Origin of the sequence: Sediminibacillus sp. JSM 1682029 (genome assembly GCF_041366435.1) — a bacterium.
Classification (GTDB): Bacteria; Bacillota; Bacilli; order Bacillales; family Amphibacillaceae; genus Sediminibacillus; species Sediminibacillus terrae.
In genome coordinates this window covers 1-57,671 of sequence record NZ_JBEWYY010000004.1, presented here as the reverse complement: position 1 = coordinate 57,671, position 57,671 = coordinate 1, and the positions used below count along the sequence as shown (strand labels likewise).

Annotated in this window: 61 protein-coding genes, 2 rRNA genes, 2 pseudogenes and 1 riboswitch; of the genes and pseudogenes, 21 read left to right on the top strand and 44 right to left on the bottom strand. The window is 44.0% G+C overall.

Going from position 1 to position 57,671, the window contains the following annotated elements; genetic code table 11:
• Positions 1–333: 333 nt before the first annotated feature.
• A complete protein-coding gene (locus ABVF09_RS08465) occupies positions 334–1,233 on the bottom strand; it encodes a 3-hydroxyacyl-CoA dehydrogenase (protein WP_371068983.1) in 900 nt (299 codons plus the stop codon).
• Between the two features lie 200 nt (positions 1,234–1,433).
• On the opposite strand from ABVF09_RS08465, the gene ABVF09_RS08460 reads away from it, so the two are divergent.
• The gene (locus tag ABVF09_RS08460) at positions 1,434–2,033 is read left to right on the top strand and encodes a short chain dehydrogenase (RefSeq protein ID WP_371068982.1); all 600 of its coding nucleotides are present in this window, start codon (positions 1,434–1,436) and stop codon (positions 2,031–2,033) included.
• 294 nt (positions 2,034–2,327) lie between these two features.
• On the opposite strand, the gene ABVF09_RS08455 is transcribed toward ABVF09_RS08460, so the two are convergent.
• Positions 2,328–2,627, bottom strand: coding sequence for a hypothetical protein (locus tag ABVF09_RS08455; RefSeq protein WP_371068981.1), 300 nt, complete (start codon positions 2,625–2,627; stop codon positions 2,328–2,330).
• A gap of 158 nt (positions 2,628–2,785) precedes the next feature.
• Here ABVF09_RS08455 and ABVF09_RS08450 point away from each other — a divergent pair, with 158 nt between their 5' ends.
• A complete protein-coding gene (locus ABVF09_RS08450; RefSeq protein WP_371068980.1) occupies positions 2,786–3,277 on the top strand; it encodes a hypothetical protein in 492 nt (163 codons plus the stop codon).
• A gap of 444 nt (positions 3,278–3,721) precedes the next feature.
• Here the strand turns inward: ABVF09_RS08450 and ABVF09_RS08445 are convergent, their stop codons facing one another.
• The gene (locus tag ABVF09_RS08445; protein ID WP_371068979.1) at positions 3,722–6,037 is read right to left on the bottom strand and encodes a glycoside hydrolase family 65 protein; all 2,316 of its coding nucleotides are present in this window, start codon (positions 6,035–6,037) and stop codon (positions 3,722–3,724) included.
• Positions 6,038–6,559: 522 nt separating this feature from the next.
• Here ABVF09_RS08445 and ABVF09_RS08440 point away from each other — a divergent pair.
• Positions 6,560–7,861, top strand: coding sequence for an NCS2 family permease (locus tag ABVF09_RS08440; protein ID WP_153462881.1), 1,302 nt, complete (start codon positions 6,560–6,562; stop codon positions 7,859–7,861).
• 527 nt (positions 7,862–8,388) lie between these two features.
• Here the strand turns inward: ABVF09_RS08440 and ABVF09_RS08435 are convergent.
• On the bottom strand, positions 8,389–9,306 hold the full coding sequence (locus ABVF09_RS08435; RefSeq protein WP_371068978.1) for an aldo/keto reductase: 918 nt from the start codon (positions 9,304–9,306) through the stop codon (positions 8,389–8,391).
• Positions 9,307–9,459: 153 nt separating this feature from the next.
• Between ABVF09_RS08435 and ABVF09_RS08430 the strand changes: the two genes are divergently transcribed.
• From ABVF09_RS08430 to ABVF09_RS08370, 13 genes are all read left to right on the top strand, one after another.
• On the top strand, positions 9,460–9,873 hold the full coding sequence (locus tag ABVF09_RS08430) for a VOC family protein (protein WP_153462877.1): 414 nt from the start codon (positions 9,460–9,462) through the stop codon (positions 9,871–9,873).
• 17 nt (positions 9,874–9,890) lie between these two features.
• Complete coding sequence (locus tag ABVF09_RS08425; protein WP_371068977.1) at positions 9,891–10,310, top strand: general stress protein; 420 nt, start codon at positions 9,891–9,893, stop codon at positions 10,308–10,310.
• 224 nt (positions 10,311–10,534) lie between these two features.
• Entirely contained in the window at positions 10,535–11,044 is a 510-nt protein-coding gene (locus ABVF09_RS08420; RefSeq protein WP_026572015.1) for a DoxX family protein, read from the top strand.
• A 155-nt stretch (positions 11,045–11,199) separates the two neighbouring features.
• Entirely contained in the window at positions 11,200–11,412 is a 213-nt protein-coding gene (locus ABVF09_RS08415; protein ID WP_026572014.1) for a hypothetical protein, read from the top strand.
• 37 nt (positions 11,413–11,449) lie between these two features.
• Positions 11,450–12,067 carry a DedA family protein gene (locus tag ABVF09_RS08410; RefSeq protein WP_371068976.1) on the top strand — a complete coding sequence of 206 codons (618 nt, stop codon included), beginning with the start codon at positions 11,450–11,452 and terminating at the stop codon, positions 12,065–12,067.
• 20 nt (positions 12,068–12,087) lie between these two features.
• The gene (locus ABVF09_RS08405) at positions 12,088–12,390 is read left to right on the top strand and encodes a hypothetical protein (protein WP_026572012.1); all 303 of its coding nucleotides are present in this window, start codon (positions 12,088–12,090) and stop codon (positions 12,388–12,390) included.
• A complete protein-coding gene (locus tag ABVF09_RS08400) occupies positions 12,383–12,673 on the top strand; it encodes a hypothetical protein (RefSeq protein WP_026772123.1) in 291 nt (96 codons plus the stop codon). The genes ABVF09_RS08405 and ABVF09_RS08400 overlap by 8 nt, the downstream gene beginning before the upstream one ends.
• 504 nt (positions 12,674–13,177) lie before the next feature.
• On the top strand, positions 13,178–13,720 hold the full coding sequence (locus tag ABVF09_RS08395) for a DUF1572 family protein (protein WP_371068975.1): 543 nt from the start codon (positions 13,178–13,180) through the stop codon (positions 13,718–13,720).
• Between the two features lie 13 nt (positions 13,721–13,733).
• Positions 13,734–14,234: an NUDIX hydrolase gene (locus ABVF09_RS08390; protein WP_371068974.1), complete on the top strand. Its 501-nt coding sequence runs from the start codon at positions 13,734–13,736 to the stop codon at positions 14,232–14,234.
• A gap of 224 nt (positions 14,235–14,458) precedes the next feature.
• Positions 14,459–15,460 carry a S66 family peptidase gene (locus tag ABVF09_RS08385; protein ID WP_371068973.1) on the top strand — a complete coding sequence of 334 codons (1,002 nt, stop codon included), beginning with the start codon at positions 14,459–14,461 and terminating at the stop codon, positions 15,458–15,460.
• Between the two features lie 174 nt (positions 15,461–15,634).
• Positions 15,635–17,137: an MDR family MFS transporter gene (locus ABVF09_RS08380; RefSeq protein ID WP_026572008.1), complete on the top strand. Its 1,503-nt coding sequence runs from the start codon at positions 15,635–15,637 to the stop codon at positions 17,135–17,137.
• Positions 17,138–17,385: 248 nt separating this feature from the next.
• Complete coding sequence (locus ABVF09_RS08375; RefSeq protein WP_371068972.1) at positions 17,386–17,850, top strand: SgcJ/EcaC family oxidoreductase; 465 nt, start codon at positions 17,386–17,388, stop codon at positions 17,848–17,850.
• A gap of 27 nt (positions 17,851–17,877) precedes the next feature.
• Positions 17,878–18,435 (top strand): GNAT family N-acetyltransferase, encoded by a 558-nt coding sequence (locus ABVF09_RS08370; RefSeq protein ID WP_153462865.1) that lies wholly within the window; start codon positions 17,878–17,880, stop codon positions 18,433–18,435.
• A 176-nt stretch (positions 18,436–18,611) separates the two neighbouring features.
• Here ABVF09_RS08370 and ABVF09_RS08365 read toward each other — a convergent pair whose 3' ends face one another.
• Positions 18,612–18,911, bottom strand: coding sequence for a nucleotidyltransferase substrate binding protein (locus ABVF09_RS08365; protein WP_371068971.1), 300 nt, complete (start codon positions 18,909–18,911; stop codon positions 18,612–18,614).
• A 164-nt stretch (positions 18,912–19,075) separates the two neighbouring features.
• Here ABVF09_RS08365 and ABVF09_RS08360 point away from each other — a divergent pair.
• Positions 19,076–19,276: pseudogene (locus tag ABVF09_RS08360) on the top strand (nucleotidyltransferase family protein); the annotation flags it as partial.
• Between the two features lie 19 nt (positions 19,277–19,295).
• Here the strand turns inward: ABVF09_RS08360 and ABVF09_RS08355 are convergent.
• The 4 genes from ABVF09_RS08355 to ABVF09_RS08340 all read right to left on the bottom strand — a co-directional run bounded on the left by ABVF09_RS08355 (position 19,296) and on the right by ABVF09_RS08340 (position 22,485).
• Entirely contained in the window at positions 19,296–20,366 is a 1,071-nt protein-coding gene (locus ABVF09_RS08355) for a GGDEF domain-containing protein (protein ID WP_371069094.1), read from the bottom strand.
• A 140-nt stretch (positions 20,367–20,506) separates the two neighbouring features.
• A complete protein-coding gene (locus ABVF09_RS08350) occupies positions 20,507–20,992 on the bottom strand; it encodes an HIT family protein (RefSeq protein ID WP_153462861.1) in 486 nt (161 codons plus the stop codon).
• Positions 20,993–21,020: 28 nt separating this feature from the next.
• Positions 21,021–21,695, bottom strand: coding sequence for an HAD family hydrolase (locus tag ABVF09_RS08345; protein ID WP_026772116.1), 675 nt, complete (start codon positions 21,693–21,695; stop codon positions 21,021–21,023).
• 148 nt (positions 21,696–21,843) lie between these two features.
• Positions 21,844–22,485, bottom strand: a complete 642-nt coding sequence (locus tag ABVF09_RS08340; protein ID WP_371068970.1) for an NAD(P)-dependent oxidoreductase — start codon at positions 22,483–22,485, stop codon at positions 21,844–21,846.
• 194 nt (positions 22,486–22,679) lie between these two features.
• Between ABVF09_RS08340 and ABVF09_RS08335 the strand changes: the two genes are divergently transcribed.
• Positions 22,680–23,114: an Rrf2 family transcriptional regulator gene (locus tag ABVF09_RS08335; RefSeq protein WP_026772115.1), complete on the top strand. Its 435-nt coding sequence runs from the start codon at positions 22,680–22,682 to the stop codon at positions 23,112–23,114.
• A gap of 49 nt (positions 23,115–23,163) precedes the next feature.
• On the opposite strand, the pseudogene ABVF09_RS08330 reads toward ABVF09_RS08335, so the two are convergent.
• Both ABVF09_RS08330 and ABVF09_RS08325 read right to left on the bottom strand, forming a co-directional pair.
• Positions 23,164–23,489, bottom strand: a pseudogene (locus ABVF09_RS08330) (YnfA family protein).
• Between the two features lie 55 nt (positions 23,490–23,544).
• On the bottom strand, positions 23,545–23,892 hold the full coding sequence (locus ABVF09_RS08325; RefSeq protein WP_371068969.1) for a hypothetical protein: 348 nt from the start codon (positions 23,890–23,892) through the stop codon (positions 23,545–23,547).
• Between the two features lie 161 nt (positions 23,893–24,053).
• Between ABVF09_RS08325 and ABVF09_RS08320 the strand changes: the two genes are divergently transcribed.
• Positions 24,054–25,037 carry a glycoside hydrolase family 43 protein gene (locus ABVF09_RS08320; protein ID WP_026571999.1) on the top strand — a complete coding sequence of 328 codons (984 nt, stop codon included), beginning with the start codon at positions 24,054–24,056 and terminating at the stop codon, positions 25,035–25,037.
• A 78-nt stretch (positions 25,038–25,115) separates the two neighbouring features.
• Here ABVF09_RS08320 and ABVF09_RS08315 read toward each other — a convergent pair whose 3' ends face one another.
• The 9 genes from ABVF09_RS08315 to ABVF09_RS08275 form a co-directional block, all read right to left on the bottom strand.
• Entirely contained in the window at positions 25,116–25,598 is a 483-nt protein-coding gene (locus tag ABVF09_RS08315; protein ID WP_371068968.1) for a DinB family protein, read from the bottom strand.
• A 308-nt stretch (positions 25,599–25,906) separates the two neighbouring features.
• A complete protein-coding gene (locus ABVF09_RS08310) occupies positions 25,907–26,221 on the bottom strand; it encodes a DMT family transporter (RefSeq protein WP_026571995.1) in 315 nt (104 codons plus the stop codon).
• Positions 26,221–26,556 carry a DMT family transporter gene (locus tag ABVF09_RS08305; RefSeq protein ID WP_026772111.1) on the bottom strand — a complete coding sequence of 112 codons (336 nt, stop codon included), beginning with the start codon at positions 26,554–26,556 and terminating at the stop codon, positions 26,221–26,223. Before ABVF09_RS08305 ends, ABVF09_RS08310 begins: the two co-directional genes overlap by 1 nt.
• Before the next feature lie 66 nt (positions 26,557–26,622).
• A riboswitch (guanidine-I (ykkC/yxkD leader) is annotated at positions 26,623–26,721 on the bottom strand.
• Between the two features lie 98 nt (positions 26,722–26,819).
• Positions 26,820–27,053 carry a helix-turn-helix domain-containing protein gene (locus ABVF09_RS08300; RefSeq protein WP_026772110.1) on the bottom strand — a complete coding sequence of 78 codons (234 nt, stop codon included), beginning with the start codon at positions 27,051–27,053 and terminating at the stop codon, positions 26,820–26,822.
• A gap of 9 nt (positions 27,054–27,062) precedes the next feature.
• Positions 27,063–27,536, bottom strand: coding sequence for a DUF2975 domain-containing protein (locus ABVF09_RS08295; RefSeq protein WP_026571992.1), 474 nt, complete (start codon positions 27,534–27,536; stop codon positions 27,063–27,065).
• 129 nt (positions 27,537–27,665) lie between these two features.
• Positions 27,666–28,208, bottom strand: coding sequence for a GNAT family N-acetyltransferase (locus ABVF09_RS08290; protein WP_026772109.1), 543 nt, complete (start codon positions 28,206–28,208; stop codon positions 27,666–27,668).
• A gap of 166 nt (positions 28,209–28,374) precedes the next feature.
• Positions 28,375–28,743 carry a VOC family protein gene (locus ABVF09_RS08285; RefSeq protein ID WP_026772108.1) on the bottom strand — a complete coding sequence of 123 codons (369 nt, stop codon included), beginning with the start codon at positions 28,741–28,743 and terminating at the stop codon, positions 28,375–28,377.
• Between the two features lie 17 nt (positions 28,744–28,760).
• Positions 28,761–28,982 carry a GNAT family N-acetyltransferase gene (locus ABVF09_RS08280; RefSeq protein WP_371068967.1) on the bottom strand — a complete coding sequence of 74 codons (222 nt, stop codon included), beginning with the start codon at positions 28,980–28,982 and terminating at the stop codon, positions 28,761–28,763.
• Positions 28,970–29,293 (bottom strand): hypothetical protein, encoded by a 324-nt coding sequence (locus ABVF09_RS08275; protein ID WP_371068966.1) that lies wholly within the window; start codon positions 29,291–29,293, stop codon positions 28,970–28,972. The genes ABVF09_RS08280 and ABVF09_RS08275 overlap by 13 nt, the downstream gene beginning before the upstream one ends.
• A gap of 123 nt (positions 29,294–29,416) precedes the next feature.
• On the opposite strand from ABVF09_RS08275, the gene ABVF09_RS08270 reads away from it, so the two are divergent.
• Positions 29,417–29,617, top strand: coding sequence for a hypothetical protein (locus tag ABVF09_RS08270; protein ID WP_026571989.1), 201 nt, complete (start codon positions 29,417–29,419; stop codon positions 29,615–29,617).
• 80 nt (positions 29,618–29,697) lie between these two features.
• Here ABVF09_RS08270 and htpX read toward each other — a convergent pair whose 3' ends face one another.
• From htpX to ABVF09_RS08175, 19 genes are all read right to left on the bottom strand, one after another.
• The gene (gene htpX, locus ABVF09_RS08265; protein WP_026772107.1) at positions 29,698–30,615 is read right to left on the bottom strand and encodes a protease HtpX; all 918 of its coding nucleotides are present in this window, start codon (positions 30,613–30,615) and stop codon (positions 29,698–29,700) included.
• A gap of 340 nt (positions 30,616–30,955) precedes the next feature.
• A complete protein-coding gene (locus ABVF09_RS08260; RefSeq protein ID WP_371068965.1) occupies positions 30,956–32,260 on the bottom strand; it encodes a methyl-accepting chemotaxis protein in 1,305 nt (434 codons plus the stop codon).
• Between the two features lie 365 nt (positions 32,261–32,625).
• Positions 32,626–34,464: an exo-beta-N-acetylmuramidase NamZ family protein gene (locus ABVF09_RS08255; protein WP_371068964.1), complete on the bottom strand. Its 1,839-nt coding sequence runs from the start codon at positions 34,462–34,464 to the stop codon at positions 32,626–32,628.
• Between the two features lie 16 nt (positions 34,465–34,480).
• Positions 34,481–34,843, bottom strand: a complete 363-nt coding sequence (locus ABVF09_RS08250) for a PTS lactose/cellobiose transporter subunit IIA (RefSeq protein WP_026571987.1) — start codon at positions 34,841–34,843, stop codon at positions 34,481–34,483.
• Positions 34,844–35,587, bottom strand: coding sequence for a chitin disaccharide deacetylase (chbG, locus tag ABVF09_RS08245; RefSeq protein WP_026571986.1), 744 nt, complete (start codon positions 35,585–35,587; stop codon positions 34,844–34,846).
• A 13-nt stretch (positions 35,588–35,600) separates the two neighbouring features.
• Positions 35,601–36,899 (bottom strand): PTS cellobiose transporter subunit IIC, encoded by a 1,299-nt coding sequence (gene celB / locus ABVF09_RS08240; protein ID WP_371068963.1) that lies wholly within the window; start codon positions 36,897–36,899, stop codon positions 35,601–35,603.
• A 141-nt stretch (positions 36,900–37,040) separates the two neighbouring features.
• The gene (locus ABVF09_RS08235; protein WP_026571985.1) at positions 37,041–37,352 is read right to left on the bottom strand and encodes a PTS sugar transporter subunit IIB; all 312 of its coding nucleotides are present in this window, start codon (positions 37,350–37,352) and stop codon (positions 37,041–37,043) included.
• On the bottom strand, positions 37,349–38,671 hold the full coding sequence (locus ABVF09_RS08230) for a 6-phospho-beta-glucosidase (RefSeq protein ID WP_371069093.1): 1,323 nt from the start codon (positions 38,669–38,671) through the stop codon (positions 37,349–37,351). The genes ABVF09_RS08235 and ABVF09_RS08230 overlap by 4 nt, the downstream gene beginning before the upstream one ends.
• Positions 38,672–38,813: 142 nt before the next feature.
• Positions 38,814–40,736, bottom strand: coding sequence for a BglG family transcription antiterminator (locus tag ABVF09_RS08225; RefSeq protein WP_037329363.1), 1,923 nt, complete (start codon positions 40,734–40,736; stop codon positions 38,814–38,816).
• A 357-nt stretch (positions 40,737–41,093) separates the two neighbouring features.
• Positions 41,094–41,411 carry a hypothetical protein gene (locus ABVF09_RS08220; protein WP_026571982.1) on the bottom strand — a complete coding sequence of 106 codons (318 nt, stop codon included), beginning with the start codon at positions 41,409–41,411 and terminating at the stop codon, positions 41,094–41,096.
• A 33-nt stretch (positions 41,412–41,444) separates the two neighbouring features.
• Positions 41,445–42,353, bottom strand: a complete 909-nt coding sequence (locus tag ABVF09_RS08215; protein ID WP_371068962.1) for an MBL fold metallo-hydrolase — start codon at positions 42,351–42,353, stop codon at positions 41,445–41,447.
• A 163-nt stretch (positions 42,354–42,516) separates the two neighbouring features.
• Positions 42,517–42,900, bottom strand: a complete 384-nt coding sequence (locus ABVF09_RS08210; RefSeq protein ID WP_371068961.1) for a VOC family protein — start codon at positions 42,898–42,900, stop codon at positions 42,517–42,519.
• Between the two features lie 52 nt (positions 42,901–42,952).
• Positions 42,953–43,231 (bottom strand): ArsR/SmtB family transcription factor, encoded by a 279-nt coding sequence (locus tag ABVF09_RS08205; RefSeq protein ID WP_371069092.1) that lies wholly within the window; start codon positions 43,229–43,231, stop codon positions 42,953–42,955.
• Positions 43,232–43,800: 569 nt separating this feature from the next.
• Complete coding sequence (locus ABVF09_RS08200) at positions 43,801–44,367, bottom strand: LOG family protein (RefSeq protein WP_037329362.1); 567 nt, start codon at positions 44,365–44,367, stop codon at positions 43,801–43,803.
• A 199-nt stretch (positions 44,368–44,566) separates the two neighbouring features.
• The gene (argH, locus tag ABVF09_RS08195; protein WP_371068960.1) at positions 44,567–46,003 is read right to left on the bottom strand and encodes an argininosuccinate lyase; all 1,437 of its coding nucleotides are present in this window, start codon (positions 46,001–46,003) and stop codon (positions 44,567–44,569) included.
• A 56-nt stretch (positions 46,004–46,059) separates the two neighbouring features.
• Positions 46,060–47,745: an ABC transporter permease gene (locus ABVF09_RS08190; RefSeq protein WP_371068959.1), complete on the bottom strand. Its 1,686-nt coding sequence runs from the start codon at positions 47,743–47,745 to the stop codon at positions 46,060–46,062.
• Positions 47,746–47,755: 10 nt separating this feature from the next.
• Positions 47,756–48,853, bottom strand: a complete 1,098-nt coding sequence (locus ABVF09_RS08185) for an ABC transporter ATP-binding protein (protein ID WP_371068958.1) — start codon at positions 48,851–48,853, stop codon at positions 47,756–47,758.
• Between the two features lie 105 nt (positions 48,854–48,958).
• Positions 48,959–50,071 (bottom strand): extracellular solute-binding protein, encoded by a 1,113-nt coding sequence (locus ABVF09_RS08180; RefSeq protein ID WP_371068957.1) that lies wholly within the window; start codon positions 50,069–50,071, stop codon positions 48,959–48,961.
• A 15-nt stretch (positions 50,072–50,086) separates the two neighbouring features.
• The gene (locus tag ABVF09_RS08175) at positions 50,087–51,259 is read right to left on the bottom strand and encodes an ROK family transcriptional regulator (protein ID WP_035427627.1); all 1,173 of its coding nucleotides are present in this window, start codon (positions 51,257–51,259) and stop codon (positions 50,087–50,089) included.
• A gap of 739 nt (positions 51,260–51,998) precedes the next feature.
• Between ABVF09_RS08175 and ABVF09_RS08170 the strand changes: the two genes are divergently transcribed.
• Positions 51,999–54,515, top strand: a complete 2,517-nt coding sequence (locus tag ABVF09_RS08170; RefSeq protein ID WP_371068956.1) for a PIG-L family deacetylase — start codon at positions 51,999–52,001, stop codon at positions 54,513–54,515.
• A 531-nt stretch (positions 54,516–55,046) separates the two neighbouring features.
• Here the strand turns inward: ABVF09_RS08170 and chrA are convergent.
• The 5 genes from chrA to ABVF09_RS08145 form a co-directional block, all read right to left on the bottom strand.
• Positions 55,047–56,243, bottom strand: coding sequence for a chromate efflux transporter (chrA, locus tag ABVF09_RS08165; RefSeq protein WP_371068955.1), 1,197 nt, complete (start codon positions 56,241–56,243; stop codon positions 55,047–55,049).
• A gap of 16 nt (positions 56,244–56,259) precedes the next feature.
• Positions 56,260–56,565, bottom strand: coding sequence for a PadR family transcriptional regulator (locus ABVF09_RS08160; protein ID WP_026571971.1), 306 nt, complete (start codon positions 56,563–56,565; stop codon positions 56,260–56,262).
• Between the two features lie 192 nt (positions 56,566–56,757).
• A complete protein-coding gene (locus ABVF09_RS08155) occupies positions 56,758–57,051 on the bottom strand; it encodes a hypothetical protein (protein ID WP_153461817.1) in 294 nt (97 codons plus the stop codon).
• 219 nt (positions 57,052–57,270) lie between these two features.
• Positions 57,271–57,386, bottom strand: a 5S ribosomal RNA gene (gene rrf, locus ABVF09_RS08150).
• A gap of 176 nt (positions 57,387–57,562) precedes the next feature.
• Positions 57,563–57,671: ribosomal RNA gene (locus ABVF09_RS08145) — 23S ribosomal RNA — on the bottom strand; the annotation flags it as partial.

The following is a 57,671-nucleotide window of genomic DNA, read 5'->3' as shown; positions in this document are numbered from 1 at the left end:
TCTCCATGCGGCTTCGCTTTCTATCCGCAATGGCATGAGGCAAAACGGAAAACACACCAAAAGAAGGTATCTCCATCCAACGGAGGCAAGGTATGTAGACTCCGGCGGGATGAGCGCGAGCTGAAGATCCACTTGATAAAGCGGTTTTCTTTAGCAAGTTAGCTGAAGCCGTGCCCGCGGAAAGCGAAGTACCTTGCCGGAGCGGAGCGTCGCTCTTTTAAAAGGGGAGGTTAGAACGGTGTACTTTTTCCAACTCAAAAATCGAGCGAATTGGAATCGCTCGATTGTTGGGGTGACCACGATATATTTGTCCCAGCCGCTTCTGGGCCAGAATCAATTATCTAAAAATCCTGGTTGCTCATAGCTCGGATTAGGATAGGTATAGAACCCTTCCCCGGTGGCAGTTCCCAATTTTCCTTTATCGATATACTCCGTTTTCAGCAACTCCGCCAATTTTTTGAACTGCGGATCGCCTGTTTTGTCCGCTTTCGCTTTGACAATGTTATAGGAAGTCGTGATTCCGACAACATCCAAAATGGCAAACGGCCCTTTGGGAGCTCCAGTTGCGATCATCCACGTTTTATCGATGGTTTCGACATCGGCCACTTCATTGGACAGTAGCAATTCCGCCGCATCCAATAACGGTACCAATAACGAATTCAAAATATATCCCGGCTCCTCTTTCTGTAAAGGCAACGCAACCATTCCGATGGCTTTCGCAAACTCTATCACTTCTTCAAAATACTTATTATCTGTTCCGGCATGCTTCATGATTTCTGCCGTATTGTTTTTCCAGATTTCATTGGCAAAGTGCAGAGCCAGAAACTTCTCCGGACGGCCCGTCGCTTCCGCAAACTGGCTTGGCAGCAAGGTAGAAGAGTTGGTAGCAAAAACCGTGTACTCCGGCGCCACTTCTCCCAACTGATTATAAAATTTCGTTTTAATATCGACCACTTCCGGTATCGCTTCAATCACGAGATCCGCATTCGCTGCCGCTTCTGCTAAATCAGAACTGAACGAAATACGATCGTAGGCAGCATCCAAGTCTGCTTCAGCCGTTCCCAAATCCTCCTGATAACCGCTTTTCAGTTTGCTGATTCTCTCTTTCGCTTTATCCAGTGCTTCCTCATTGATGTCATATACAAATACATGAAATCCATGGTATGCAGTCTGGTAGGCAATTTGACTTCCCAATACGCCGCTTCCCGCTACTGTGATGTTTTGGTAATTCATGAGTATTCCTTCTTTCTGTGTCATTAGGCCTAGATACCTGTCCTTTTATTATAAACCTTTACAAAAAAAGGATGAATGGAAATGCTTATCAGGAGACTGCTTTCAACCAGAATAGTGCTATGACACCTGTCAATATCAACATACCGGTGCTATGTTATAATGCAGTGGAATGATTCTGTAATCGGAAAGAAGTGATAGAAGTGAAAATACTCGTCGTAGGGGCAAGTGGGACGATTGGAACAGCAGTCGTTAAAGTACTGGAAGAAAACCATGAAATAATCCGTGCTGGTCGAAATGGCGCTGATGCTCAGGTAGATCTTCAGGAACCAGATAGTATCAAGGACATGTATGAAAAAGTCGGAAAAGTCGATGCAGTCATCAACGCCTCAGGAGGGGCAAGCTTTGCTCCCGTTACGGAACTAACACCAGAGCTAAATGAGGTTGCAATCAGCAGTAAACTGAAAGGACAAGTGAATTTGGTGCTTTTGGGAATCGATTATGTGAACGACGGTGGCAGCTTTACCCTGACAACAGGTGTCATGATGGATGACCCTATTCCCAAAGGTGTATCTGCAGCCATGGCAAACGGAGGCGTAAAAGCATTCGTCAAAGCAGCAGCGATAGAAATGCCAAGAGGGATTCGTATCAATAATGTCAGTCCAAATGTTTTACAAGAATCCCTGGACAAATACAGCGACTTTTTCCCCGGATTCGAAGCGGTTCCTTCTTCGCGGGTGAGCCTTGCCTATAAAAAAAGCATCGAAGGAAAACAAACTGGACAAACGTATGAAGTGTATTGACAGAAACCATGGAAAACCAGGACGATACATCGCTCGTTATGCGAACAATTGACTGCACAGATAAAGAATAATAAAGAAGATCCTGAGTGGCTGCAGCCACCCAGGATGTAACTCCAAGCCGCAAAGCGGTTGACCAAATAGGTAGAAAAAAGTAACTAGCTCACCATTGGCCGGGGCGGTTACTTTTTTCTGTTTACTAAAGCATCATAAGTTGTTATTCAATCATCCCCCCCTTCTGCAGGAGATGCTGCTCGGGTGATGACAGCATGCCATTCAAATGGACCGGGGACGTGTTTAAAAATAAAAAACCCTATAAAGCAACGGCATTAATGTGACCAACAAAACAATGACCATGACAATGTAAAGCAAGTTGGAAACCAATAATACCACCCATTTTCTGTGTCTGAGTTGGTAACTGTAACTAACCACCCAAATAATTAAGTAGAAAATCAGAAGTCCTATATCAATCGGGTTAAAGGTTGTCGTTCCATCCGGTGCACTAATATCCACGAACATGGCGATCCCGAGAAAACCGATAGCGCCTAATATTAATAGGTTGATAACATGCACGGCAAAAAGATACACGTTTTTCATATAACCACCACCCTGGTAATTTTTCGTAACAAACAATCTTTGTGTACAACATGAAATGGTAGTAAACAAAGCTCACTTCCAAGGAATGGCCGAACGGAATAAAAATCTCATTATTGCAGAAAGTACCTCTGATTCACTTCCAAAGGAGGTATATTTTTATGAAAAGAAGCATCGTTGTTTTTTCTTTTTTAATGGGGGTGTCTATCCTCTTATCTTCCTTGTCTGTTGATATTATTTCTGCACAAGACGAGGAGGCCTTCAAGGAACAGATAGAAAACTTCGGCAAAAAAAAGACGAATAAATTGCCCGTTAATTATACATTAAGCGAGGCCAAAAGAAATGGAGACATCACACCTGGCAATATGACCGAGAAGCAGAAAAAAAGAATATTTGAATTTAAAGAAAATGTGAAGAGTAAAAATCCCGACTTTATCCGCTTTTCTTCTTTTGGTAAAGGAGGAATTGCACCGATCATTAAAGAATTTCAATTTAACGGAGAGATCATATATTACCGGTATGATAGCACCAGATCCGTCCATTCTGCCCAAAAAGTTGTGGAAGATTATTGTAAAAAAATAGAGCACTTAGACAAACCTTTCAAATCAACTTTCCTGACCAGTTGCTTTTATCATGAATCTATAGAGTTTTAACCATACCTTTCATTCGAAAACTCATTAATGGAACGCGTTTTTTAGTAAAAAAGGGCAATCGAGAATAACCCCGATAAACACAATACTCAATCCAACTGCAAAAGGAACCCTTTTCTCATTTATTTTTGTGTGTTCAAAGCCAGCAAAAATAAGCGCCATCATCCCGAAAAAAAGGATGCTACGAGTACCATAGGAGTATTCATGAAAAAGAATTCGGGGAGCATTTGAAAGAGACTAGACATTATTCCTAAACTGCCGATGAATAAAGGAATCCTTAATTCACCTAACATATACACCAATCAACTTTCTGAGTCACTTTTTACAACTCTCCCCATTGCTTTCCTAGTGTATTTACTCTTTTAGTATAACATAATTTTCCAGACTACATGTAAAAAACAGGAACACGAAGATCGCATTCCTGTTTATGCTCAACCTATATGATGATTATACGACTGCCAAGTTCCTATCCGGTTCTCCGCTGTCTGTACTGATTTTGACCGACTGTCCGCTTTGCAGTGTAACGTCCTGATCAAAATGGCGGAAAGTCAGCGCTTCTCCGGATTTCAGCCAATAAGAAATGCCGTCCTTTTCCATGGTGATCGCGAGCTGCCTGTTTTGGAATTGCAAATGGAAGGACACGGAGTCCCACTTTTCCGGAATGACCGGTGAAAAGGACAATCCGGTTTCTTTCAACCGCAATCCGGCAAAACCATATATGATCGCCATCCATGTACCGCCCATGTTGGCCATATGCAGTCCATCCTTCGTATTGCCATGCATATTATCCAGATCTAGACGCGCCGTTTTCATGAAATAATCATACGCCTTTTGCTGATATCCAAGCTTGGATGCCATGATGCTGAAAATGCAATAAGACAACGATGAGTCATGGGTGGTCACCTGTTCATAGTAATCGTATGACTTTCGAATGGTCTCCAGGCTTTGTTCATCCTCCAGGAGAAAATGACCGAGAACCGTATCCGCCTGCTTGCATACTTGATAACGATACAGGGTCAATGGATGATAGTTCAGCAATAAAGGAAACTTCTCCTTCGGCGTACTCGGCAGATCCCAGCGTCGTTTTTGCAAAAAGGTATCGTCCTGTGCATTGATGCCCAGCTTTTCATCGTAAGGCAAATACATGTTTTCTCCTGCCAATGACCACTCGTTTACTTCTTGTTCATCGAGGGACAAAGCATCCTTTAATTCACCGAGCAGGACACTGTCCACCTCTTCCAACAACTTATACACCTTGACTGCCCAAGTTAAATTGTGCTTGGCCATGACATTGGTATAGTAATTGTTATTGACGATGCACGTATATTCGTCCGGACCGGTAACATTGTCGATGCGGAACTGTCCTTCATACATATGGCCGGTCTCCATCCACAGCCGCGCTGTTTCAAACAAGACTTCCGCCATATAATCCTTCAAAAAATCGACATCCGTCGTCGCCAAAAAGTATTGAATGTAACTGTAAGCAATGTCTGCGCTGATATGATACTGGGCCGTGCCTGCCGGGAAAAACGCGGATGACTCGCTCCCGGTGATTGTCCTCCAAGGGAATAAAGCTCCCTTGTCGTGCCCCATTTCTTTAGCGCGCTTCCTGGCACTGTCCAAAGTAGAGTGGCGCTGGATGAGCAGGTTTTTGGCCAAATCGGGATTGGTCATCAAAAAGACTGGGAACATATAGATTTCCGTATCCCAGAAGTAGTGCCCTTCATATCCTTCACCGGAAAGTCCTTTTGCCGCAATGTTGCTGACCGGATCCTTCCCGACCGATTGCAGCAGCTGGAACAAATTGAAACGGATTCCTTCCTGCAGTTGTTCATCCCCTGCAATCGTTACGTCAGAATTGCTCCAAAAGTTATCCAGATAGGCCTTTTGCTCGACGACGAAATCTTCAAAAACGGCCCCTTTTATTTTCGCAAGGAGGTCGATTCCTGTCTCTACCAAATTCTCCTTGTGCCGTAGTGTATCGGTATATAGGTTGAACTTGGTGAACCGGATAGGGCTGCTGCCGTCACAACTATACGTTTCTTCAACGGCATTTTCGCCTATTTCTTTATCATACTGGTAACCTGTCGCTGCTTCTACCACCGTCCTCGATACACATGCGACCTCCAGCTTCGTCACCATTGTTTGACTACGGACAATGCTGTAGTCGCCTTTTTGGCCAGCTTCTTTGACAAGTGTGCGTTTTGCATGGCCAGAAGCAACCCGCGGATCATCTTTATCGGTATAATTGGAGACATCGCCATTTACCGAAGAAATAATCTTGACCTCTTTGATTTCGCTGACTGGTTCTACTTTGATATCCATCAAAAATAATTCTTTCAGGGCAAAAGAAATCAATCGCCGGAAATGGAGTTTCACTTCTTTTCCCTCTGGAGAAACCCAATGAATGATCCGCTCGGAAAAACCTTCATCAAAATGGAGATGCTGCGCGTATCCGAGTATCTTCCCGGTAAACAAAGAAAACCGCTCGCCGTCTATTTCGATTTTCACATCTTGGGCATCGATGATATTGACCAGCTTTTGCTGAGAATCTGGAAAAGCATGCAATTTTTCTCCATAGCTGATTTCCGTTTCATCATGGAATGCATTTATATAAGTGCCGCGAATGGAACGAATGTCTTCTGTATAGCCTTCCTCGAAGTTTCCTCTCACTCCGAGATAACCATTTCCAAGGGCAAACAGACTTTCATTCAACAACAAATTATTTTCCTCCAACGAATTTCTGGAAATTTTCCAAGTCATCGTATCAAACTCCCCTGCATACAGATTGCCATAGCCGGATTGACAGTTAGGTTTATGCAATAAATGCTCTCTATTATTAATTTATGGAGGGGAAACGAGATTGTCCCCTCGTATATAACAATTATCACGGCTTTTTCTAAAACGATTGAAAAATACGAAAAGCGTTAATTAAGAGTTACAATTTACACGGAAGGATTATTATACTCCACTGTTCCGGTGGCTGACAATACCATTTCCGAAATTTAATGGACATATTTTTCCGACCTGAAAGTTTTTGCCCAAACCCTTTGGTGCCAGCATATGATAACGCAATCAAAGATAACATGTGAGGAGAAGATGGGAAGGCATTCATCTACCTACCAGCGGTTGAAAATAAACGACCAATCCCAAGGTTTTCCTATTCCTGGCAGGCTGAGCCATTGGCAATACGGTGATATTCTGTTACAATGCTGTCTTGTGGCTCCCTGTTTTCAAACAGGACGAGCGGGTAGGGAGAGGGCTAATTTAATAGGATAGACCGCCATGAAACATAATTGGTTTAAGCGACTCTTTGAGCTTGAGCAGAATGAGACAACGGTAAAACGGGAAGTAATGGCAGGATTGATCGGCTTTTTTGCGATTGTCTATATCATTGCCGTCAATTCCCTCATCTTATCGGAAGCGGGAATACCGCTTGAAGCAGCCATTCTGGCAACGATCGCCGCTTCTGTCGCCGGCTGTTTCATCATGGGTTTTTATGCAAACGTGCCGATTTTGCTTGTGCCTGGTATGGGGATCAACGCTTTGTTTTCCTATACCATCGTTCAATCAATGGGCGTCACCTGGCAAGAAGCCTTGGCCGTCGTGTTTATTTCCGGTTTGTTGTTCATGTTCATTGCATTCACCAGGTTTGCGAAAACGTTGAGTGAAGCGATTCCCCAGTCGTTGAAGGAGGCAATCACAGTCGGACTCGGACTGTTTTTGATGCTGATCGGACTGGAAAAAGGCGGATTGGTCGAAAAAGGAACGAATTCAATTATCATGCTCGGCGAACTGGGTGACCCCCAGGTGCTTGCCACGATCCTGACCTTTTTGATCGCTATCATCCTGTTCATCCGAAACGTTCCGGGGAACTTCCTTATTACGGTAGTTGCCGGCACATTGATTGCATGGATGTTCGGCCTGATCCACGTGGAAGCAGCTGGAGAAACAGCTTTCTCATTCGGGGGATACATGGAAGTTTTCGGAGCAATGTCCTTTGAGAACATCTTATCGTTGACCTTTTGGATTGCCGTGTTTTTGATTACCATGGTGCTTGTGTTCGAAAATATCGGACTCACCCATGGGCATGTGAACTTCATCAACCGTCCGGAAAAGTTTGCCCGTGCTTTTCAGGCGAATTCCGTTTCCGCAGCATTGTCCGGATTGTTCGGCACCAGTCCCACGGTCGCAACCGTGGAAACAGCTGCAGGCATGGCAGCAGGCGGAAGAACCGGCTTGACCACCGTAACAACCGGGACGCTGTTTTTACTGTCGGCGTTTTTCATTCCGGTCATCAAGCTCATTCCCGACAGCGCAATCGCCCCGATTTTGATGATTATCGGAGGATTGATGCTGGAAAATATCCGTCACTTGAACGTGGAAGACTTAAGCGAAAGCTTCCCGGCCTTTTTCATCATCGCCATGATTCCATTCACCTACAGTATTGCGGATGGAATCGCTGTAGGCTTCATCCTTTATCCGATTTTGAAAATCGCCATCGGAAAAGCGAAGGAGGTCTCCCTGGCTCTATATGTCATCGCCGGCCTGTTTTTGTTTAACTTTGTCTTTCATGTGATGAGTTGATGCGAGGCTTTATAAAGATGAAATCCCTCTTCAGGTGGAATGGTGTTTGCCTCCGTCTACCAGAAGGGGGTTTTATTGGATTTTGCGGACATGCCTATTTCAATCGTCCCCTTGTACAAGAGCAAGCTAATTCTATAGAAGTTCCCGTTTTTGTTTACTCACTTCCTTCTTCGAAATATAATTATGAACAATAATAAAAAGAAAGGTATGAAACTTATTAGCCTCCAGCCGTTTTCCGCTCCAAAAAAGTACCAGGCAATTGGTATGGAGAAGAAGAAGCTAATCAACAATGAAACCAGCGATTTCTTTAAAATGCCAAAAAGGAACGTAACAATGGTAACCACTAAAGACGCTTGCCATAAAAGCACCACGAAGTTGAACAAGTCTCTGAAATACCTCCTCATAATGGGGATTTACGGAGAAAAAAGACCAAATCTAATGTGATTTGGCCCGACATTTTCCATGTAATTCATCAATTTCCCCAAAAAAAACCTGTTGATATTATATCCGGAATTTAACGCTCGTTTTTATGGCAGTTTATTCCCTGCCGCCCGGTAAAGCTCATACCATTCTTCCCTGGTCAGCTCGACATCCGAAGCTCTGGCAATTCCTGCAAGACGCTCTACATTCATCGTCCCGACGACCGGCTGTATTTTGGCCGGATGACGCAAAATCCAGGCAATTGCGATAGCAGAGTCCGTTACCCCTTTTTTCTCGGCCAGCTCCTGCATCTTCGCGTTCAGTTCCGGGAACTTGTCATTGCCGACAAACACTCCCTCGAACATGCCATACTGGAACGGCGACCATGCCTGGATGGTCATGTCATGTAACCGGCTGTAATCCAAAATACCGCTATCCCTGACAACCGCCGGGTCGTGCTGCATGTTGACGTTGAGTCCGGCATCAATCATTGGCGTAAACATCAGACTAAGTTGCAGCTGGTTGATGATCAAATCATCCTTCAGGTATTTTTTCAACAGCTCGATTTGCATCGGGTTTTGGTTGCTGACTCCAAAATGGCGTACTTTACCGCTTTCTTTCAGTTTGGCAAAGGCCTCTGCCACTTCTTCCGGCTCCATCAGTGTATCCGGCCGGTGGAGCAGCAGAATATCAATATAATCTGTATCCAATCGTTTTAGACTGCCCTCTACCGAGTCAAGGATATGTTGCTTGGAAAAATCAAAAAACCCGTCCCTGATCCCGCACTTCGTCTGAAGTACGATGTCCTCCCGATTGATGGATGTCTCCTTTAACGCACTGGCAAAAACCTCTTCCGATTTACCGCCGCCGTAGATATCGGCATGATCAAACAAATCGACTCCATGCTCCACCGCATTTTCCATGACCTTGGCAGCCTCATTACTAGACAGCTTGTCCATCCGCATGCAGCCAAGTGAAATTTCCCCTGTATGTAAATCACTTGTTCCCAGTTTTACTTTCTTCACATCGCCACCCCTTTTTCACTATTTCTTTTATTCTATCATTATGCAAGTTGGAAGTCCCAAAGAATACTTCCGACTTTTTTCCAAGCGAGTTGTTATTTTCTTCATAAAAAGGGAAAACGCTTACCGACAAACCTACGACAGGAGGCGGGCGCCATGATCAAAGGAATCGGGCATTTGGCTTTTACGGTAGAAAATATGAAACGATCACTCGAATTTTATTGCGATTTGCTCGGATTCAAACATGCATTCAGCATCCAGGATGATAACGGAAATCCATGGATTGAATATGTCAAAGTCGGGACAGGCCAATTTATCGAACTGTTTTATGGCGGCAAAAACAAAGCAGAAGCGGACAGTAGCCACATCGGCTTCCATCATTTATGTCTGGAAGTGACGGATATCGAAAAAATAGCCAACCAATTAAAAGGTAAAGGAATCAAATTGGACAGCGAGCCAAAACGAGGAAAGGACGACAACCTTCAATGCTGGGTTTCGGATCCGGACGGCAATCCGATAGAGTTTATGGAAATCAGCAAAACGTCCCCGCACTGGGTTTGGTACGATTAAAAAAGGGAGTGTATCACATGAAGGATTATAACAAACTGGAGGCATTCCCTTCAGAAGATTCTGCTTTTGAAAGGATAAAAGAGATCAAAGCTAAAGGAATACCAGAACGACATATTTGGATTGTTTCCCAACATAAAGAAGACGCCGGCATGTTGAACGAGCTTACAAATGTTCAATACAAAACCGTTGAAACAGCCACTAGCGAAAAATTCGCTTCCCTTTTTTCGGACAAAGCTGGCGAAGAAAAGGTACTGGACAAATTGAACATCAGCCCGGAAGAAAAAGAATTATATGTTGATCGATTGAATGATGGACAGCTGCTCGTGTATATCGAAGATCCCGATTTAAAAGATAGTACTTCTTATCCGTCCACCCAGCCTACTTTGTTTGATATTAATCATAAGAGTAATAGGAATGAAGGTTCAGAGAGGGAGTAAAGACGACTTCTCCCTCCTTCTCATGACCAATTGTGAATATATTCACAATTACGCCATAACTTTATGACTAAAATGTGAAATTATTCACAATTACCTTTTCTTCTTCCTAAATCATGATAAGATGTAAGTGTAATAAGAAATACACAAGATCTTGTACAAAGTAATGTGAAATGTTGAACAAAGTTTACAGCCCTTATCTTATTAAACAAAAGGAGTGTTCTACTATGTTAGAACTATTGAGGAAAAACAATATTGTCGCTGGTCTGTTAGCTGTCATCCGGATTTACCTTGGATACCAATTCATTCACGCAGGGATCGAAAAACTGACAGGCGGCGGGTTCGACGCCAGTGGATTCCTGCAAGGGGCCATCGCTTCTGCAACAGGTGAACATCCAGCTGTCCAAGGATGGTGGGCGACATTCCTTGAACATGTCGCACTGCCAAATGCTAATCTCTTCTCTTTCCTTGTCATGTGGGGTGAAGTATTAGTCGGTATCGCCTTGATTCTTGGATTGTTGACCAACTTTGCGACCTTGATGGGCATGGTCATGAACTTCGCATTCCTGTTCAGCGGAACCGTAAGCACCAACGGCCAAATGATTTTGCTAGCCATCTTCGTCATCGTAGCAGGCGCCAATGCTGGCAAGTATGGCTTGGACAGATGGGCAATGCCTTACCTGCGCAGCCATACACCAATCAAGAAAAACCAGAAAAAAGAAACCGCAACAGTCTAAATAAATGAACCGAACAATCCTATCAGACCAAATCACCAGGTGATTTGGTCTCTTTTTATGGGGTTTTTCTTTCCTCCATGAAAATTAATTGTAATTTTATGTTAAAATCGGATCAATAGCTCGAAATTCCAATTTACAAAAGGGGACGGTCCATCGTGCGGAAGGAAAATGTTTATAAAGCGATACAATGGTTCGGTTTTATCATTGTACTGTTGTCACTGCTAGCAGATCGTTCAATCAGTGGATTCGGACAAGGACCTGTATGGGGTTTTTCTTACTTTGCTTGCATAGGAATTATACTAGGGGCAACCATTACATTTGTCTCCTCCTATAAAGCAAAAAATATAAAGATGGGAAAACAGGAGTGATCATACTTGTCGTTTTCTGATAGATAAGGAGATACGTATGGAGAGCTGGCTTATAGATATTGTAGATAAATTTGGGTACATGGGAATTATGTTTTTAATTGCATGTGAAAACATTTTTCCCCCTATTCCTTCAGAAGTAATTCTTTCTTTTGGCGGATTTTTGACGACCACTTCCGACTTAACCAAAACAGGTGTCGTCCTCTCCGCCACAGCAGGCTCTGTCCTTGGAGCGATCGTTCTTTACATAATCGGCCTCCAGCTAGACGTTTCCAGTTTAGAAAAGATAGTAAATCGGTGGGGGCACCTTCTCCGTCTGAAAACATCCGATTTGCATAAAGCAGATTCATGGTTTGATAAATACGGACCTTGGACCGTTTTCTTTTGCCGCTTTGTTCCGCTGGTAAGGAGTCTGATTTCCATACCGGCTGGCATGTCCAATATGAATGTAACAGTATTTTTACTGCTTACAACCGCAGGCACGTTGATTTGGAATGTCGTACTGGTATATGTCGGGGCGTCCCTCGGAGCTTCTTGGCAAGAAATCGCACACTCGATGGAGGCCTACGCCCGTGTTGTTTATCTAGTACTGATTGTCCTGGTTATCCTGCTGGCTATTCTCTTCTTCCGTAAGAGACGACGGAGCCATGGAAAGTGAATAAAGGAGGTAACATTCGAATGGCAATTTTTACAGGTTATCTTATCGCCCTACTGGCAGCTGCCATCGCTTATCAATTTAGTGAAGGCAAACCGAAAAAGATGAAATACAAGATTTGGGGATTTACGATCATGCTGGTGATTTCCCCATCGTTAGCTTTCGGATTGGGATTGACGTATGCAGTACTCGTAAAAAGTGGCTGGGCCGCAATGATCATGTTCTATCTATTCCCATTGTTTTTTCTGATTGGCCTTTTTGTTTTAATAGCGGGGATTCTTAAGAAGAAAGAAGCAAATTCACGAAAGGATTCTATACATGAATAAACCCTATAGTAAATGGTCTGCGATTCTGGCCGCCATTGGTGCAACAGCTATTTTTGCGTCGTATGCCATAGCCCCTGAACAGCCCGAAGGTATGTTGGTCGTCCTGATCCAAGTATTATTTTCCACCGCAATTATCACCGGGATTCTCAGTCTGATTTTCAGTTTTGTCGGGTTTAGAAAAAAAGAACCCGGCTATTTGAAATTTATCGCCCCTATTATCGTTTGTTTGGTTATTTTGACGTTTCTTATATCGTTTGTGATCATGGTCGTCAGCTTTTTCTAAGGATTGCTATTTTTTAGAACGAAAGGAAGTATGACGGTTGATGGCTAACGAGGATCCATTAATAACTGAGACCAATCGGGTGAAACAAAAATTCAAATGGGGATGCTTGTTCTGGCTTGGCATTTTTGCAGCCGCCCCCTTTTTCTAGCCTTTGTTTTTATAGACCTTGACACTCTATTAAGTTACTCTTATATTCTCGCACTGCTTATTCGCATCGTTTTAATGATATATTTATCCTGGCTGACGCTTCCTGCAGCAGTAATCAGTCTTTTACTAAACAAACAAAAATACCAAAAGATCCCACATTGCGATCGGCGTCTGCATTTTAGTAAAAGTATTGGAGAATCACGTTCAAAGTGGTCGCGGTCCAGGTGCATGGGAATATCTCCTATGGCTTTTCCAGGAAGGTGCGATAGTGGATTATTTATGGGTGATTGGCTATCTTTATCTCGTCTATTGGTGGATAATGGTATTTAAAAGGGAAAAGAAAAAGGAGGAAATCCTGTGAATCTGGGAAATGAGTACTTGAACATTGTTATTCAACGATTTAAGAGCGTTAAAAGTCTCGGAGAAAAAACGATCAAGCAATTATCGGAGCGGGACATTTACTGGGTCTACAACGCAGAATCCAACAGTGCCGCCATTATCGTCAAACATCTGAGTGGCAACATGGTCTCACGGTGGACGGATTTTATGAATTCCGACGGAGAAAAACTCGATCGAAATCGTGACGGAGAATTTGAAGATACCATTTCATCGAAAGCTGAGCTGTTGGAGGTGTGGGAGCACGGATGGCAAAAATTATTTGCTGCTTTGAATGACTTAACGGAGTCCGATTTATTGAAAACGGTCTATATCCGTGGAGAAGGCCACTTGGTTATCGATGCCATTGAGCGACAACTGGTGCACTATGCTTCGCACGTCGGTCAACTCGTCTATATAGGCAAGCAAGTGAAAGATTCAGAATGGGAAACGCTCAGTATCCCAAAAGGAAAATCACAGGAATTCTTGGAGCAAATGCTTGATCAACAAAAAAAGAAAGACTGAAACGGGGGATAAAATGGATGCTACCTTTCCTGTCGATGGTGCAGTATTCAACTATAGAGCTGCCGCGGTATTGACGAAAAACGATCATGTATTACTGCACAAGCAAGTTCACGAAAGTCATTGGGCACTTCCAGGCGGCAGAGTGGCAATTCTAGAGGATTCGCAAACGACCGTCAAAAGAGAAATAATGGAAGAGCTGGGCTGGAGTATTGACGTACATCGTCTGCTCTGGATAACAGAGAATTTTTTCGAATATAATAATCGGAATTACCATGAAATCGGGATGTATTACCTTGCTTCCACTGCCAAAGCAATCGAGGCGACTACAGATGCATTTTACGGAGAAGAAGGCGGACGATTAATCTATCAATGGGTTTCCCTGGATGACCTGGAAAATAAGACGCTGGTTCCGAAGTTTCTTAAAAGCTCTCTGCTAGAATTACCGGCTGCCCCCGAGCATAAACTAATCTTTGACAATTTCCGGGGAAATAATCAGGAAAAAGAAAGAGAATAATGTAGCGCTTCTCATTCAATTTCACAGCTGTTATGACGATCTCTGCCACGCTCTTTATAGTGGTGTTGGATGGTCCGTCCATTTGACCCACCCTTCTCTCATATAGCCATTGACTTGTCAGTGCGATTCTCTTTCTTTGAACTTGACTAAAATCGTTCTAACATTCTCCGTGTTACCTATCATCATTTACAAAATGAAATTTTCAACCAAAAGGAGACATCATCGTGATCAAACCAAGGAAGATAAGCGGGGGAGACAAAATCGGCATCATTACCCCCTCTGCCCCTGCACCTGTTAAATTCAAACAACGTTACCAAAGAGGACTGGAACAGTTACGAAACCTTGGTTACCAGGTAGTAGAAGGAAAGTGTTCCACCCGACAGCAGGCTTATCGATCTGGAAGTATAAAAGATAGAGCCGAAGAAATCAATGCATTCTTTTATGATGAAGAGATTAAAGCAATCATTAGTACGATAGGCGGTACCAACTCGAACTCTTTATTGCCTTATATCGATTACGAAGTGGTGAAAAATAATCCGAAAATCGTGATGGGATATAGCGATGTAACTGCATTGCTGTTAAGTCTTTATGCCAAAACAGGACTTGCGACGTTTTACGGGCCTGCGATTATCCCTTCGTTCGGAGAATTCCCTGAAATGCTGCCAAAAGGATTGGAATTTTTTCAACATGTGGTCACCAAACAAAAAAATGCTCCTTATACGCTTGAGATCCCGGAAAAATGGACTGACGAAATGCTCGATTGGCATACACAAAATCGGGCTAAAAAAATGTACATAAATGAGGGATGGAATTGTTTGCGGGAAGGCAAGACCACCGGAAAATTGATCGGCGGCAATTTAAATACCATGTCAGGCTTCCTGAATACCGAATATTTCCCTGACTTAACCGACTCCATCCTTTTTATCGAAGATTCTTTTAAAGACATGGCAGTCGAAGAAAGACTGTTCAGCATGCTGAAAGTATCCGGGATATTTGATAAGATCAGTGGTTTGATTGTTGGAAAACACGAACAGTTCGATGACTTGAACGCACCTTTTACCTTAGATGAATTGTTGCTCGAAGTGATCGGTGACAGGGACATCCCTATCCTGACAAATGTGGACGTAGGGCATACCTTTCCGTCCCACGTCTTCCCCATCGGCATTCAGGCAGAGTTGGATGCTGATCATGGGAACATCACCTTTTTGGAAAATGGCGTGAGCTGACAAGCGGATAGTTTGCCACCTTTTAACAACTGAAACCCACTCGCTTTGATGGAGTGGGTTTCGTTTTGCAATCAACAGTTATACTACAAGCTGTTGCAGTGTACTTTTTTGCAATTATGCTGGTATCCGATTACATTAAAATAGTAGAAATAAATGCGAAGGAAGGCTTTGATTATGTCGGAATTCACACAGACCGCCACCGCAAATAAAACCAAACGGCCGCTTGTACTGGCTGCATTGGTGATTTCGATGTTTATGGCAGCCATTGAAGGCACCATTGTTGCTACGGCGATGCCCGACATCGTCGGAGATCTTGGCGGTTTTTCAGTTTACAGTTGGGTTTTCTCTTCTTTTCTGTTAATGCAGGCAGTCACTACGCTTATCTATGGAAAACTATCAGACTTGTTCGGCAGGAAACCCATATTCCTAATAGGCGTTATCATATTTTTGGCCGGTTCCCTATTATGCGGACTGGCTACGACAATGACGATGCTGGTTGTATTCCGGGTTGTACAAGGACTTGGAGCTGGAGCGGTGCAGCCAATCGTCACCACCATCGTCGGCGATATGTACACAGTCGAAGAACGCTCCAAAATCCAGGGCTACTTGGCCAGTGTTTGGGGAATTTCTTCTGTAGTCGGACCACTGCTCGGCGGGTTTATTGTCCGTTATTCAGACTGGGCTTGGATTTTTTGGATGAATATCCCGCTGGGAATTATCGGGATGATCGGTGTCATTTTGTTTTTCCATGAAGATGTTACCAAAGAAAAGAAATCGATCGACTATATTGGCTCGAGTTTGTTTTTCCTTGCCATTTCTGCTTTGATCGTCGTGCTCGTTCAAGGCGGGGCTGCCTGGGCTTGGACTTCGCCTCAGGTACTGGTATTGATAACTGTATTTATTATTGGGGCCGTTTTGTTTATATGGCAGGAGAAAAAAGCCACAGCCCCTATGATGCCGCTGGGAATCTGGAATGACAAATTGATCACTATCGCCAACCTGGCAACTTTGACATCCGGAATGATGATGATCGGGTTGTCCAGTTTTCTGCCGACCTATGTACAAGCAGTGATGGGATATTCCGCCATTGTCGCCGGCTTTACTTTGTGCACCATGTCGATTGGCTGGCCGATTTCGGCAACCATTGCCGGCCATTTGGTGTTGAAAATCGGCTTCAGGCCGACCGCGATTTTGGGAGGAACCGCTCTGGGAATCGGCGGGTTGCTGTTTGTATTCCTGGATCCTGGGAAAGGACCTGTCTATGCAGGGATAAGTTCGTTTGTGGTAGGCGTCGGAATGGGATTGTCCAGCACAACCTTTATTGTAGCGATTCAAAGCAGTGTCGACTGGAAAACCCGCGGCGTGGCCACGTCCTTGAATATGTTCATGCGTATCATCGGCAGCGCGCTCGGCGCCGCTGTCCTCGGCGGCGTGCTCAACTTGCGGATGAATCAATTGATGCAGGACAGTGGCGGAGGTGGCTCCGACGTCATCGATAGCAGTTCTACCAATGCGCTGCTGGACGAAACCATGCGCAGCCGCCTGCCCGAAAACGCCCTGGAACAGCTGCAGGACTTCCTGTCTACAGCATTGCATGCCGTCTATATCGGCCTATTTGCCATCGGACTCATCACCTTCGCCCTGACCCTCTTCTTCCCCAAGATAGAGCGGAAATAAAGTCGAATAAGGGGTCGAATAAGGGGTCAGTCCCCATTCACGTATGGGGACACACCTTGGCTGGCATCGGGGACTGTCCCTACAATCGGAAAAGCCCATCCTATCGGGATTTCCATTGGTTCCAACCAGCTTTGAACCCGATCTAGGGACTGGCCCCGGCCCTGTTTGGGGTCAGTCCCCCCCCTCTATACTCTCTCTATGCGACAATACATGACTTGAGGGATTATTTATGGGAGAATGAACCTGAATTGATTGGAGGTATTAGTATAGGTTACGAAAAACAAACGGTAATAGAAGCAATATATAATCAACTGATCACTGCCTGGAATGAGAGGAATGCTTCAGAGATGGCTGGGTTATTTAATGAGTTTGGTGAATTAATCGGATTTGATGGAAGCCTTGCCAAAGGCTCGCAAGAAATCTTTGATCACTTAAACCCTATTTTTAGAGACCATCCAACACCTCCTTTTGTTTGCAAAGTGAAATCTGTCCAATTTCTTGCTGATAACTCGGCGATACTAAGAGCAATCGCCGGTATGATTTCACCTGGTCAGCAAACCATCAATCCGGATCTCAACACACATCACACACTGGTCACAATTAAAAAGGGGGATACTTGGAAAATTGCACTCTTTCAAAATACCCCTGCCCAGTTTCATGGTCGGCCAGAGCTTGTTGAACGGATGACGAGTGAATTGAACGAATTACTCTAAGCTCTTATACAGAAGGGTGTGTTTCTTATGGTAAAAATAGTCGGGGACAAAATCATCCTTAAAGAACCCGATCAACAAGCAATCGATGAACTTTATTACTGGAAGTATGAAGAACCGGAACAGGCTGCGAAAAAATGGAATGGCCCGTACATTCCCGAAGAAAGAGTCAGTAAACAAGAATACGAAGTAAGCTGGCGACGGGAAGAACCTATTGCCCCTGGCGTTCCTGCCTCATTGATCCTTTACGTCGAAAATAAGTTGATTGGATACGTAGGTGCCTATTGGGTTGACAAAAACACGAATTGGTTGGAAACCGGGATTGTCATATACGATAAAAATTTCTGGAACGGCGGCTACGGAAGCGAAGCCTATAAGCGATGGATTGACTTCCTCTTCCAACAAACCGATTTGCACAGACTCGGCATGTCCACCTGGTCAGGAAATGTTCGTATGATCAAAGTGGCAGAAAAAATCGGAATGAAAGAAGAAGCACGTATTAGAGACGCAAGAATAGTAGACGGTAAGTATTATGATGCCATTAAAATGGGGATGTTGCGAAGTGAATGGCAAAAAAAGCAAACCTGACAGCCATATAAATGCGAATAGATTTGGAAACATGCAGAAAACACGCTTGATTAGGTCAAGCGTGTTTTGCAATAATCCGGCTATTCGGTTTTCTCCACCATTCTGGATAACCAGCTATCGAGTAGGAAATAGTGGTGGTTTAAATTTTTATAGATTTTTATGGCAACTTCTTCATTTTAAGTGTGAACTATAAGATTTCGATCATCTACCATGGAGAGAGCAGCGATTGCCTCATCTTCATTGAACAAACCTACTTCCCTGGAACTGCGAATCACACTCTTAGGAGAACCACAATCTAGTCCCTCTACAATAAACAAATAATCCTTTGCTGCTTTCCAACATGCTTCAAAAGTGAATTCAAAGCGTTGGATTGCCGCATCACGCTCAATATCATCCGGATTTTCTATCATCACCAGCTTTTTAAATGCCTTCAAAGCATTCGCTGCTGCTTGAAATCGCTGTTGGATTCTTTCCATAAGATAACCCCCTCTTGAAGGATCTTTTGCCTTAAAGAGTCATTGGCTTCCGCTAACTCAACAACATCTGTATGATAAGGAATCTTACTATTTTCAAGAGCAGCCAGCAATCTTTGCTTAAGAGCTGGGGATACTAAAGGAAAAAGGGTAAGGGTGTGATGTAAATGAACTCACACGAACGAACGTTGAATGAACTCAAGCGTATTTTGGAAAAGACGATGCCACATCATGGTGTGACAGTATATTTATTTGGATCATGGGCAAGAATGCAGCAAAAGCAAAGTTCTGATATTGATATCGCTATTGACGCCGAGCATCCTAATATCACACTATCCTCTGGACGGAATGGGGACAGTCCCCTGGAGCAATTGGGGACTGTCCCTCTTATTGAGATACGCAGACTCGATTGCGGCCGGTTCTTTTTGCTTGATAAAGCGCTTTGTCCGCATCATCGATCAAATCGGCGGCATTTCTTGTCGTGTCGTCAAAACTGGCAATCCCGATAGATACGGTGATATTCATTTGATGGCCGGAGTTTAAAATGAAAGTGAATTCCTCTACATTTTTCCGGATCAGTTCACTTAATTCAATTGCCTGATTGAGTCCGCAGTCCCGTAAAATCACGGTGAACTCTTCCCCTCCATTCCGGCTGACGATATCAAACGATCTTGTGGAGCTTTTCAGAATATTTCCCAGCTCTTTTAACACGACATCCCCTTCCCCATGACCATACCTGTCATTTATTTTTTTGAAATAGTCAATGTCGATATATAAGAGTGAAAGCTTCTCACTCATTCTTTCCTGGTTAAACAATAACTGATTGAAGGTCTCATCGAACTTCCGGAAGTTATTCAGCCCTGTCAATCCGTCGGTTGCCGATTCTGCCTTGTATCGACTGAACAATTCCTGGCTCCTTCTTGCATATTCAACGACGGAAAATGAAATGAAACCCGCTAAATAAGAAATCCCCCAATAGATTGGCACCAAAAAGAGCAGCAGTTTCTTATCATTTAACAGATATAAGACAAGGCCAGTAAATACAAGATTTGAAATAGTGACCATCCAAAATATCTTTTTCTTTTTTGAAAATTGCCTGCGGGAAATCAGCAAAGCGGCAGCAGAAATGAGCGTCACCAGAAGAATGGCCGCGAATGAGGATGTATTGAATCCGAAGAGAAAACGCCCAAAGATAATCAGCACACCTGCCGACAACGTGGGCAAATAGCCTCCATAGTAAGCCATTATAATAATGGGGATATGACGCAAATCGATAATCGTGTTGCCGATATTCATGCTGTACTGCATCAAAATGTTACTCAGTAATCCACCAAATAGACCAATAGTGATTTTCCTTCTCCAACTGGAGCCCCGGCTTAGCGGCGATGCACTAGTCATCTGTGTATAAAGAATCAACAAAGAAGACAAAATCGCCAAGTTTGAGAGTAGTTCCTTCATAATTATCACTTTCATCACCTATGTAAAAATAGCATACAATAATCCAAATAGAAACAAGAATGTTAATAATTTCACAGAGGGGACTGACCCCAATCGGGTTTGGGGTCAGTCCCCTTAAAGATACCAATTGATTTCCCGGTTTAGCCATTCAATTCATTTTTCAAAGCTTCAATCGCCTCCATGGCTTCTGCACGTTCCTTTTCGCTATTCCGCTTATTACGGGCATGAAGCAACACCGGTCTGACCGACTCCACAGATCGTCCGAAAGCTTCCATCCACGGATAACGCGGCACCATCCAAGTATGGAAATGATGGGTGGTGTCCTCGTTGTAAAAGTAATATACATAGTCGATTCCGAGTATGTCTCTCTGTGCTTTGCGTATCCTTGCCAGCAGATGGATATAATCCAATCGCTCTTCTTCCGTCAACTCATCCAGGCCCTTGATATGACGCTTGGAAGCCAGAATGACCAGTCCCTTGATTGGATAGGCAACATCCTGATGCGCATGAAAAAATGCTGTCTCTACTATTACGCCTCCATCAGGTCTTATGGCTCCACTGGTCAAGGCGCAGCTGAGACATTCGACCTCGACTGTCTTTCCGTTCGATAACGTAATGGTTCGCATTTCCCGTTCCCCTCTTTAAAGAACTGTATTAGATCGATTCCGGCTGCTTACCCAATGCAGGAATGAGTGTGGTCAGTTCTGACAGCACATCAATGACAACATCGGCTTGTGCCAGTTCCTCTTCACGAGCAAAATCGAAGTGACAACCGACCGACACCAATCCGTTTTGCTTGGCAGCTTTAATATCGGACAGCCTGTCACCAATCACTATCCCCTCTTCTATCCCATATTTATCGACGATCTGTTTGACTAGGTCCCCCTTATTCAACGAGTCGATTTGTTGAATACTGAACGTTTCCTTTACCCATCGGTCGAGCTGATAATATTCGACGATGGCGCTTAAATAATCTATCAAGCCGTTGCTCGCTATGTATATACTGAACCCGTTTCCTGCCAAATGTTGAAAAACTTCTACTACACCTGGATATAAAGCACCCTTGCCATCTCTGATATTGCTTATCAGCTGACTGAGAAAAAAGGCATCTGTTTGTTCCCTGATAGGTTCAGGGTGGTTCGGCAATAAAGTCCTCCATACTTCAGGGAGTGGTACCCCCATAATGCTGCGATACTCCTCAAGCGGCGTTTTCCCGCTCCATAATCCCTTGCTCCGTAAATCCTGAAATGTTTCCGCCAACGATAATTCTAGAATCCTGTCCGTTTGAAAAAGCGTCCCATCCATATCGAAAATAACATGTTTCACCAACAATTCCCCCTCCTCACTCCCACCATTATAACATGTTCATCTCCTCACAGAGGGACTGACCCCAATCGGGGTTGGGGTCAGTCCCCAACTGAAAAAGGGACAGTCCCCGAAACACAAGCGGGGACTGTCCCTTTTCTGGCGGGTATGGTTATTCTGGGTTGGAGACGACGGTGAAGCGTTCATTTGGATGTACTGGGTTTTCAATTTCGTCCAGTACCGCAATGGCAAAGTCCGGATAGCTGACATAGCTATCACCGTTTGCGTTTTGAATGACCTGGTCTTTCCCTGTTTGGTAAGTTCCAGTGCGCTTTCCGTCGGGATCGAAGAAAGCAGCCGGGCTAAGATAAGTCCATTGAATACTGGTGATACTTTCCAAATCTTCAAGATTCCGACCTGCGTTTTTGGCAGTTGGCAAATATGCATCCGGAAAATCAGGTGTATCAAATAAACGAGTCGTTTTCTCTTCGTCCACAAACAAACTTCCTGCTCCACCCACCACGAAGAGCTTTGTATCAGGAGCGCCTTTTGCTGCCTCGATCAGCACCCTTCCAGCCTCTACATGATGGTGTTCCTCGCCTGGAGCTGCATTGAATGCATTGACTACCACATCAAATGGCTTGAATTCGTCTGCTGTTAAATCAAAGATGTTTTTCTCGAGGACAGAAACCTCCGGATCGGTGATTTTTTCTGCATTTCTCACAATTGCCGTTACATCATGCCCTCTGTCCTGTGCCTCTTTTAAAATCAGACCTCCTGCTTTACCGCTTGCACCAATAATTCCAATTTTCATTTTCGAATCCCTCCTGTTTCTCTGAACACCCAAACATGTAATATAATCGATTACATGTAATAATTTTAGTTACAAGTGTTATTCAAGTCAACAAAAAGGGATTCTTCCCATGTTTGTCCGCTTTACGCTATAATATTGAGGTACTCATCCTCATTACATGATCGATTTATCCCGTTCAAGGAAGGTGAAGAGTTATGTCCATCAGCAGTCGTTTTGCTGTAGGCGTCCATATATTAGCATTGCTGGAAGTCAATAAAGGAGAACAAAACTCTTCGGAATTTATTGCGGCCAGCGTCAATACCAATCCAGCCCTCATCAGAAAAATAATCGGGATGTTAAAAAAAGCCGAGCTGGTGAAAGTCCGCCCGGGAATAGCGGGTGCACAACCAGCGAAAGATCTTTCGGAGATCACCCTGCACGATGTTTATAAGGCTGTCCAGGTAGTCCAGGAAAAAGAACTTTTCAGTATCCATGAAAACCCGAACCCTGATTGTACGGTGGGGAAGAATATCCAGGACACCATCGGTCCAATGTTCTCAGCAGCCGAACAGGCCATGGAGAAAGCCCTTGGGAATGTGACCATTGCTGATGTCGTGGACGATATTCTAAAGAAAGAAGCTGCACAATAAACGTGTCCAATGAAGCGTATCTACACATTCGGCAAGATACGCTTCGTTTTTACTGACGCGGTGCAAACAACATCACCGAAACTCCTGCCAGGCATATGGCAGCTCCCAGCCAATCATAGAAATCCGGTGTTTTTTATCGATTCCCCATCCCCATAAAACAGAAAGAACGATAAAAACGCCCCCATATGCAGCGTACACTCTGCCGAATGTCGGGAAGTTATGAAATGTAGCAATGACCCCGTACAGAGCCAAAGCAATTCCGCCCCCTATACCCCAGTAGTAAGACTTTCCTTCTCTTAACCATAACCAGATTAAATACCCTCCGCCAATTTCTGCTATGCCGGCTAACAGAAATAAAAAAATGGCATAAATTATTTTGATCACTCCCTGAAATACCCATAAAAGTTTGTAAACAGGTCAAATCGAAAAATCAACTGAATAACAATACCATGCAATAACCAATCAACAGAAAGAAAAAGGAGATACTGATCGTCCAAACCTGAAAATGTAATGTCCACTGACTTACGCTTCGCTTTCCTTTATTATCTTTCATAGCTTTTGCTGCCAATAGATTGATATAGATAAAACCTACAGAAAGTAACAAAGCAGAAGCTAAAGGAAATAGAATGGGAACAGCAAGTGGAAAAACGCCGCTTATGTAATAAAGTGGAAAACCCAACCAAAAAGGATAAAGAAAGACTATCAACGTGATCATCGCTATTACCAAAAATAAATTGTCCTTAGCTGCTTTCAACCAAATGAACAATGGTTTTTCCATCCAGCCACACACCTCCTGCTTACTGCCATCTAACTTAACACGACTTCCGTTTATCATCTATACTTTTATCAATCAACAAAGTTAGTTTATTCAATGTACAAAGTAAAAAGATTCCGTTATACTACTAGTGAAAGCATTTACATTAGATGGAGGGATATTACATGGCGGAAAACGTTAAGCCCAACCAGCCTTTGGTAACACATATCTTTACGGCAGACCCTTCTGCCCACGTTTTTGAGGGAAAGGTTTATATTTATCCTTCACACGACTTGGATCATGACGAACCTTCGAATGATAATGGCGACCAATATAAAATGAAGGATTATCATGTATTATCGTTGGAGGATATGAACGGACCGTGCGTAGACCACGGCCAAGTACTACATGTGGATGATATCCCTTGGGCAAGCCGACAGCTTTGGGCGCCTGACGCTGCTTATAAAAACAACACCTATTATTTATTTTTTCCCGCTCGTGATCATCAAGGCAACTTTCGCATCGGGGTTGCGACCAGCCCTAATCCAGCAGGTCCATTCAAAGCGGAGGAAAACTACATACCGGGAAGCTTCAGCATCGATCCCGCCGTTTTAGTCGATGATGACGACAAAGCATATGTCTATTTCGGCGGACTTTGGGGTGGGCAGCTGGAAAAATGGCAGACTGGTACATTCAAGCCGGATGCAGTGGGGCCGGATCCCTCTGAACCCGCATTGGGTCCCATCGTGGCAGAATTAAGCGACGATATGCTCACATTCAAGCGGGAGCCAAAAGAAATTTCCATTGTAGACGAAAACGGCAATCCGATTCTCGCTGGGGATGAAGACCGCAGGTATTTCGAAGGACCGTGGGTTCATAAATACAACGGCCTTTACTATCTCTCCTACTCCACAGGAACGACACACAAAATTGTCTATGCAGTGAGCGAAAATCCAGAAGGGCCATTCGAGTTCAAAGGTACGATTTTGAAACCGGTCATCGGCTGGACTACCCACCATTCGATAGTGCAGTTCAAGGATAAGTGGTACTTGTTCTATCATGATTGTTCGCTGTCCGATGGCGTTAATCACAAACGCTCCGTTAAGTTTACTGAATTGAAATACAACACAGATGGAACAATTCAAACGATTGATCCCTACGAAGACTAGAAACGACAACCGGCTTCTTCCTTGGAGCCGGTCGTTTTCTTGCATTCGATTAACCGAAATTTATTGAAGCTTGCAACTTCAGTCGGCAAACAGCCCTCTTCTGATAAGATTTGCGGTAACAGGTTGTCTCCCCAGTTCTCTCGCCCAAATGGATAGCTGACCGATATGATGTATTTCATGGGCAATCACATGCCGAATGATTTCTCCATGCTTAAAGCTTACTGGGTTCCCGTCCGCATCCTTTTCGATGAACAGCCGTGCCTCCATTTCGCTTGTCCATTGATCCACAAAAGGCTCGACTTCCCTGTGAAGTCTTTCTGACAGCTCTCTGACTTTCTTCAGGCTGTCATACTTTTCGAATGATAGTTTCTCCCGCTCCGGATCGCCTTTCAAATCTAGAATAAGCCAACTGTGTTCGACTTCTATTATATGAAACAAAGTGTACAGGATGCTGCCGACCCCTCCTGCCCGATTCTTCAACAGCTCTTCCTCCGGAACATGTTCACACCAAGTAAACCAGTCATCACGGACTTGCCAGTTGTATTGAAATAGTTTTTTCATTGCTGTTCCTCCGTCATTTCAGAATAAATAGGCTTGTCTGCTTTCATGTTTTTTATATCTGCAAAAAATACAACTCTCCAAAAGCAAAACAGTTTTGCACGAAATCCTTCATTCTTTATGCAATATTTACGATTCAGGCACCATCCATCACTCTTAAGCAATCCATGGGACTACTCCTGTTACCTTCTTCATCTAGTGACATCAATCCTGCTTTTCCAAGGTGACTTTTTCCCGGAAAATCCTACTTCTATCCGGTAAAAATGATCCTCCTTCAACTGTTTTATCTCCTGTTGAACCAACTCCATCCATCAAGACACCAGCTTCAACCCGACCGCAGCCCCCAAAATCACGATGATGAACAGGACCCGCTTCCAGTGTTTCGATTCTCCATATAAAACCATGCCGGTAATCGCACCACCTGCCGCGCCTATCCCTGTCCAGATGGCGTATGCTGTCCCCATCGGCAAAGTTTGCAAAGCATAAGCAAGGAACAGGAAGCTCCCGGCAAACCCGGCCACCAGCAGTATGAATGGCTGCCAGCTTTTATCTTTATGCAATTTGTTGATCATGGTGACGCCAAACATTTCAAACATACCCGCTACTACCAATGCTGCCCATGCCATCAGGCTTCCTCTCCTTTCTTTTCATCTTCGACCAATTTCAAACCGATAACACCTGCCAGCAGAATCACAATCAACAATATTTTCACCGGTTTAAACGGTTCACCGAAAAAGGCGATATCGGATAATACGGTTCCTGCCGTGCCAAGACCGACAAAAACGGCATAGGCGGTGCCGACCGGAAGTTTTTCTCCTGACTTTACCAATAAATAAAAGCTGACCACGATCGCTAAAACTGTCCCTGCCCAAGTCAGACTATTATCAGCATGCTTCAAGCCTACCACCCAGCAAACTTCAAAAAAGGCTGCGATGATTACTTTGATCCATTCTCTATTCATGCAATCCCTCCTAGCTGCGTAATTCCTATACAATACAAAAAGCCCGGGAGTTAACTGATTGACAGTACCTCCCGGGCTTTTATCCCTCCGTGTCACAGCAGACGCTGTGTGTCTTCTCTCGGACCAGACCGGCAATCCAGCCGCGGAACCCTAGAAAACATAACCTTATGCATTGCACTTATTTTACCAGACTTGATTTATGAAAACAAAATAACGGCCATGATGAAGGAGACACAACTCCCGTTCGAAGTAAATGAACGAACCTACAGTTTCTTCCCGGAATCATCTTCTTCATCTTCTATATACTCTAAAATATCTCCAGGCTGGCAGTCCAGGGCTTTGCAGATCCCTTCCAACGTGGAAAAGCGGACTGCTTTTGCCTTTCCATTCTTCAGGATGGAAAGGTTCGCCATGGTAATGCCCACTTTTTCAGAAAGCTCCGTGACACTCATTTTCCTTTTGGCCAGCATAACATCTATGCGAATGACAATCGCCATCTTTTCACCTCAAATCGTCAATTCGTTTTCTTTTTTAATTTGGAGCGCACTTGCCAATAATTCCTGTAATACGGCAGAGAAAACAGCTATAACGAATGAAGCAAAAACAATCAATAATCCTATCAAGGCGATTCCCGGATGCAATGCATTTTGACTGATAAGAAAAAGCATGCCAGCTATGTAGATGCTGCCGATTGCGATGCCACAAACTTTGATTCGCTTCAGGGCCGCAACCGCCCATGGAGAAAAAGCCTGTTTCTGTTCGATATAGCGCAAAAGCATCCAAGCCTGATATAAAGCGGTAAAAAACGGGATGACCGGGATATAAACGCCGATCAAGACAGGATATCGGAGATAAGCATATTCTGGATTCATTTCTGCCGCTTCTTTGGCCAGGCTGGGGACCCAAATACATAACGCAATGATAACCAATCCAATGATGATGACTGCCAATTTTAAAAATATGGTCGTCCCTTTTTTCATACAGCACCTCAATTATGTTTGATAACCTTATATTAATATATGATTTATTGATTATCAATAAAAAAATATCTCTTTTCATTCACATGCATTATTTATCTTCCCTGTTCAAACCTAATAGCAGGAATCTGCTCAGGCATTAAATCTCGCCATCAAAATGGTGTCATAAAACCTACCATCCGATAAGAGCTTGTCCTTTTTCAAAACGCCTTCCACCTCGAAGCCGAACTTTTGGTAAAGCTGAATGGCCGTTGAATTGGTTTCCAGTACGCTTAACGTCATTTTGACAATTTCATTCGCTTCTGCCCAGGAAATCGATTCTTTCAAAAGACTTTTCCCGATCCCATGCCCCCAAAAGTCCCTACGTACTCCCACCCCAAATTCAACCTGATGTGACTTGCGCTTCAAACGACTGCCAGCGCATCTGGAGAAACCGACTATGTCCAAGCCAGCCTCGGCGACCAAAAAAAGATTGCAGTTTGTTTCCGCATCCTTTTTGATTAGCTCCTTGAATCCGAGCGAATCGATATATTCTTCCCCTTGCTCTCGATCCAGATTTTCTGTTTCTCCATCTATCTGCCGCCTCACTTTCGCCAGTTTTTCCGCATCCGCTTCCTCTGCTTGCCTTATCCAGTACTGCAAGTCACGTTTAAAAGAATATCTTTCATTTCGCATTCCATCCCCCCTGAAAATTATCACTCTCACGACAAAAAGAAGAAGCGATGTCGACTACCATCGCTTTGACCATTTTCCTTCTTTGCTCCAGCCATTATATCATCACGAGCGGAAAATCTTCACAAGTCATCGATACCGCCTACGCTATTAGAACAACAATACAAGATCAACGTCCTGCAACATTTCTCTTCTCGATAAGTCCCAGGCCGATACCAGTAGGATCGACTAAATAGGCCAGAAAAAAAGAACCAAATTCCATTTTATCCCGGACAATCATTGCCCCATATTGTTGTGCCAACGCTAACGTTTCGTCTATGGACTCCACCTCGATTTGAATCCTCGTCCCATGTGGAAAATCACTCGGCCCTTTACTTATTCCTCCAGTTAAGCTGGTTTTCATTGTTCCGCTCTCCGAAACTACCGGCCAATACTCCCAGTCAGGATCGGCAAATTCCCAGCCAAATACCTTTCTATAAAACGCCACCGCTTTTTCCGGTTCCTGACTGCTTATTTCAAATCCGATCACCTTTGCCATGTTGTTTCTCCTCCACTCTAAAGTTCCATTTCATATTTACTATGCTGCCCGTATATGTCAGCGATACCTACCCGTCGATACCATTTTTGGTAATAACGGTTCAATCCGACATTTCTGGCAAGGCAGTCAAAACGGATTCGCTTTTTCCCTTTTTCTTTCGCCCTTTCCACGGCCCACTTGATCAAATCACTGCCGACTTCTTTTCCGGCAAATTTTCTGTTCACCACTATACGGTGCAAATAAACAGCATCATCCTTTTTTGCATCATCTCCCCAGATAGAGCGGTCCCATCCTGTGGGGCCATCTCCAATGTAATAGAGGCGACGCATTCACCGTTATCCGACTCCACTATGTATGTATTTTCCCTGTCTATCGAATCGCTCACTTCTTCCGTGTTTTCTTGTAAATCTGTTACATAGTAATCCCACTGTGTTGTATTTTTTGTCTGCAGCCAGCGGCCAGCCTGTTGAAGTAAAAACAACACACTTGCCAGATCGCTTGGTTCTGCTTTTCTTACCAAAAAGTCCGGATCCTTCATCACCCATTTCAACATCCTCGCTCCTTTCATTGCTATTTTCGTATTATCATTTCGATAAATGTATCCCTATTCCTGCTTTTGACGGCTTTGTTACAATGGAAAGATAGAAAGATAGACACAGAAGGGGCTTGAAAAATGGACAGTACGGATGGTTATTGGAAATTCCAAGTTGGCTATAACATTCTTATCCTGCTTATAGCAGGCGGCGTCACCATCAACTATGCTTGGCAGGATTTCCACATTTCTTATTTGATTATAGGTTCAGCTATACTGCTTGGCAGCGGGTGGCGATTGTTCAGGCTAACTAAAACGGGGAGTCTGCCAACTGACAAATAGAAACGCTATATATCCAATAAAAAAGCAGCTGACCAACAGGAATAAACCTGGGAAAGCTGCTTTTTAGTAAATCTTTTGCATTAACGTTCTTCCAAACGTGCAATCCGCTCATCCAAATCCGGATGCGAGGAAAACAATTTTGCCATACCGCTTTTTCCGTTGATTTTCATTGTCTGGATTGCCGCATCATCAGTGCGGTCATTATCAAGATGTGCTCTGTTTACATACGATTTCAACGAACGCAGTGCATGGGCCATTTTGTCACGGCCTGCCAAATCTGCTCCTCCCCGGTCGGCCCGGTACTCCCGCCAGCGAGAAAACGCACTGACCACGATGCTTCCGAGAATGGAGAACAGGATTTGAAAGATGATAATCGCTGCAAACCGTACGACCGTTTGCATTTCCGAACGAACCAAACGGGATACAACGATGGCCACAATTCGCGACAAAAATACGACAAAGGTGTTGACTACCCCTTGCAGCAAGGTCATCGTAACCATGTCTCCGTTGGAAACGTGTGCGATTTCGTGGGCAATGACACCCTCGACGGCATCGTCATCCATTGTTTGCAGCAATCCGGATGATACAGCTACAAGCGAGCGTTTTTTAGTCGGGCCGGTTGCAAAAGCGTTCACCTCGGCCGACTGATAAATGCCCACTTCCGGCATATGTGCCAATCCAGCAGCCCGGGCCAGTCTGTGCACCTTTTCCACGACGGCACGTTCTTGCGGTGCCAAGGAACCGTCTGGATCGAGGACCTTCACTTTCATCATCTTTTTCGCTACCCAGCGGGACATGGCCAGAGACATAAAGGAACCGATGAAACCGACGAGCAGACTGAATACCATCAAGGAAGCATAGTCGATTCCCAGCCCGGAACCACCGGTTTCAAACGAACCGCCTATATCGGTAAATGCAGTAATAATCGACCAGACGATGACTATGGTCGTCATGACCAAAATGTTGGTCAATAAAAAGAACAGGATTCTTTTTCCCATCTTTACACCTCATTTTCCATCTGTTTGTCCATTAGTTTAACATGTTTCCCTTTGTCATACGCTATAGAAACCTGCTGTCGCTGAAAAAGATATGCTTTATTTTTCACAAAATCGTCATTTTACAGACAGCAAACGGTGATTGTATGTGAACTCAGCCCGTTCTGTCGTCTTGAAAAAAGCCGTAGAAACCGTCTGACAAGTGGATTTGTTTTCTTTAAGAGATGGAAAGGCTGATGGTCCAATGCATCCGATTCCTTAAACACGAGACTGGTAAAATCGTGATAAAAAAGGAACAGAAAGAGACCAAATCGAACGTGACTTTTCTGTTCCTTTTAGGTATTTAGATGGTAGAGTGATAACGTTTTACAAACTGTTGCAATTCCATTGAGAGAGTCTCCAGTTGTTCAAACTTATTGGTTATGTCTTCCATGGAACTACTTGTCTGTTGTGTGCTCGCCGAGGTCTGTTCAATACCGGCAGCGGATTCTTCTGCAATGGATGCAATTTCATTGATCGACGAGCTCAATGCATCGCTATCTTTGGTAATCGTGCTCAAGCTTTCATTGACGCTCATTACACTTCCGACCATTTCAGATAAAGCACTGCTGATTTTTTTGAAGTTGTCGCCTGTTTTTCGGATTTGGGTCGTTCCTTGATCAACTTCTTCATATCCACTCATCAAAGAACCTGACACAGCGTTTGACTCCGTTTGGATACTGCCGACAATGCCGGTAATGTCTGTGATAGAGTTACTTACTTGTTCAGCAAGCTTTCTGACTTCATCAGCAACGACAGCAAAACCTTTACCCTGCTCTCCTGCCCTTGCTGCTTCAATCGCAGCGTTCAATGCCAGCAGGTTGGTTTGCTCGGCAATATCCTTGATAACGGACACAAGCTTGGTGATTTCTTGTGATTGTTGGTCCAATACCTGTACCTTTTCCACAGCGTTTTTTACAATGGATTCTATTTTTTCCATTTGATGAACAGACGTGTCCATCAATTGTGTGCCCTCGCTCACCATCATGATGATTTGTTCGGCCGCATTATAGATTACCTGTCCATTATCGTTCGCTTCACGCACTTTTTCATTATACTGTTTCATGCCCTGAGAAAGGTTTTTAGAGTGCTCAGCCTGCATGCCGGCTCCTGATGCAAGTTCCTGCATGGTTGTAGCAACTTGTTCAGATCCCTGCTTGACTTCCAAAGATGAGCGAGTCAATTCCTGGCTGTGCATCGATACGTGATCCGAAACAGATGCAACATTCTCAACAACCTCATTCATTCTGTTTTTCATGTTGTCTACTGATGCGGCGAGCTCTCCGATTTCATCGGTCCGGCCATTTTTCAGGTCGATCGATAAATCTCCTTCTTCCATCTGTTTTATTTTGGATTGAAGGTGCTTAACAGGTTGGGTCACTCTACTTGCCAACAAGATGCTCAGTAAGGACGCAATAATGAGCGTCAGGACCAGGCCTATCCCCATCGGAATGATGATTTGTTTTGCTTGATTGCCGATTTCTGCCGTTTCCATGATAATCATACCCTGTAAACCGATGGCCAAGCCGGATAGAATAAGTACAGTTAAAAACGGCATCAGAATCTGTCTTTGTAGCGTTTTACCAAAAATGCGATGCTTTATTTTCATTTTTAAAACCCCTTAATCCCCATAATGAATAAACCTTTCATACTATATATCGGTAATTTTCTGAAAAGCATAATACCTATTAAAATAATTTTCCAGAAAAAAATGGTTCCGAGGGATTACAAAAGCTGAAAACCTATCTAAGAGGAGGAAGAAAATCTTGGAGAACCACGAAGGATATTCGGCGAATATCGAGGAACCTCTACAGCGGTTCCGGACGGAAGAAGTTTTGGATTCGACGACGAAAATATTTCCGTCGGACCCTTTCACTTAATCAATTGCCAGCACCAAAAAACACCAAACGCGCTCGGACTGTTCATCCAAGCGCGTTTGTATTCTTCTTTAATGATCGACCTTTTCCCAGCCGATCAATGCAGCAAATCGACCACGATTCTCGACGAAAACGACGGGGTTTCATAACTGACGCTGTCAGCCTTCAAATCAAAGACGGCAACAAAGGAACGCCCATCACGCTCATACTCAATCTGTTCGATTACCGGACTGTTGCTGATCTGGATTGTTCCTCCACCTTCATCCAGATCACCGCCGATTTCTCCATAGGGGACCTCCAAGCGGACCTTTCCATCTTCTTCTTCCAACTGATAATTTGTTACGGTTTTATTGAGGTCAAATACAATCCTTGTATAATCTTCATGTACTCCATAACGAATATTTTCCAACCAGGTTGTCGAGACATCCACCTGCCGCTCAGCTGTATATTCGCCAAATTGAGCCTTCAATACTCCTTTTCCTTCTCCAGTCGCATGGAAAACGCCATCAACCACCTCGCCAATATCACCGGTGACAGCCCAGTTAAGTCCGGCAGCATCGATGTCTAGCATGTCGCCATCCTCATCATAGCCCTTTGCTCTTAAATCTACACTTTCCCCGACGGAGGCGGACACATCAAGCGGCAGGATGCCCAAAACGCCTTGATTCTTATACGGTTTGGCTCCTTTCGGGAATGGTTTGTACAGCAAATAGTTGTTTCGCACTTCTTTTATCCAGGTGCTCAATTCCTCCTGCCAGGATGCCATGATCTGCTCTACTGGCTGATCATCCAAAATCATACCGGGAACATCCGGGTCACCGATCAGGTTGGCATAACTGGACGTCATTTCGAATGTTTCCGGATTTTGATCGCGCATGGCGTCGACCAGGTTCAGGCCAAGCGCCACTAAATCGATTTCGGATGGTTCTTCGATGTGGACCTGGACACCGCCGATCAACTGTCCTTCATGTCTGCCGAACATGGGAGTATAATAAGCGGAACGGAAGCTTACACCTGCCAAGTCACGGTCGTTCATCTCGGCAGCCAACGCTTCCCCATCGATTCCCGGACCACCGACCAATTCAAACGGCTTTGTCGTTCCAAGCCCGGTAGACAGGTTGGTATCCTCGACCAGTTCGGTGCCGGCATATAAATAGGCCGATTCCTGAGTCGGAATGTTCGGAGATGTCATGACCCACGGAAGGCCGGTGTCTTCATAATGCATGGTCCGTTTCCAACCCTTCATCTTGGCCACCTTCAAGTCGACACCCATGCTGTATTCATGATTCCACATGGTCGCCAGTTCTCCGACGGTCATCCCATGCCGGACCGGCAGCAAAAACCTCCCCATGAAACTGACCGTATCCTCGGAACGGAGCGGTCCTTCCACACGGGTTCCGCCGATCGGATTGGGCCTGTCCAACACAGTGACCTCTTTATCATATTCAGCTGCTGCTTCCATGGCAAAGCCCAAGGTGTAAATATACGTGTACACATTGGAACCGATATCCTGGATATCGAACAAAAGGACGTCCACGTCTTCCACCATTTCTTCCGTAGGCTTCCATGTCGGTCCATAAAGACTGTAAACAGGGAGACCTGTTTTTTCGTCGATGTAGGACTCCACATACTCCCCGGCTTCCTGGTCACCGCGGATGCCATGCTCCGGACCGAAAAGCGCGGTCAAATCGACATCCGGGTGTTCATACAGCAGGTCGCTCGTGCTGACTAGATTGCGGTCCACACCGGTAGGGTTGGTGATCAATCCTACACGTTTCCCCTCGACCCAGTCCAGATGGTCCTTTAAAAACACTTCTACCCCAGGTGTGACCTTTCCCTTTTTCCCATCCTTGCCTTTAGCCTGGACAGCCGCAGCCGACAGAGTAAGCAGCAACAGGATAAGGACAGCAGCTGCGACAACTTTGCTTCGCCTCATCAAACCCCTCCTTGGATTAGTTTTGCTCCTGAGCATTAACGGTTTCCAACAATCGGTTCAGTTTTCTGTTTGTTTCATGCTGCTGTCGATGCAACAAAATCAATTCTTCCATCAAATCTTTCTCCGACATCACCGTCATCAAATGATCCTGGGCATGCACCAATAAAACTGGCAAATTATCCAGCTTTTCGACCGCATCCTCCCGTAAAAAAGAAGTTTGGATTTTGTGTGCCTTCAGCAATTCTTCGGCGGCCTGGTCCCGCTTCGTTTCAATTTCGTCGAATTGTCCATTTTTTGCAGCATGTAAGGCCTCATGCAAAAAAGCTTTGGCATTTCCAGCGTATAAAATGATTTGCATGGAAAGATCCTCTATCTTCATCTACAACCCTCCATAATGAAACAGACCTACCTTGTGTTGATCAAGCCAATCGATGACCCGGCTATCTGTCAGCACTGCCAGTTCTTTTGCCCTGGTGAATCGATAACTGCTTTTATTCTCCAGCCAGGTGTCGATGAAAGCTGGATGGCACATCACTTCCGTGACCCCCGGCTCCAGTTCCGAAAATAGCCGAAGCAGATAACCAGCAGTTATATGGTCTTCCCCATAAAAATCGTATCGGAGACAATCGGTGGTGCGCAGGACTCCATTGTCCCTCATTTCGCTGAATGTCCGGATCGGCAGCCGGTGTTCCTTCGCCACTTCCATCACTGCCTCCAGAGCGCAGGGAATATGCAAATGCATATGGTGATGACTGTCGATATGGGTTACCTCGATTCCTTGGTCGAACAAAAATTGCAATTGTGCCTGCAACTCTTCTTTCACATCCTGCTTTTCGGCAGAGGCAATCAACTCCTTGCCTCTCAAGAAAACACCATTTTCGTCTACAAGGCTTTCAGGAGACGGGGAGAGCGGACGGCCTGCGTCCAATACAAAATGCAGGCCGATTCCTAATGCAGGAAATTGCTTTGCTGCTTGCAAAGCCTCATTGGCAAACTCTGTATTGACCATTACCGTCGTACTGGTGACGACTCCATGCGCATGTGCGTATAGGATACCGGCCGAAACACCAGGAGTAAGTCCGAAGTCATCGGCATTGACGATCAGTTTTCGCTTAGCTTCCATGATAAAAAACTCCTTATCCTTGTTTCGCAGCCGGGGTTGTATTGTTCCCGGCATTGCTCGCTTCCTCGTTTTGCTCTTCAGCCAGCAGCTGTTTGTCATAGAGGCGGAAGAAAGGATAATAGATAACCATTGCCATCAGGATATTGAAAAGCATCAGGACGCCCCCGCGCCAGTCCCCGGTCGTGAGAATTCCTGAAATCGGCGGTGGCGTCGTCCAAGGGACAATCACATAAGGCTTTCCTACCAAACCTAGTGACATGGAAAAATACGTAACAATTCCGACTGCCAGCGGCGCCAGGATAAACGGAATGAACAAGAGCGGATTCATTACCACCGGTGCTCCAAAAATAACGGGTTCACTGATATTGAAAAGGCTGGCACCGATTGAACCTCTCCCCAATCCTTTTAAATGCTTGGAACGTGCCCGCCAGACAAACAAAAGCGTCAAGGCAAACGCCATACCAGATCCACCGACTGCCCACCAAATCGCCATAAATGGCTGGCCGATGATGTTCGGCAGTTCTTCCCCGGCTTGGTGTGCCGCCACATTTTCTTCTGTCAAACTGTACCAAATCGGAGCCATGACACTGGCAACAACCGAGATGCCGTGAATACCGAAAGACCACAATAAGTGAATCAGGATGATGGCGATGATGGCTCCCCATAGACTGCCTCCAGCCATTTGCAGTGGTTCGCGCAAGACGGCGCCGACAACTCCATGAAGGGATAAATCAAATGCGGCCTTCAATAGCAAATCGATACCCCAGACAATTGCAATGATTGCAGCTCCAGGAATGAGTGCGGTGAACGCACGCCAAACAGAAGGCGGAACACTGTCCGGCATACGGATGACGATGTTCCTTTTTTCAAAAAAACGATAAATTTCGACGGTTAAAATCGCCAGTACGATGGCGATGAACAGCCCTTCGCTTCCCATCAGATTGAGCGGAATGTTTCCTTCTTCAGATAACGGGGTCGCCACAAAAAATGCTGCGATGGCAAGCACACCTGCAGATAAACCATCCATCTCGTAGCTGACTGCCAGATTATACGCAATCGAAAATACCGCAATCAGCCCCAACAAGCCGAATGTAGCGTTGACCGGAATATTCAAAACCGGTGCATATGGCGACATGAAATCCGACCACGAAGGAACCGGTGGAGAACTGATGATGAGAAAAATACTGCCGATGATCAACAAAGGCATTACCGCGATGATTCCATCCCGAATCGCTTTCAAATGACGTTGTTCCGCCATTTTGCCGGCAACCGGCATAAAGTAACGTTCCATAAATGCATTAAAACGGTCCATCTCATTTCCTCCCTAAAATGGATTGATATCCTTTCAGTCTTGGGGGACGCCCCGCTTCCCACCCTGTAAAACAGATCGGACAGCGCGGCCAATCATGGTGAACACCTTAAAAATCCGCAAAAGTAAAGTGGAGAATCTTCGTCACCGCTCACTATTCGCAAGTTCGAGTGCCTGGTCGAGCACCTTCTTTCCATCCCTTATGCCGTAAGCCTTCATATCGATGATGGCAATAGGGGTGTCTGCTTGCTCTGCTTTCTGGAACAACTCGTTTTGTTTATAGCGGATTTGCGGACCAAGCAGAATGACGTCGGCTGTTTTTAGTTGTTCATCCATATCATCGACAGAATAAGCGTCGACCTCTACTTCGATCGACCGGTCGGCCGCCGCCTTTTTCATCCGGTCCACCAGCAGGCTCGTGCTCATCCCTAGTGCGCATAACAATGCTATTTTCATTGATTAACCCCCTGTCTGTCTTGGTAAAATGAAGGTAAGTAGTGTCGGTTTGCTTCCAGCATTTCTTCCAGAACAGCCTTCGCTTTCCCTGCCGACGGAATCAGTGGGTGCAGCGTGAGCGCCTGGAGTGCAACCCCTTTATCTCCTGTTACTGCAGCTTCCACCGTCAATTCCTCATAAGCCTTGACCACTTGCAGCAACCCTCTGATCTGCGGTGGCACATAGCCGACTTGGAGTGGTGTCACACGATGACTTTCCACCACACAATTCACTTCGATACAGGCATCCTCCGGCAGGCAGGAAATCGCCCCATCATTCCGGACATTCAGCGTATGGATATCTCTCGAATCCGCGTGAAGCGAAGTCATCAGCCTGACTGCCGCTTCCGAGTAATAGGCGCCTCCCCGCTGCTCCAACGCCTGCGGTTTTTCATCAAGCGAAGGGTTCTGGTACAGATCGAACAACTGCTTTTCCACTTTCCGTACTTGGTCTGCTCTTGTCTCGTTTTGGCGGTATTGTTCCAACTGCTGCTCCAGGAGCCGATCCGTTTGATAATAATACTTGTGGTAACCGCAGGGGATGGCTCGCAGGGACTGGAGAAAATCAAGATCCCAGCCAAAAGACGGGATATTCCGTGCCTCATAGCTGTCTGACACACCTGTCAGAATATCTTCTATCCGCGATTCCCCCTTCACATGTAATTCAGTGATCCAGATAAGATGATTGATGCCGACGAAAGTAAGACTGATATCCTCCATGTCCACGTTGTAGGTTTGAGAGAACTTTTTGTAATAATTGATAGGATTGTTGCATAAGCCGACCACTTTGACATTGCTGTGTTTTAAAATGGCTTCGGTGACTAGTCCGGCCGGATTGGTGAAGTTGAGCAGCCAAGCATCCGGTGCAAGCTCCTCGATATCCCGGCAAATATCCAAAAGGACTGGTATCGTGCGCAAAGCTTTCATGAAGCCGCCTGCCCCGGTGGTCTCCTGACCGATCACTCTGTGTTTGAGTGAAATGTATTCATCGCTCCGCCGCATTTCCAACTGACCGACACGTATTTGGGTGATCACATAAGAAGCATCCTTGATCGCTGCCCGCCTATCGAGTGTAGCGGTCAGTTTTATTGGCAAGCCGGCTTTTCTGATCATCCGCCCTGCCAGCTTTTCCATTATCGATAGCTTCTCTTGCCCTTGGGGGACATCGACCAGCCATATTTCTGAGACTCCAAGCAGGCCCTGCTCCCCGATTATTCCTTCCAAAAGCTCTGGGGTGTACGAGGATCCTCCTCCAATCACAGTGATTTTCATTGTGCTCATCCTTTCAGTAGCAACGTTGCTTACTGTCATTCTACAACCATGGCCCATCCACTTGGAGAGAGACTTTTGCCATTGGCAACGGCAAAAAGTTACTTGTGACTAGAAGAATAAAAAAAGCAAAGGAAATCAGTTCCTTTGCGTTTCACAACTTTTTTATTGTTTGCAGAAACTCTTTGTAGCTGGGACACTCTAAAAGCTGAAGCAGCAGCTTTTCATTATCGACGAGTTTGACCAAGGCCTGAAACATTGGCTTCACTTCCTGCTTTTTTTCTTTGTCGATATTTAGCAAGAAAACAATTTGCACCAGTTTGCCGGCCCATTCAATCGGCTTGTTCAACGTTACGATCGACCAGAAAGTCTGATCGGTCATCGGCTCAAGCGGATGGGGAATGGCTACCAAGTTCCCAAAGCTGGTCGGTGCATAGCTTTCCCGCTCCAATACCGATTCGACATACCCTTCGCCAATCTTGCCTTTAGCTGCAAGCCGCCCACACAAAAAGCGGATCACTTCTTCAGGGGAAGAGAAGTTGTAGTGCAGGAATGTGTATTCTTCGACCATATAACGTTCGGCAAGTCTTTTCTCATTCACCAACATATTGCGGATTTTGTTCACATCGTTATCGCCGAGGATGGTCCGGATGAGGACCACAGGAACAGACAATCGCTGTTCAATCGGAATGGTCGTTATCACAAAATCGATATCCCCCAGCATTTGATCATCCAAGCTGTAATATTCCGTCGTACCGACAATTTCCAAGTCGCTGCCGAAATGATCCTCCAATTTATACAACAGCAACTGGGCGCTGCCAAGTCCGGTTGCACAGACAATCAAACACCTGGGCGTCCGGGAAATCCTTCTTTTCGCCCGCTCTTGGGCAGCTTCCAAATGGAGCGCCAAATAACCGACCTCATGCTCGTCGACCCTGACACCAATATAGGTTTGCAGCTCATCGGCAGCAGCCAGTGCAGCCTCGAATGAGAGCGGATAATTCTTTTTAATTTCTTCAAGCATTGGATTCCTAATATTCATTTGGTGCCTGTGACGATTGATCGCGGGCCTTAAGTGGAGGCATAAATGCCGCAAAAGCTCTTCATCACCTGCAAGCGCGAATGAATAAAGCATGTCAATCTTTTTCACCATCTGCTTTACCAGCCGATATAATTCGGGGTCGGCGGCAGTGGCTTCTCCTGTTATCATCGAATCCGGTTTACTCCGCTTGGTTCCCTGTAAATGAAGGGTTAGATATATCGTTTCATCTTCCGGAAAGTCAACATGCAAGCCGTTTTCCACCGATTCGATAATTTCCCTTGCGACATCAAACTCTGTCAGGGAGCGCATTTCCTCCCGCTGCGTTTCAGTCACTTCCACCTGATTCTCTTTTTGAATGCGCTTACAAGATATAGCAAGGTGTGTTATTAAATTCTGCAGACCGATGTCGGAAATCATCATACTGTGCTTGCGCAAGCTGGACAAAATGGCCGTCCGGATGCAATCCAAGTCTTCCGGCGGCAAAATATCCCGCCAATTTCCAGCGGCTTCGATAAATGAGAGCTTTTGGTTGAATAAATACTCTGAAATGCAAAAACGTATGTTTGTTTCCTTGCCGATTACCTTGATACCATAGCCTGGACGTTGATCGATCTCCAACTGATAGGCTTCCAAAATCGACCGGAGTTGCTTCAAGTCATTTTGCAAAGTAGACCGGCTGATATACAGTTCATCCGCCAATTCTTCCATTTTCACATAATCAGAATGGAATAATAATTTCTCCATAACATATAACGTCCTGGCTTGCGGATCGTCAGGAGGCATTTTGTTATCCGTTTTGGTGTATTCCTGAAAAAATTGCTGAAAAGAAGCTTCGTCCTTTACCTCCAAGTGATAGCCTTTCCCCCGCTGGGACACGATAGACATGTTTTGCCGGGATAGAAGTCGGTTCAACGCTTTGATTTCATTGCGGACGGTTTTCGGGCTGATCTGCAGACTGGCCGACAGCTCGGCACTTGTTATCGGTTCATTTGCAGTCCTAAAAACCTCAATCAATTCCTGCCAGCGTCCTTTCATGGCAACCCCCTTTTTCAGAAAATTATCACTTCTACTATAGCATGTTTGGTTTCCAGTGGGCAAAATAGAAAAAAGGGGTCAGACCCTCTTTTGTCGTCCTGGTTAATTTTTATTCCATGTGAAAAGACTCCGTTTTTCCCTCCCACGTTATCTTTAAAAACCGTCCAAACGCACTTATATAACCAGTAACGATGCCGAATCCACCCATCCACAAACATAAGGACACACGCTGATTTTCCCGATCGATGAAAATCGTCCTGACGAACAGGCTAAAGAAAACAAAAAGCACACCCGGAAGGGAAAGAAAAACTCATTCCTGCATCCCAGCTGGCACATTCGGCGGCGGCCGTAAAAACGCTATGCCCCTCTTTCATATTTTCTCCATTTCCTATAGTTATAAATGATGTCTGCTGCGACGAGCACACCAAATAATATTCCGAGAATGGTGTATTCCTTCGAATCCAAACTTCCAAGCCAATATAGAACAAGATACACAAAAACGACGATCGGTACTCCCCAAACAGAGCGGATCCACTTTCTTCGATAAGTTAATTTGTGATAGTTCAGCACGAATCCTTTATCGATTTTTTCCCTATTCTTATATTTTGTCGACAAGATGGCACTCCAAACAATAGCTACAACTGCCGGGCCAATGAAAAACAGTAAAACGTTCATTACTATCTCCTTTATGCGCGTGTGACGTTATGATCAATCATTTAATAATGCATGCGCCATTTTTACATTTTGTCGATAAACCTCTGGTGACTGCCAATCTCTGTAGCTAGCCGGCATTTCCGTTTCTGCTATGCTATCAATTTCCCTCACTTTCTTACTGATCCCATTTATGTAGTCAACAAGCTTTGACAAGTCCCTTTTTGTTCCTACTTGACCATGCCCCGGTATGGCAATAGACACATTGTCCATTTTCTTTACCTGTTCCAGAATTTCTACCCAGTTATCCAGATCGGACTCTTCAAAAAAAGTCGGGTGACATTGAACGAATAATAAATCGCCCATGAAAATCACCTTTTCTTCCGGAATATGCAGTATGGCATCGCAAAAGGAGTGACCCCCACCTGGCGAAAACAGCTTTGCACTGCATTTCCCGCCCCAAAAGGTTAGTTGTCCATGAAACGTTTGATTGGGCAAGACCAATTCCAAACCGGGCAATGATTTTTCCAGCTCACGTAAAAAGTTTATCTGCTTATCTAGACCATTATCTTGTTTGTTGACCAACGATTCAATATAGGTTGATAACCCTTTTCTATCGTTTTTCTGCTCCACTATTCTGGAAGGATGTTTCTCTTTCATTATTGAATAGGTAATGTCACTCGAAATAATATTACTTCCCTTATATACCTGGTTCCCTCGTACATGATCACCGTGCCAGTGACTATTGATCACCCAGGTTACGGGTTGGTTGGTTATGTTTTCAGCCATCCTCTTTAAATCCTCCGCGGCTTGTTGTGTGTTAAACGTATCAAATACCAGTACGTTACCACCCAGATCCACAAACCCTGCATTGGCTACTGAACCGCCACCTTCCTTGGCTACGGCTGCAAATACATTCCGACTTACTTTCTCAAGCGTAAAATGTTTACTGAAGAATTCCCCCATTACCTTCATCTCCTTTTTGTGCATATACACACATGGTATGACCCTTTGTGTCATAATTTCCATAAAAAAAAGGCGATCTCCTTCTTGGAGAAACGCCCTATTTTCAAATTGATAATCTTACCTTCACCATAGATACCAATCTTTCTATTCAAAAAACATAACGTTACATTTGCATTATCTGAATAAGGTTGCCGCAAGTATCGTCGAAAACAGCTAACGTGACATCACCCATTTTTGTCGGCTCCATCGTGAACTTCACGCCTTTTTCAGTTAATCGTTTGTACTCTGCATCAATGTCTTGAACACCGAACATGGTCACTGGGATTCCGTCAGCAAATAGCTTCTGCTGGTACTCTTTGGCGGCAGGGTGTTCATTAGGCTCGAGCAACAACTCGGTGCCCCCCTGCTCTTCGGGAGAAACAAGCGTTATCCATCTATGTTCTCCGGCGGGGACATCATGTTTCTTAACGAATCCCAACATATCTGCATAAAACTTCAACGCCTTGTCCTGGTCCTCTACGAAAATACTAGTTACAATGATTTTCATCTTTTTTCCTCCTTTGAACGCAGTACCGACAATACCGCTTTAACAACACACACTATTCTATCCATCCATTCAGCAAGTTTTTAAGTGGTTCTTTGTCGAATAAAAGTACCCGATATTTCCCCTTTCTTTTGGAGTGGACGAGCCCTGCATCTTCCAGTAGAGAAAGGTGCTTTGCTATCGCTTGTCGCGAAATGGAAAGCTCATGCCTCATGATCAGCCGTGTGGTAAGTTCATACAACGTCAGACCGTTTTTTTCTGTAAGTTCGTCTAAAATCAGCCGGCGAGTCGAATCAGCCAGTGCTTTGAATATAGCATCTTTATCTCCATTCATATATTTAGTATAAGCAACCATTTAGTTGCATGTCAATGATAAGTGACATAAAGATACCGGGAATTGATGCACCGATAACCGGAAAATCACCCTTGTATTGCTATCTTAGCTATAAAAACCATCTTTTTTAATAGAATAAGCCCATTTTATTTCATAGATATAAAAAAATCGCCTGAAAGACGATTTAATGGCAGTTTTTTGTATGATTCTTCTTTAATATTAATGCCCCTCTCAAGGGCACCAAGCGTACAATTCCCTGTTCGTCTAAACTGCTTCTTTATTCATAAACTTGCTGTTTCCATATCCCTAGACCTATCTCAAATAAATCCTACTATTGCCACATCAAAATTTCACTCCTCGGGTGGAAGTATCTTCCTTCTGCATAAGGAAAAAGTCGCTTCGTTTTCAAAGCCAAGTCAAAGTGGGTATGGCAGGATTTTGTTTGCCTTAGAACCTGTTCATTTAAACCCGGCACAGCCTTCTTTACAGAACAATGCCCTCACTTGTCCCACGGGATAAGAAATGTTCTGCCGAAGCGACTTTTCGAACTCAATTACTGATTGGTCGTTTCATCGCCATTTGTCTATATAAACACCTGTATGATTCAATAGTTTTTTCACTAACTCTTTCGAATCCTTATCCATAACTATTAAATCCTTGTACTCTTCTTTTACAAACCCTTGTTCAATCATGTGATCAAACAATGATAATAGTGGTGAATAGTATTCAAAAATGTTAAGTAAGGCACATGGTTTGTTATGATAACCTAATTGCGCCCAAGTAAAAACTTCGAACCATTCTTCTAAAGTTCCAGTACCACCAGGCAATGCAATGAAACCATCTGCATACTCTGCCATTAAGGCTTTTCTTTCATGCATTGTTTTGACGACATGTAGTTCGGAAAGTTGTTGATGAGCAATTTCAACATTTTTCAACCGCTCAGGTATCACTCCTATCACTTTCCCTCCTGCCTCCATAACAGAATCCGCAACTGCTCCCATACAACCGACGGTTGCTCCTCCATAAACAAGATCCAAGCCATTATCCACCAGTACTTCCCCCAGTTTCTTGGCCTCTTCCATATAAATCGGGTCTATCCCCCTGCTCGAACCACAGTAAACTGCAATTGCTTTCATATCCATCTTCCTCACCGATAAATTTAGTGGGTTAGGTATAACACTACCCTATAAGAATTTCTCACCAACACCACCTATGGCAAGATAGCTTAGTTCAAGGTTAAGTTGACAAGGCCACGAGTTGTGACCTCCTATCCTAGACAGCAGATACTTCAGGCATCACTTGGCGCATTAGTATGTCTTTTGACTTGCTGACATCTTAGTTAACATTGCCATCGAACATCCTGCCAGTAATGTTTTGCTTCCTTTTTCGAATCATTTCCTTGACCAACTCCTGATTCGGGCCGCCCATCACCCTCCTTTTTTCTACAAAATAGGAGGGGTCCACTATTTCACGCCAATCTTCGTCTTTGAGCTGAACGCCTTCAAGCCACTTATTCACTGTATCTACCGGGATTTCATATAACTCTGACTCTGCAGCATCTGCTTTTTGGGCAATGATACTGGCATGATGATGTGCTTTTCGAAAAGAGAAGCCATAATCACGGGCCAGGACATCAGCAAGCTCGGTGATCGTAATCATATTTTCCCTTGCCTGTTGAAACGCCCTTTCCCTATTAAACTCCATTGTAAGAACGACAGCCCGCATCAGACGGAGCACCCGTATCCCTTTACGATACCCTTCATACAAGTGCGGTTGTAAATCGTCTTCGGTATCATTGATATCGCCATAAGGGGTGTTATGAATCATGTGGATGACAGTCATGCCTTCACCAGCTGCACTACTTGCCAAGGCTCTTGAATGTTCGATTGAAACGGGATTGCGTTTTTGCGGCATTATACTGCTGATTTGAACATAGGCATCGGACACTCTTATTAATCCTACTTCCTTAGATGCCATCCGGAGAAATTCTTGAATCCATCTCCCCATGTTTGTCATCAAACTAATCAAAGCTTGAGCAGCTTCAATTAAATAATCGGCTGTGCCTATCGCATCGTAAGAGTTTTCGACTACTCCATCAAATCCCAGTAATTCAGCTACCCGATCACGGTTAATCGGAAAGCCTGATGTCGTTATAGCTGCAGCACCCATAGGAGACTGGTTGACCGTTTGATAAGCATTCTTTAATCGTTTGATGTCTCTGTCTAAATTATCCGTAACCGCCACCAAATAATGGGCGAATGTAGTTGGCTGGGCAGGCTGTGTATGTGTGTGCGCAGGCATGATGGAGTCGATATGTCTTTCTGCCTGATACAGCAACGCTTCCTTCAAGTTTTCGGCTTCCCGGAGAGCGGATATGATATAATCCCTTATGACAATGCGATACATTGCTTCTCCCATATCATTTCGGCTTTTGGCAATATGCATTTTCCCGGAAAGCTCATCACCGATAATCTTACCGATTCTCGACTCTACCAGGAAGAACAAATCTTCAAATTCGGTTGTGTAATTCAGACCGGAAGTTTCCGTTTTCTCTACTTCTTTTACACCTTTCAGAATCAGATTTGCTTCCTGTTCTGAAATGATATGTTGTTCAGCAAGCATGGTGGTATGTGCTTTGTGAATCATGAACATGGCTTCGAATAAATGCTCTTTTTGGTCATAGAACACATGCTTCAATAAAGCTTCTGCGTATGTCTTTCCGGGGAATTGCTGACCATCTATCGCCTCAAATTTTTCTTTCAAAGAACTCATATCAAAACACCCCAATGATTTCATTATTAAACAACGCCGTTTTTAGTGCGGTTTTCTTAAAGTGTATTTTCAGACTTCACGCCGAAAAACTTGTAGGAAACAAACAGAACGATCGCAATCAACCCTACTTGAATCATTCCATATGCAGCTGCCTGCCCCAAATTGAACATTCGCAGCTGATTCATAATTTCAATGGATATCGGTCTGTTTCCCAGCGTATATAAAAGCACCGAAGTAGGGAACTCTCCCACTGCCTGCACAAAGGCAAGAAGTGAACCGCTCAATACTCCCGGCATGATATAAGGGAGAACAACCCTGCGAAAGGTATAGAACCATTTTGCCCCCAGGTTTTGAGCAGCCTCTTCGATGGAATCATCCATTTGTTCAAGAACAGCGTTCGTAGAGCGTACTACCAGCGGGATGAACCGCACAAAGTAAGCCAATGGCAAAATCCAAAAGGTTCCTACGAGAACCTTTCCGAATGAGAAGGCAGACGGCTCATTGAATGCAAGAATCAAATTCATCCCGACAACCGTTGCCGGCAAAGCCCATGGAATCATGACCAGAATATCCAACAAATTTTTCCCGATAAATGTCCGTTTAACAAGCGCATAGGAGGTGATGATGCCAAATACAAAAACTCCGCCACATGCAATTGCAGCCATGATCAAACTGTTCCGGACCGGGTCCCAAATATTTGTATCTTCAAACAGCAAACGAAAGTTTTCAAAACTGAATGCCTGCGGGTATGTCTGCCAAGTCCATGCCCCTTCTGGCACGAGTGACAACACAAGCAGAGTGACATGAGGAAGCAATAATACAATCATCGCAATGATCCCTAACGATACCATCGACCACTTCAGAAGCGGATTGCTTACTTCACTACGGTGGGCACCAATTCCCTTGCTGGCCATTCGATAGTCTTTTCTATTTTGAAACCAGCGCATAAATAAAAGAAAAGCAATCGATACTACCGATAAAATCACAGATTGGGTGGCAGCCATGTCTAAATCTCCATTTGTCTTAGAAAAATAGATTTGCAGACTTAGCACCCGGAATCCGCCGGCTAGTAAATATGGTGCACTGAACGAGGCCATCGACACCATAAATACAAGCAAAGAAGCAGCAACCAATCCCGGCGTCAATAAAGGAAATGTCACCTTCCAAAACACACTGAGTCGACTCGAACCCAAATTATAAGCCGCTTCTTCCAAAGAGGGATCGATATTATTCAATGCAGAGGAAGTCGTCATATAAAAATACGGATACATGGTGTAGGCATGTACCAATAAAATGCCAGATATACCACCGATGCTGAACGGAACCTCCGACAGATGAAATAAATCCTTTAGTGCGTTCGGCACCAACCCCGCTTCCCCGTACAGAAACATAAAGGCCATGACACCCACCAGGGATGGCAGGACAATCGGCATGATTGCTATGTTCGAGAAGAATTGTCGGCCTGGAAAATCATATCGATTAAAAATATAAGCCAAAGGAATACCGATCAGCGCACTGAAAAAAACAGATAGCAACGATATATAGACGGAATTCCACAATGCTTCAAGATTGGAAGCAGCTTTCGACCCAAAAAAATCAACATAATTTTGCAAGGAAAATGCACCGTTTTTCTTGAAACTCTCAATCAATGTTTCAATGGATGGATATAACACATATCCAACCAGAACTAATACAATGGGAATCAATAAAAGGATGGTTCTTTTTCTTTCAGCATTCAACATATGTACTCTCTCACTCCCCCGCCTTTGGAATCACTCTGATTTGATTTTGAGGTAGCTGGAAGCTAACTGGAGTACCTTCTTTCAGATAAGTACTCGGTCCATGGTTTAAATCGGTAGCCCTGATCTGAGCACCGTTTTCCATTTCAATATAGGTATGCACGGAAGCTCCCGTGAATTGGACTAGTGAGACTTTTCCTTTGAACACATTATTTCCATCGACAGAGTCTTTCAGGATTCGTACTGCTTCCGGGCGGATAGACATGACCAGCTCTTCTCCCTCAGCATAAGAAGCGATATTTTCTTCGGTGTGGTCCACATAGATGGACTTGTCAAAATCCGCAGATTGAAAAACAGCGGTTCCTTCCTCCTCTTTGTCCGGTTTGATTGAAAACAGGTTTGTCTCTCCTATAAAAGCTGCTACAAAGTCATTGACCGGCTTATTATAGATTTCAGAAGGGGTTCCAACCTGCTGGCATTCGCCAAAATTGAAAACGGCAATTCTGTCAGACATTGTCAGGGCTTCCACCTGGTCATGTGTGACATAAATAGTAGTGATACCATACTCACGTTGCAGCCGTAAAATCTCATTTCTCATTTCATCTCTCAACCTGGCGTCCAAATTGCTTAATGGTTCATCCAATAGCAGGATATCCGGTTCAATGACAAGCGCACGGGCCAAAGCAACACGCTGCTGCTGACCACCACTCAACTGGCTTACCTGACGATCGATATACTGACCAAGGCGGACTTTGTTCAACATATCCTCTACACGGCTTCTGGTTTCCTTCTTGTCTGTCTTTCTGACTTTTAACCCAAAGGCTACATTCTCATAGACTGTCATATGCGGAAAAAGAGCATAGTTTTGAAATACCATTCCGGTATTTCTTTTTTCCGGCGGCACTGTTGTCATATCTTTCTCATTAAACTTCACTTTTCCTTCGGTAGGATAATAGAATCCGGCTATCATGCGAAGTGTTGTTGTTTTGCCGCAGCCGCTGGGTCCGAGGAATGTAAAAAACTCGCCTTCTTTTATCTTTAAATCCAGTTCTTTTACTGCCGTTACATTACCAAATCGCTTTGTTATCGTAGACAAATTCACCGTTGACATCGAACACCAACTCCTCTAATTCAGGAAAACCAAGCCATGGCAGTTGCATCGCCACGGCTTCGTTTCCCTATTGTTAATCCGTCTCCTCATTGGTGGATAGAGGTTCTATTCTTCTTCACTTTTGTCTTTTTCTGTGTTTTTAATGTTATTATCCCAATATTCCATCCATTCCGGAGATTTTTCCTGGAACGTACCCCAGTCAATTTTCATCGGCTTGATTTCCGTTTCGGTTATCCATTCCGGAAGGTCTTCTACATCCTCCCTAGTCGGGATCCGATAATATTTCTCTGCGAGTAATTTTGCAGCCTCTTTCGTGTTGACAAATTCATAAAAAGCTTCCGCCGCTTTCGGATGCGGAGCGTCTTTTACAATGGCAATCCCTTCTGTCAAAACAGGTGTGCCGCTTTCCGGGATCACATAATCAAACGGATAACCTTTTTCTTCAGCGAGCATGACGGTATCCGGCATATTCCAAACCGACAATGATCCTACTCCTTTTGCTACCTGGTTATACATCATTTCCGGGTTCGCAGAGTATTCTTTTGTATTGGCATCCAGCTTTTCCAACCAATCATATCCTTCTTCCGGGCTCTCCGTATCCTTGTATGTCCGATAAATCATGGCAGAATAAATTGTCCGCATCGTTCCAGAAGCCAACGGATAACGGATTATCAGCTCATCCTCCCATTTTGGGTCAACCAGTTCATCCCAGTCTTTTGGCACTTCGTCTTCAGACAACTCTTTATTATTGTAGAGAATAACTTCCGGTGTGATCGAAGTACCGGACCAATACCAGTCTTCATCATGGTATAACTCGTCTAACGTATCGGCATAAGAAGGTTTATATTCAGCAAGCAAATCTTCTTCTTTGGCCTGGTCAAAATTGACCTGCGGGGCACCCCACCATACATCAGCCTGTGTATTGTTGGCTTCGGATCGAACACGGTCCAAAATCTCTTGAGAACCCATATCAAGGAACTCCATCTCGATGCCGTATTCCGCCTCGAATTGCTGTTCAAATTCACTTAAAATATCATTACCATGTGGTGAATACACGACTACTTTCTCTTCCAGTTCGTCACCTGATACTGCTGTATCTCCTTCACTTTCACCTTCTCCAGAAGCTTCTTCGTCCGAACTTCCGGCCATACAGCCTGCCATCACAAACAACAATACGGCAAACAAACTTAATAGCCAAGTCTTCTTAACCTTCCCCACAAAAATACCCCCTTGTTAAATAGAAAAAATAGTATCAAATTCCTTTAGAAATAAAGCAACTGCACCAATAACCCCAGCTTCTCTTCCAAATGTCGTAGCTACTACTTCACATCTCTTAGGAGCAAATCTTTCTAGGATGTCATTTATCTTCTCACTAATCACAGAGTAAGACCGGCTTACACCACCTCCTAAAATGATGACTTCAGGGTCGAACAAAGAGACGTAGTTCGCTATCCCGAGAGCCAAATTCTCTACTGCTGAATCAATAACTTCAGCTGCTTCCTTATGCCCCTGGCGATACAACATAAACGCTTCTTCGGCTGTCACCTTGGAATCCATTTTCTTTGATAACTGGTCACCAATCGATGATCCGCTGGCCACGCTTTCCAAAAATCCGAAACCTTCATAAACAGGGTGGTAGTTTTTCGCATAGACACGGTCTGTTACCAAGTAACCAATTTCTCCGGCACTATAATTGCTTCCACGATATAACTGACCATTAAGCATGATTCCACTGCCGATGCCAGTTCCAATTGCAATATAAATCAAATTTGTTTTTTGTTGCCCAGCACCTTTCCAGTGTTCTCCCAGTACATTGATATTGACGTCATTATCCACGAATATCGGGAACTCAAAATATTCGGCAAGGTTTTCCCTTATCGGGTATTGCTTCCAGCCAAGAGCAGGGGATTCATACACAATACCTTCCTCTACATTCGTCATGCCGGGTACGCCTACTCCCATCCCCAAAATCTTTTCTTCAGAAATATCCAATTCCTCTTTCATCGACTCTATATCCATTCGGATATTTTCCAATAACCCTTTTTCCAAGTTCTCCTGTGTAGGAAATTCACGGTAAGCGCAAATATTCCCGTTTAAATCACTAATGCCTGATGCTACCTTTGTTCCACCAATATCTACACCGATCACAAAAGCAAAACTGGGATTAAAGCATAGATGTACAGGTTTTCTCCCCCCATTAGCTGATGCTTCGCCACTTCCGGTCTCATATATCCATCCATCTTCCAGCAACTGGTCAACGAGTCCTGAAACAGTGGGTTTACTTATATTGATTTCCTTCGAAATTTCGGCTCTGGATGTTGGTTGATGCTCGATGACGCATTGTAACACCAGTCTTTTGTTCATATTTTTAATGTATGCCGCATTTCCTTTTTCCACTTTATGCATTACATAAGCCCCTTAAACAATCGGATTTTGCCATGCCTTGACTATGCAAATTGTCAGCATCCTGTATTTTACCTAGACAAGCATAGTTAGTTAGGTTTACTTATCAACTGTACACATCGTATATGAAAACGCTTATATTTGTAAAACGCTGAATTTTAAAATAATTATTGGATTTTAGGCTTTTTCCTCTCATTTGTTTTTCTTTTCTTCGTTATTCAAGCAATATCTTTATTTTTCTAGAGATAACCCGTCGCATGTACGAATAATGATGTATTTAATCTTTATTTGCGCTCTGCCGGCTGGTTTTTTATAGTCAGATACACCTGTTTATTCGACTAGAAATGACATGATTACCTGGATATCTCCCTCTCCCGTTCCTCCAATTCCATCCTTTTTCCCAAAAAGCGAAAGGAATTCTCTCCGGTTTTTAAAGCCTTTTCATACTTTTTAAGCCTTTATACCCTTTTCTAGTGAAAATGGAGGTAAAACGAAAAAAAATAAAGGAAACCTTTGTTTTTTTAAGATATAGACTAACTTCCTCCCGAATCAGGAATTTTCCGATAGTTGTAACCCTTTCATTTTTTCCCTACCGTTAAAAACAAGTAAAAACCTTGCCGACAGTTGATTAGTAAAGTTTACTAACCTTAATACCTTTTACTTATCGACTGGAGTCAGAGGAGGTGAACTTTAACGTTCCATCTGGCAAGGAAAACAAACTAGTGGAGAAAGGAGTTTTTTAATGATCAGAAAATGTAGTTATTTGTTGCTTTGTTTAGCCCTTTTCCTTCCCTCGTTTATTTCAACCCAAGCCTTTGGAAAAAGTTCTGGAAACGACCACAATCCTGAACTTTGGAGTGCTGTAAAACCCTTGAGCACCATTACTAGTTTCATGAACACAGGGGCCCACCCTGATGACGAGCGCAGTCACTTGCTTGCTTATCTATCCAGAGGACTTGGAGTCCATACAGCCAGTATTATTGCAAATCGCGGAGAAGGAGGACAAAACGAAATAGGCGAGGAACTTGGAAACGGATTAGGAATCATCCGTTCCAGAGAAATGATTGAAGCATCAAAAATCACAGGTGTGGAAGTTTTTCATTTAAGCGAAACGACCAATGACGAAATTTATGATTTCGGTTTTTCTAAATCCCCAGACGAAACCTTGACAAAGTGGGGAGAAGAAACCACCTATGAACGTCTTATCAAAAGAATTAGAATGTATCAGCCTGACATTCTTATGCCGTCATTTCGTGATGTGGAGAGCCAGCATGGACATCACCGAGCAATTGCCCAACTAAGCATGAAAGCTTTTGAAGATGCGGCCGATCCTACCGTTTTCCCAGAACATTTGGAAGAAGGTTTGCATCCGTGGCAAATCAAAAAACTTTACTTGCCAGCTTCAGAAGCCGATGCAACCGTCAATATCGAAGTCGGTGATTATGACCCGATTTATGACATGACGTATCCACAATTAGGTGAACAATCAAGGTACTTGCATAAAAGCCAAGGTATGGGGAGAGACATTGAGCCCGGTTCGCAAATCGAGTACTTAGAATTGGTGAAGTCATCGGTAGGAGAAATTCCAGACCAGGAGAGCTCAATCTTCGAAGGAATAAGTTATGACTTCAAGACATACTCCGACAACTTAAAAAAATCGGATAACAAAATAAAAGGGGACTTACGAAAACTCCAGAAAAAACTGGACGAAGTAATCGATGCTTATCCAAATAATCAGGTAGTATTGGAAAAGTCTCATCAAGCATTAAAACAACTCTTTAAAACAAAACGAAAAGTAGAACGCTTAAACTTTAGACAAGTAGATAAAAACGATTTATTACACCGCCTTGAGGTGAAAGAAAACCAACTACAACAAGCAAGCCTTGTTGCTTCTCAACTGGAAGTTATAACAACCATTGATCAACCTGTTTTCGTCCAGGGTGCTGAAGCAACGGTTACCGTAACGTTAAAAAACAACGGGCAGAAAACGTTGAAGGACGTATCTCCAAACTTAACAGGACCCGAAGACTGGGAAATCAAAGGTAAAAAAGACGCTTTCGCCCTTCATCCTGGGGAAGTAAAGAACGTAAAGTTTTCCGTAACAGCAGCGGAGGAAGCAGATTATTATCACCCTTATGATAAGCCGGTTCTTCAAACAACTATTTCTTACCAAGTGAACCGTGTAACCTCTACTACATCGCATAATCCTGAAGAAACAATCGCAGTTCTTCCGGAGGTGGGATTGAAAGCTGATCCAGAAACATTAGCGATAAACACTGCTCAATCGAGAAAAGCAGTTGCAATCGACGTGGAGGTAACGAATTATACACGAAGTCCATTGGAAGCAGAAATTTCCCTACAGCTTCCCGAAGGTTGGGAACAAGCAGACAATAAAGATGTCTCCTTTGAGAAAGGGGAGATAGAAAAAACTATTACTTTTTCCATTGAACCTCCTGAGGATTTAACAGATGAATCTTTTGTCATCACCCCTATCGCAGCCGTAAATGGAAAGGTGCTGCAGAAACAAGTCCAGGAAATAGATTATGAGCATATCGGAACCTTCTACAATATTAAAAACGCCGATATAAATGGAATGGCGCTGAATTTAGAATTTCCTCAACATCTTCAAGTCGGTTATATTGATTCAGGTTTTGACAAAGTAGCGGATAAGCTATCAGAAGTCGGTATGAATATAACTAAAATCGAGGATTTGGAAACGGCGGACCTGACAAAATTTGATACAGTCGTGACCGGTATCCGTGCTTACCTTTCACGGGATGACTTGGTCGAGCAAAGCGACAAGCTTTTGGAATATGCAGAGAATGGCGGACATGTGGTGGTTCAGTATCATAAACCGGGTGACAACTGGGACCCAGCTAATACCGCTCCCTATCCTTTGACCATAGGATCTCCGTCTATTGAATGGAGGGTGACAGACGAAACATCCGAGTATAATATTTTACAGCCCGAGCATCCCTTATTCAATCAACCAAATCAGATTACCGAACAAGACTGGGAAGGCTGGATTCAGGAAAGAGGATTATACTTTCCAATGGAATGGGATGAACAGTATGAAACCTTCCTAACAATGACAGACCTCGACGGGGACCAATTCGAGGGCGGCATTTTACTGACTGATTATGGAGAAGGAACTTACCTTTATACAAACCTTGTCTGGTATCGTCAGATCCAGAACCTTGTTCCAGGTGGATACCGAATTTTCACTAATTTAATCAGCTATGACGGAAAGGAAGAATAATCTAATAACACTTGAACGATTACTGCAATGACTAGTAAGAGAGAACGCTTTGGGAGGGAAATTCCGAGCGTTCTCTCTCTTTTAGCGGCCAAGATGCCAAGGATTTTACACGCGTCTGGTTGCATTTATAATGAAATGTAACCAAACAGCCTTAACAAAGCGTAAAAAGTAAATCCAGTACCAATGAATAGAATGACAAACCTTATGATTATTCTTGTGATGTGATTCCATTTAGAAGGCATAAAAAAATCCAGAATGCCGACCGCTAAGAATAAAAAACCTATCATAAAACTGATAAGCAGCTCCAAAATACTCACACCTTCCTAGATTCACGATATGTTTCTAACAATCCACTCTTCTAATTTGATAATTTTACAGGAAAGCCATAGGTGGGGGCCTTCATGTATAGCTTGTTAATTGTTTAGCTTTTTTTAATTAGCTGAAAAAGGGAAAGATAACCTCAAGAATCTTGATTTTGCTGAAATAGCGCAAAACAATTGATATATCAGCGATTTCCTCTCCTGTCCTGGATTACAGCATTCCGAAGATGTATCCCCCACCGACCCCGACTAGCACAATGAGCCATGCGGGCATCTTCCATATATTCAATAATGCAAACAGAATGACGCCAAGAGCAAAATCCGTCGCATCAAAAATAGAGCTGCTGATGACCGGATCATAAAATGCAGCTAATAAAATGCCAACCACACTTGCATTGACCCCCATCAGTATCCCTTGGAAGGCAGAATGCTGGCGCAAAAAATTTAAAAATGGCAAAGCCGCAATGACCAGCAGAAACGATGGCAGGAAAATCCCCACTGTCGCAAAAATTGCACCGACTATTCCTTCCATCATGGTACCCAGGTAACTTGAAAATGTAAATAACGGACCTGGCACTGCCTGAGCCATTCCATAACCGGCAAGAAATTGATCAGGTGACAATAACCCCGGCGGTACCACTTCCCTCTCAATCATCGGTAAAACAACATGGCCACCCCCAAATACCAATGAACCGACCCGGAAAAACGTATCGAAAATATCCACTAATCGATTGTCGGTCGCACGTGCAATCAATGGTAACACGATAAGAGATGCAATTAGGATTCCCAAGGAAACAACTCCTGCTTTTTTAGAGATGGTAACCTTGAATGGTTCTATGTTAGATTCTGCTCTGTCCTTGAATAGTTTTAAACCCAACAATCCAGCTGCCAATATGATGACAATTTGCATCCAGGCCGATGGAAACATCAGCATCAGAGATGCGGCTGCAATGGCAATCGACAATCTGGTTTTATCAGGCGTCAGTTTTTTCCCCAATCCTATCAACGCATGAAGGACAACGGCTGCTGCGACGATTTTCAAGCTGTGGATAAAACCTCCCCCATCAAGTGTGAACGTTTGATAAAGCTTCGCAAAAACGACAAGTATGATGATGGATGGCACAGTAAACCCAAACCAGGATACCAATCCACCTAAAATCCCGCCACGCAGCATGCCGATTGAAATCCCGACCTGACTGCTTGCCGGACCAGGGAGGAACTGGCACAACGCAATAATATCGGCATAGGTTTTATCCGTCAGCCATTTCCGGCGATCGATATATTCATCCTTAAAATAAGCCAAATGTGCTACAGGGCCACCGAATGATGTCAATCCTAACTTCGTCGAGGCAATGAAAATTTGCAAGAGGACATGAAAATGATTTTGTTTCTCTAAGGATTTTGACATTCTGGATCATCACTCCTTACGTAATTTCTTTAAACAATTCATAAGCTTTTGCACGGGCTTCCTGAAGGACACTATCACCTTTATCTGTTATACGGTAATATTTTCGAATCTTCCCATCTACATTGACTTCTTCTTTTTGTAATAATTGATCCTTTTCCATGTTGTGCAAAATCGGATACAAAGTCCCTGCACTGATTTCATAACCATGTTCCTGTAATTCCTCCAGCATCCAAGAACCATAAATCGCATCCTCTTTCGCGTGATGTAAGATATGTATTTGAATAAAGCCTAAAAATAATTTCCTTAATACTTTATTATCCACTCGGATCCTCCTTCCTTCATTTTTGATCTGCACTGAAAGCGGTAATCGATATCGAGTTTCGATATCGATTATATAATTTACTGCTGATGATGACAACCAGCGGGCTGATAAGTTTAAAGAAACTCAATAAATTTAACAGTGGTGCAACCAAGTATAACAACAGGATCCTGAGTTCATGATGCTAAAAAGGGCTTATTCCACAAAAAACTCCAAAAAGGTTATCGGATAGTAAATGAAGAAAACATACAAGGCAACAACACATACAAGCAGTAGATTGCTTGCTACTAAGCTTTTGACCGTGCACAACTTTAGCTGAATCCCATAATTGAGGCCCCATAAAATAAAAATCATCCCTACGGCAATATGTTCGGCAGTATAAGGATCCGATTGTGGAGCGAAGTGCATTCCAAAGTACATTATACCTCCTAAAGCCAACAATAACAGTAGCAATAGCATGTTGATGATATGAATGATGGTTTGTTCCATTTAGTCTCCCTCCATCCGCTTTATTAAATGCTCATACATATGGGTGGTGACTTAACTTACTTCACTTGGACAAAAGCATGGCTTAAACCAACCATACCTGGTTTCAGGCGATATACGTTTATCCTATTTTTCCTATTTTATTTTGTCAAACCGGGTATTTAAAGTACATAAAAAAACACCCATGAATGAGCCAATCTCATTCATGGGTGTTTATGACATGCCTGGCGGCGTCCTACTCTCGCAGGGGCAAAGCCCCAACTACCATGGGCGCTGGAGAGCTTAACTGCTGTGTTCGGCATGGGAACAGGTGTGGCCTCTCCGCTATTGCCACCAGACCTGCAGGATGCAGGTCGTTCTGTGTTGTTCACAGGACGTGAACGGGCTTAACAGAACTTCCTTGGTGATTATTTAAGAAAAGTGTACCTTCAAAACTAGATAAGAAGGAAGACATCAACGAACTTCACACGTTTGAATCTCGCTCTGCGGACAAAGTCCGCGACGCTTTTTGTTTTAAGTTAAGTCCTCGATCGATTAGTATCCGTCAGCTGCACGTGTCACCACGCTTCCACCTCGGACCTATCAACCTCATCGTCTCTGAGGGATCTTACTCATTTAAAATG

Bases quoted from the DNA above. Each gene is read 5' to 3' on its own strand.
- ABVF09_RS08465 (WP_371068983.1), bottom strand. From the start codon at position 1,233: ATGAATTACCAAAACATCACAGTAGCGGGAAGCGGCGTATTGGGAAGT.
- ABVF09_RS08455 (WP_371068981.1), bottom strand. From the start codon at position 2,627: ATGAAAAACGTGTATCTTTTTGCCGTGCATGTTATCAACCTATTAATA.
- ABVF09_RS08450 (WP_371068980.1), top strand. From the start codon at position 2,786: ATGAAAAGAAGCATCGTTGTTTTTTCTTTTTTAATGGGGGTGTCTATC.
- ABVF09_RS08445 (WP_371068979.1), bottom strand. From the start codon at position 6,037: ATGACTTGGAAAATTTCCAGAAATTCGTTGGAGGAAAATAATTTGTTG.
- ABVF09_RS08440 (WP_153462881.1), top strand. From the start codon at position 6,560: ATGAAACATAATTGGTTTAAGCGACTCTTTGAGCTTGAGCAGAATGAG.
- ABVF09_RS08430 (WP_153462877.1), top strand. From the start codon at position 9,460: ATGATCAAAGGAATCGGGCATTTGGCTTTTACGGTAGAAAATATGAAA.
- ABVF09_RS08425 (WP_371068977.1), top strand. From the start codon at position 9,891: ATGAAGGATTATAACAAACTGGAGGCATTCCCTTCAGAAGATTCTGCT.
- ABVF09_RS08420 (WP_026572015.1), top strand. From the start codon at position 10,535: ATGTTAGAACTATTGAGGAAAAACAATATTGTCGCTGGTCTGTTAGCT.
- ABVF09_RS08410 (WP_371068976.1), top strand. From the start codon at position 11,450: ATGGAGAGCTGGCTTATAGATATTGTAGATAAATTTGGGTACATGGGA.
- ABVF09_RS08405 (WP_026572012.1), top strand. From the start codon at position 12,088: ATGGCAATTTTTACAGGTTATCTTATCGCCCTACTGGCAGCTGCCATC.
- ABVF09_RS08400 (WP_026772123.1), top strand. From the start codon at position 12,383: ATGAATAAACCCTATAGTAAATGGTCTGCGATTCTGGCCGCCATTGGT.
- ABVF09_RS08390 (WP_371068974.1), top strand. From the start codon at position 13,734: ATGGATGCTACCTTTCCTGTCGATGGTGCAGTATTCAACTATAGAGCT.
- ABVF09_RS08380 (WP_026572008.1), top strand. From the start codon at position 15,635: ATGTCGGAATTCACACAGACCGCCACCGCAAATAAAACCAAACGGCCG.
- ABVF09_RS08370 (WP_153462865.1), top strand. From the start codon at position 17,878: ATGGTAAAAATAGTCGGGGACAAAATCATCCTTAAAGAACCCGATCAA.
- ABVF09_RS08365 (WP_371068971.1), bottom strand. From the start codon at position 18,911: ATGGAAAGAATCCAACAGCGATTTCAAGCAGCAGCGAATGCTTTGAAG.
- ABVF09_RS08355 (WP_371069094.1), bottom strand. From the start codon at position 20,366: ATGAAGGAACTACTCTCAAACTTGGCGATTTTGTCTTCTTTGTTGATT.
- ABVF09_RS08350 (WP_153462861.1), bottom strand. From the start codon at position 20,992: ATGCGAACCATTACGTTATCGAACGGAAAGACAGTCGAGGTCGAATGT.
- ABVF09_RS08340 (WP_371068970.1), bottom strand. From the start codon at position 22,485: ATGAAAATTGGAATTATTGGTGCAAGCGGTAAAGCAGGAGGTCTGATT.
- ABVF09_RS08335 (WP_026772115.1), top strand. From the start codon at position 22,680: ATGTCCATCAGCAGTCGTTTTGCTGTAGGCGTCCATATATTAGCATTG.
- ABVF09_RS08325 (WP_371068969.1), bottom strand. From the start codon at position 23,892: ATGGAAAAACCATTGTTCATTTGGTTGAAAGCAGCTAAGGACAATTTA.
- ABVF09_RS08320 (WP_026571999.1), top strand. From the start codon at position 24,054: ATGGCGGAAAACGTTAAGCCCAACCAGCCTTTGGTAACACATATCTTT.
- ABVF09_RS08315 (WP_371068968.1), bottom strand. From the start codon at position 25,598: ATGAAAAAACTATTTCAATACAACTGGCAAGTCCGTGATGACTGGTTT.
- ABVF09_RS08310 (WP_026571995.1), bottom strand. From the start codon at position 26,221: ATGGCATGGGCAGCATTGGTAGTAGCGGGTATGTTTGAAATGTTTGGC.
- ABVF09_RS08305 (WP_026772111.1), bottom strand. From the start codon at position 26,556: ATGAATAGAGAATGGATCAAAGTAATCATCGCAGCCTTTTTTGAAGTT.
- ABVF09_RS08300 (WP_026772110.1), bottom strand. From the start codon at position 27,053: ATGGCGATTGTCATTCGCATAGATGTTATGCTGGCCAAAAGGAAAATG.
- ABVF09_RS08295 (WP_026571992.1), bottom strand. From the start codon at position 27,536: ATGAAAAAAGGGACGACCATATTTTTAAAATTGGCAGTCATCATCATT.
- ABVF09_RS08290 (WP_026772109.1), bottom strand. From the start codon at position 28,208: ATGCGAAATGAAAGATATTCTTTTAAACGTGACTTGCAGTACTGGATA.
- ABVF09_RS08285 (WP_026772108.1), bottom strand. From the start codon at position 28,743: ATGGCAAAGGTGATCGGATTTGAAATAAGCAGTCAGGAACCGGAAAAA.
- ABVF09_RS08270 (WP_026571989.1), top strand. From the start codon at position 29,417: ATGGACAGTACGGATGGTTATTGGAAATTCCAAGTTGGCTATAACATT.
- htpX (WP_026772107.1), bottom strand. From the start codon at position 30,615: ATGGGAAAAAGAATCCTGTTCTTTTTATTGACCAACATTTTGGTCATG.
- ABVF09_RS08260 (WP_371068965.1), bottom strand. From the start codon at position 32,260: ATGAAAATAAAGCATCGCATTTTTGGTAAAACGCTACAAAGACAGATT.
- ABVF09_RS08255 (WP_371068964.1), bottom strand. From the start codon at position 34,464: ATGAGGCGAAGCAAAGTTGTCGCAGCTGCTGTCCTTATCCTGTTGCTG.
- ABVF09_RS08250 (WP_026571987.1), bottom strand. From the start codon at position 34,843: ATGAAGATAGAGGATCTTTCCATGCAAATCATTTTATACGCTGGAAAT.
- chbG (WP_026571986.1), bottom strand. From the start codon at position 35,587: ATGGAAGCTAAGCGAAAACTGATCGTCAATGCCGATGACTTCGGACTT.
- celB (WP_371068963.1), bottom strand. From the start codon at position 36,899: ATGGACCGTTTTAATGCATTTATGGAACGTTACTTTATGCCGGTTGCC.
- ABVF09_RS08235 (WP_026571985.1), bottom strand. From the start codon at position 37,352: ATGAAAATAGCATTGTTATGCGCACTAGGGATGAGCACGAGCCTGCTG.
- ABVF09_RS08230 (WP_371069093.1), bottom strand. From the start codon at position 38,671: ATGAGCACAATGAAAATCACTGTGATTGGAGGAGGATCCTCGTACACC.
- ABVF09_RS08225 (WP_037329363.1), bottom strand. From the start codon at position 40,736: ATGAAAGGACGCTGGCAGGAATTGATTGAGGTTTTTAGGACTGCAAAT.
- ABVF09_RS08220 (WP_026571982.1), bottom strand. From the start codon at position 41,411: ATGAACGTTTTACTGTTTTTCATTGGCCCGGCAGTTGTAGCTATTGTT.
- ABVF09_RS08215 (WP_371068962.1), bottom strand. From the start codon at position 42,353: ATGGGGGAATTCTTCAGTAAACATTTTACGCTTGAGAAAGTAAGTCGG.
- ABVF09_RS08210 (WP_371068961.1), bottom strand. From the start codon at position 42,900: ATGAAAATCATTGTAACTAGTATTTTCGTAGAGGACCAGGACAAGGCG.
- ABVF09_RS08205 (WP_371069092.1), bottom strand. From the start codon at position 43,231: ATGAATGGAGATAAAGATGCTATATTCAAAGCACTGGCTGATTCGACT.
- ABVF09_RS08200 (WP_037329362.1), bottom strand. From the start codon at position 44,367: ATGAAAGCAATTGCAGTTTACTGTGGTTCGAGCAGGGGGATAGACCCG.
- argH (WP_371068960.1), bottom strand. From the start codon at position 46,003: ATGAGTTCTTTGAAAGAAAAATTTGAGGCGATAGATGGTCAGCAATTC.
- ABVF09_RS08190 (WP_371068959.1), bottom strand. From the start codon at position 47,745: ATGTTGAATGCTGAAAGAAAAAGAACCATCCTTTTATTGATTCCCATT.
- ABVF09_RS08185 (WP_371068958.1), bottom strand. From the start codon at position 48,853: ATGTCAACGGTGAATTTGTCTACGATAACAAAGCGATTTGGTAATGTA.
- ABVF09_RS08175 (WP_035427627.1), bottom strand. From the start codon at position 51,259: ATGCATAAAGTGGAAAAAGGAAATGCGGCATACATTAAAAATATGAAC.
- ABVF09_RS08170 (WP_371068956.1), top strand. From the start codon at position 51,999: ATGATCAGAAAATGTAGTTATTTGTTGCTTTGTTTAGCCCTTTTCCTT.
- chrA (WP_371068955.1), bottom strand. From the start codon at position 56,243: ATGTCAAAATCCTTAGAGAAACAAAATCATTTTCATGTCCTCTTGCAA.
- ABVF09_RS08155 (WP_153461817.1), bottom strand. From the start codon at position 57,051: ATGGAACAAACCATCATTCATATCATCAACATGCTATTGCTACTGTTA.